Annotated in this window: 36 protein-coding genes, 4 tRNA genes and 1 pseudogene; 32 read left to right on the top strand and 9 right to left on the bottom strand. The window is 72.3% G+C overall.

Features of this window, described 5'->3' with window-relative positions; genetic code table 11:
• Window positions 1-118, bottom strand: a pseudogene (locus E8M80_RS24355) (transposase); the annotation flags it as partial.
• A gap of 73 nt (window positions 119-191) precedes the next feature.
• On the opposite strand from E8M80_RS24355, the gene E8M80_RS24350 reads away from it, so the two are divergent.
• Window positions 192-494, top strand: coding sequence for a hypothetical protein (locus E8M80_RS24350; protein ID WP_170979617.1), 303 nt, complete (start codon window positions 192-194; stop codon window positions 492-494).
• Window positions 495-648: 154 nt separating this feature from the next.
• Here the strand turns inward: E8M80_RS24350 and rlmB are convergent, their stop codons facing one another.
• Entirely contained in the window at window positions 649-1,749 is a 1,101-nt protein-coding gene (gene rlmB, locus E8M80_RS24345) for a 23S rRNA (guanosine(2251)-2'-O)-methyltransferase RlmB (protein ID WP_137128328.1), read from the bottom strand.
• A gap of 127 nt (window positions 1,750-1,876) precedes the next feature.
• On the opposite strand from rlmB, the gene E8M80_RS24340 reads away from it, so the two are divergent.
• The 6 genes from E8M80_RS24340 to nusG all read left to right on the top strand — a co-directional run bounded on the left by E8M80_RS24340 (window position 1,877) and on the right by nusG (window position 4,390).
• Window positions 1,877-1,959, top strand: a tRNA-Tyr gene (locus E8M80_RS24340).
• Window positions 1,960-2,035: 76 nt separating this feature from the next.
• A tRNA-Gly gene (locus E8M80_RS24335) sits at window positions 2,036-2,109 on the top strand.
• Between the two features lie 135 nt (window positions 2,110-2,244).
• Window positions 2,245-3,432 (top strand): elongation factor Tu, encoded by a 1,188-nt coding sequence (tuf, locus tag E8M80_RS24330; RefSeq protein WP_137128327.1) that lies wholly within the window; start codon window positions 2,245-2,247, stop codon window positions 3,430-3,432.
• A gap of 52 nt (window positions 3,433-3,484) precedes the next feature.
• A tRNA-Trp gene (locus E8M80_RS24325) sits at window positions 3,485-3,561 on the top strand.
• An 83-nt stretch (window positions 3,562-3,644) separates the two neighbouring features.
• Window positions 3,645-3,839, top strand: a complete 195-nt coding sequence (gene secE, locus E8M80_RS24320; protein ID WP_137128326.1) for a preprotein translocase subunit SecE — start codon at window positions 3,645-3,647, stop codon at window positions 3,837-3,839.
• Between the two features lie 14 nt (window positions 3,840-3,853).
• Complete coding sequence (nusG, locus tag E8M80_RS24315) at window positions 3,854-4,390, top strand: transcription termination/antitermination protein NusG (RefSeq protein ID WP_137128325.1); 537 nt, start codon at window positions 3,854-3,856, stop codon at window positions 4,388-4,390.
• 176 nt (window positions 4,391-4,566) lie between these two features.
• On the opposite strand, the gene E8M80_RS24310 is transcribed toward nusG, so the two are convergent.
• The gene (locus tag E8M80_RS24310; RefSeq protein WP_137128324.1) at window positions 4,567-4,776 is read right to left on the bottom strand and encodes a hypothetical protein; all 210 of its coding nucleotides are present in this window, start codon (window positions 4,774-4,776) and stop codon (window positions 4,567-4,569) included.
• Between the two features lie 140 nt (window positions 4,777-4,916).
• Here E8M80_RS24310 and E8M80_RS24305 point away from each other — a divergent pair, with 140 nt between their 5' ends.
• The 8 genes from E8M80_RS24305 (at window position 4,917) to E8M80_RS24270 (ending at window position 14,620) form a co-directional block, all read left to right on the top strand.
• Window positions 4,917-5,690, top strand: a complete 774-nt coding sequence (locus E8M80_RS24305; protein ID WP_137128323.1) for a 2-keto-4-pentenoate hydratase — start codon at window positions 4,917-4,919, stop codon at window positions 5,688-5,690.
• 136 nt (window positions 5,691-5,826) lie between these two features.
• The gene (locus tag E8M80_RS24300; RefSeq protein ID WP_137128322.1) at window positions 5,827-6,684 is read left to right on the top strand and encodes an aldose epimerase; all 858 of its coding nucleotides are present in this window, start codon (window positions 5,827-5,829) and stop codon (window positions 6,682-6,684) included.
• A gap of 10 nt (window positions 6,685-6,694) precedes the next feature.
• Complete coding sequence (locus E8M80_RS24295) at window positions 6,695-7,858, top strand: FAD-dependent oxidoreductase (RefSeq protein WP_170979616.1); 1,164 nt, start codon at window positions 6,695-6,697, stop codon at window positions 7,856-7,858.
• Window positions 7,855-9,465 carry an acyl-CoA dehydrogenase family protein gene (locus E8M80_RS24290; RefSeq protein ID WP_137128320.1) on the top strand — a complete coding sequence of 537 codons (1,611 nt, stop codon included), beginning with the start codon at window positions 7,855-7,857 and terminating at the stop codon, window positions 9,463-9,465. The genes E8M80_RS24295 and E8M80_RS24290 overlap by 4 nt, the downstream gene beginning before the upstream one ends.
• 70 nt (window positions 9,466-9,535) lie before the next feature.
• The gene (gene crtI / locus E8M80_RS24285) at window positions 9,536-11,110 is read left to right on the top strand and encodes a phytoene desaturase family protein (RefSeq protein WP_137128319.1); all 1,575 of its coding nucleotides are present in this window, start codon (window positions 9,536-9,538) and stop codon (window positions 11,108-11,110) included.
• A gap of 17 nt (window positions 11,111-11,127) precedes the next feature.
• Window positions 11,128-12,708: an NAD(P)/FAD-dependent oxidoreductase gene (locus tag E8M80_RS24280; protein ID WP_137128318.1), complete on the top strand. Its 1,581-nt coding sequence runs from the start codon at window positions 11,128-11,130 to the stop codon at window positions 12,706-12,708.
• The gene (locus tag E8M80_RS24275; protein WP_137128317.1) at window positions 12,705-13,520 is read left to right on the top strand and encodes a lysophospholipid acyltransferase family protein; all 816 of its coding nucleotides are present in this window, start codon (window positions 12,705-12,707) and stop codon (window positions 13,518-13,520) included. The genes E8M80_RS24280 and E8M80_RS24275 overlap by 4 nt, the downstream gene beginning before the upstream one ends.
• Window positions 13,517-14,620: a glycosyltransferase family 2 protein gene (locus E8M80_RS24270; protein WP_137128316.1), complete on the top strand. Its 1,104-nt coding sequence runs from the start codon at window positions 13,517-13,519 to the stop codon at window positions 14,618-14,620. The genes E8M80_RS24275 and E8M80_RS24270 overlap by 4 nt, the downstream gene beginning before the upstream one ends.
• 204 nt (window positions 14,621-14,824) lie before the next feature.
• On the opposite strand, the gene hemW is transcribed toward E8M80_RS24270, so the two are convergent.
• Entirely contained in the window at window positions 14,825-15,979 is a 1,155-nt protein-coding gene (gene hemW / locus E8M80_RS24265) for a radical SAM family heme chaperone HemW (protein ID WP_408906275.1), read from the bottom strand.
• A gap of 50 nt (window positions 15,980-16,029) precedes the next feature.
• Between hemW and E8M80_RS24260 the strand changes: the two genes are divergently transcribed.
• From E8M80_RS24260 to E8M80_RS24240, 5 genes are read left to right on the top strand one after another with little or no spacing between them, the layout of a single operon-like run.
• Entirely contained in the window at window positions 16,030-16,425 is a 396-nt protein-coding gene (locus E8M80_RS24260; protein WP_137128314.1) for an MAPEG family protein, read from the top strand.
• Window positions 16,422-16,889, top strand: coding sequence for a YbaK/EbsC family protein (locus E8M80_RS24255; protein WP_137128313.1), 468 nt, complete (start codon window positions 16,422-16,424; stop codon window positions 16,887-16,889). Before E8M80_RS24260 ends, E8M80_RS24255 begins: the two co-directional genes overlap by 4 nt.
• On the top strand, window positions 16,886-17,281 hold the full coding sequence (locus tag E8M80_RS24250) for an MAPEG family protein (RefSeq protein WP_206035736.1): 396 nt from the start codon (window positions 16,886-16,888) through the stop codon (window positions 17,279-17,281). Before E8M80_RS24255 ends, E8M80_RS24250 begins: the two co-directional genes overlap by 4 nt.
• Before the next feature lie 26 nt (window positions 17,282-17,307).
• Window positions 17,308-17,685 (top strand): rhodanese-like domain-containing protein, encoded by a 378-nt coding sequence (locus E8M80_RS24245; RefSeq protein ID WP_137128312.1) that lies wholly within the window; start codon window positions 17,308-17,310, stop codon window positions 17,683-17,685.
• A gap of 57 nt (window positions 17,686-17,742) precedes the next feature.
• A complete protein-coding gene (locus tag E8M80_RS24240; RefSeq protein WP_170979615.1) occupies window positions 17,743-19,881 on the top strand; it encodes a sensor histidine kinase in 2,139 nt (712 codons plus the stop codon).
• Window positions 19,882-19,924: 43 nt separating this feature from the next.
• Here E8M80_RS24240 and E8M80_RS24235 read toward each other — a convergent pair whose 3' ends face one another.
• Entirely contained in the window at window positions 19,925-21,652 is a 1,728-nt protein-coding gene (locus E8M80_RS24235) for a GGDEF and EAL domain-containing protein (RefSeq protein WP_170979614.1), read from the bottom strand.
• A 151-nt stretch (window positions 21,653-21,803) separates the two neighbouring features.
• On the opposite strand from E8M80_RS24235, the gene E8M80_RS24230 reads away from it, so the two are divergent.
• From E8M80_RS24230 to E8M80_RS24200, 7 genes are all read left to right on the top strand, one after another.
• Complete coding sequence (locus E8M80_RS24230; RefSeq protein ID WP_206035735.1) at window positions 21,804-22,283, top strand: CinA family protein; 480 nt, start codon at window positions 21,804-21,806, stop codon at window positions 22,281-22,283.
• Window positions 22,284-22,344: 61 nt separating this feature from the next.
• A complete protein-coding gene (locus E8M80_RS24225; RefSeq protein WP_206035737.1) occupies window positions 22,345-23,193 on the top strand; it encodes a MoxR family ATPase in 849 nt (282 codons plus the stop codon).
• Between the two features lie 3 nt (window positions 23,194-23,196).
• Entirely contained in the window at window positions 23,197-24,375 is a 1,179-nt protein-coding gene (locus tag E8M80_RS24220) for a VWA domain-containing protein (protein ID WP_240790205.1), read from the top strand.
• A gap of 142 nt (window positions 24,376-24,517) precedes the next feature.
• Window positions 24,518-25,717 (top strand): alanine--glyoxylate aminotransferase family protein, encoded by a 1,200-nt coding sequence (locus tag E8M80_RS24215; RefSeq protein ID WP_137128308.1) that lies wholly within the window; start codon window positions 24,518-24,520, stop codon window positions 25,715-25,717.
• A gap of 247 nt (window positions 25,718-25,964) precedes the next feature.
• Window positions 25,965-27,860: an alpha/beta hydrolase gene (locus tag E8M80_RS24210; protein WP_137128307.1), complete on the top strand. Its 1,896-nt coding sequence runs from the start codon at window positions 25,965-25,967 to the stop codon at window positions 27,858-27,860.
• A 7-nt stretch (window positions 27,861-27,867) separates the two neighbouring features.
• Window positions 27,868-28,356 (top strand): CYTH domain-containing protein, encoded by a 489-nt coding sequence (locus tag E8M80_RS24205; RefSeq protein ID WP_137128306.1) that lies wholly within the window; start codon window positions 27,868-27,870, stop codon window positions 28,354-28,356.
• Window positions 28,357-28,392: 36 nt separating this feature from the next.
• Window positions 28,393-30,528: an acetate--CoA ligase family protein gene (locus E8M80_RS24200; RefSeq protein ID WP_137128305.1), complete on the top strand. Its 2,136-nt coding sequence runs from the start codon at window positions 28,393-28,395 to the stop codon at window positions 30,526-30,528.
• Between the two features lie 238 nt (window positions 30,529-30,766).
• On the opposite strand, the gene E8M80_RS24195 is transcribed toward E8M80_RS24200, so the two are convergent.
• The gene (locus tag E8M80_RS24195; protein WP_137128304.1) at window positions 30,767-32,203 is read right to left on the bottom strand and encodes an NAD-dependent succinate-semialdehyde dehydrogenase; all 1,437 of its coding nucleotides are present in this window, start codon (window positions 32,201-32,203) and stop codon (window positions 30,767-30,769) included.
• Between the two features lie 151 nt (window positions 32,204-32,354).
• Between E8M80_RS24195 and E8M80_RS24190 the strand changes: the two genes are divergently transcribed.
• From E8M80_RS24190 to E8M80_RS24175, 4 genes are all read left to right on the top strand, one after another.
• On the top strand, window positions 32,355-33,845 hold the full coding sequence (locus E8M80_RS24190) for a sulfatase-like hydrolase/transferase (protein WP_137128303.1): 1,491 nt from the start codon (window positions 32,355-32,357) through the stop codon (window positions 33,843-33,845).
• A gap of 89 nt (window positions 33,846-33,934) precedes the next feature.
• The gene (locus E8M80_RS24185) at window positions 33,935-35,635 is read left to right on the top strand and encodes a tetratricopeptide repeat protein (RefSeq protein ID WP_137128302.1); all 1,701 of its coding nucleotides are present in this window, start codon (window positions 33,935-33,937) and stop codon (window positions 35,633-35,635) included.
• A 2-nt stretch (window positions 35,636-35,637) separates the two neighbouring features.
• Window positions 35,638-36,495 carry a 4-(cytidine 5'-diphospho)-2-C-methyl-D-erythritol kinase gene (locus tag E8M80_RS24180; protein WP_137128331.1) on the top strand — a complete coding sequence of 286 codons (858 nt, stop codon included), beginning with the start codon at window positions 35,638-35,640 and terminating at the stop codon, window positions 36,493-36,495.
• A gap of 20 nt (window positions 36,496-36,515) precedes the next feature.
• Window positions 36,516-36,590: transfer RNA gene (locus E8M80_RS24175), tRNA-Gln, on the top strand.
• 284 nt (window positions 36,591-36,874) lie between these two features.
• On the opposite strand, the gene E8M80_RS24170 is transcribed toward E8M80_RS24175, so the two are convergent.
• From E8M80_RS24170 to E8M80_RS24160, 3 genes are read right to left on the bottom strand one after another with little or no spacing between them, the layout of a single operon-like run.
• Window positions 36,875-38,605: a recombinase family protein gene (locus E8M80_RS24170; RefSeq protein WP_137128301.1), complete on the bottom strand. Its 1,731-nt coding sequence runs from the start codon at window positions 38,603-38,605 to the stop codon at window positions 36,875-36,877.
• The gene (locus tag E8M80_RS24165) at window positions 38,598-39,164 is read right to left on the bottom strand and encodes a DUF2924 domain-containing protein (protein WP_206035734.1); all 567 of its coding nucleotides are present in this window, start codon (window positions 39,162-39,164) and stop codon (window positions 38,598-38,600) included. Before E8M80_RS24165 ends, E8M80_RS24170 begins: the two co-directional genes overlap by 8 nt.
• Before the next feature lies 1 nt (window position 39,165).
• Window positions 39,166-39,762 (bottom strand): DUF3489 domain-containing protein, encoded by a 597-nt coding sequence (locus E8M80_RS24160; protein ID WP_170979613.1) that lies wholly within the window; start codon window positions 39,760-39,762, stop codon window positions 39,166-39,168.
• Window positions 39,763-40,150: 388 nt separating this feature from the next.
• Here E8M80_RS24160 and E8M80_RS26175 point away from each other — a divergent pair, with 388 nt between their 5' ends.
• Complete coding sequence (locus E8M80_RS26175; protein WP_170979612.1) at window positions 40,151-40,396, top strand: transposase; 246 nt, start codon at window positions 40,151-40,153, stop codon at window positions 40,394-40,396.
• Window positions 40,397-40,477: the final 81 nt, after the last annotated feature.

Below are 40,477 nucleotides of genomic sequence, written 5' to 3'. Positions count from 1 at the left end.
GCGCCTGCCAGGCGGCGATCTCGTCCAAAACGGCATCGGTGACCGTGCTGATCAGGTCGGGCGAGACCTCGACGCCGTACAGATCCAGCAGGTGGCCCGCGATCTCGCGCGTGCTCATCGGGCAGTGTGCCCTGGCCGCCGTCGGCGTTGGAGGCGTGGGCGTGGCCGCGGTCGTTGTCGGCGGAGTGATCATGCCGACCGCCGTCGCTGCCGGTGTTGGAGGCGCCGCCGCTGCCGGCGCCGGACTCGTCGCCTACAAGTCGCTTGAAAGGACGCGGCACTTCGAGGAACTCCGCAAATATATGACCTTTCGGTGGGAGGAGTTGGGGGAGCGCAGCGCCGATGCCTTCGTGCGCGGTCTGCGCGGCCAGCGCGACCTGATGTTGAAATCCGAGCCGGCCCTGCGGCGGCTATCCGGCATTCCCGGCTTCGCATGGCTCAACGACACGCTCGACTGGCTCAAGCGGCAGAAGGACGAGCCGCCTCCCCCCTGATGCCGGCATCGCGAGCACAGTCATCGCTCGGACGGGGGTTCTTCACGCCGGCGATCATCCTGTCGCCAAGTAATGGGTTCCGAGGGCCTTAAGCCCTCGGCGGGTGGGTCCGGGAGGGCGGCGCCCTCCCGCCGCTCCCGCGCCGCGCCCCGCCCTACCCCCGCACGATCTCGTACAGCGCCACCGCCGCCGCCGCTGCCACGTTCAGGCTTTCGACGCCTTCCGCCATCGGCAGCCGCACCAGTTCGTCGCAGGTCTCGCGTTGCAGGCGGCGGAGCCCCGTGTCTTCCGCGCCCAGCACCAGGGCCACGCGGCGGTCGCGGGGTGTGGCCTCGGCCAGGGTGCGCTTGCCGTCGCCGGCCAGGCCCAGCACCCAGAAGCCTTCGCGTTGCAGGGCGGCGATGGCGCGGGACAGGTTCACTTCCCGCACCACCGGCACGATGTCGAGCGTGCCGGATGCCGCGCGGGCCAGGGCGCCGGTTTCGGGGGGTGCGTGGCGGTCCTGCAGCACCACGGCGGCGGCGCCGAAGGCGGCGGCGGCGCGCAGCACGGCGCCGACGTTGCGCGGGTCGGTCACCTGGTCGAGCACGAGGACAGGTCCGTCCGAGGCCGCGATCGCGTCTTCCAGCGCCACGGCTTCGAGCGGTTCGGCGAGGAGTGCGATGCCCTGGTGGATCACGTCCTCGGCCAGGAAGGTGGCGAAGCGGGTGCGGTCGGCGCGTTCGGGCGTGACGCGCCAGGGGCCGTCGAAGTGGTCGCGCAGCGTGATCTCGGCGTCGGTGGTGGCGAGCAGGCGGCGTGGCTTGCGGCGTGGGTTGGCCAGGGCGGCGAGCACGGCGTGCTGGCCGTAGATCCAGTAGGCGCCGGAGCCCGCGCCGGCGCCCGGGCGGGGCGGCGGGGGCGCTTCGGGGGCGGGCGCGGCGACGGGGGCGGGGCGTTCGGGCGCGGCGCCGCGGCCGCGGCCGCGGCGGGGCGGGGCGGCGGGGCGCGGCGTGCGGGGCGGGGTGTTGCGCGCGTCCGGGCGGGGTTTGCGGCCGGGCTCGCCGCGCGGGTTTTCGCCGCGGGCGGGGCGGGGCGGGGCGTCGGCCTCGCCGCGCGCGGGGCGTGGCTTGCGGCCGGGGGCCTCGCGCTTGTCGGGCGGCGGGCGGTCGCGGGCATCGGGGCGCGGGGTTCGTCCGGCGCGCCCCGGCTTTGACGGGCCGCCGGAGGGGCGGGCGGGGGCGCGGCCGTCGGGCCGCTTCGGGGGGCGTGGCATGGCGCGCATCCTGCCTGCGTGGCGGGCGGTTGGAAACCGGCGGCGGGTGGTGCTGTCCGTTGACAGCCGGCCCCCCATGCGGTTAACCCGCGCCGCTCCCGCCGGTCCGCCAGGACCATGCGGCTGCGGAGGGGTGCCCGAGTGGCTAAAGGGGACGGACTGTAAATCCGTTGGCTTGCGCCTACGTTGGTTCGAATCCAACCCCCTCCATATCGCCGGTTCGGGCCGCGGGGAGCGATCCTTGCGGAGCGGTCGGCACGGACTTGGTGGGTCGGCGCCTCGCGGCGCGGGTGTAGCTCAATGGTAGAGCCCCAGCCTTCCAAGCTGGTTGTGCGGGTTCGATTCCCGTCACCCGCTCCAGCGCAGCGCGGGCGGATGGCGGGCCGGGCGCTTCCGGGCCACGAGGGCTGCGCGAGCGAGGGATTGGGGCGGGGTCACGCAGGGTGACGTCGCCCTCGGCAGAGACGGATCGGAACGAGGACGCGGGACAGGGCCATGGCCAAGGCGAAATTCGAGCGTAACAAGCCGCACTGCAACATTGGTACGATCGGGCATGTGGACCATGGCAAGACGTCGCTGACGGCGGCGATCACCAAGGTTCTGGCCAAGTCGGGCGGTGCGTCGTTCACGGCGTACGACCAGATTGACAAGGCGCCGGAGGAGCGGGCTCGTGGCATCACGATCTCGACGGCGCATGTCGAGTACGAGACGGCGAACCGGCACTACGCGCATGTGGATTGCCCGGGCCATGCCGACTACGTGAAGAACATGATCACGGGTGCCGCGCAGATGGACGGCGCGATCCTGGTCGTGTCGGCGGCGGACGGTCCGATGCCGCAGACGCGCGAGCACATCCTGCTGGCGCGCCAGGTTGGCGTGCCTGCGCTGGTGGTGTTCCTGAACAAGTGCGACATGGCGGACCCCGACCTGCTGGAGCTGGTCGAGATGGAGGTGCGCGAGCTGCTGTCGTCCTACCAGTTCCCGGGCGACGACATCCCGATCATCAAGGGCTCGGCGCTGATGGCGCTCGAGGACAAGTCGCCCGAGCTTGGCGAGAACGCGATCCTGGAGCTGATGGCGGCGGTGGATGCGTACATCCCGCAGCCGGCGCGCGAGGTGGACAAGCCGTTCCTGATGCCGGTCGAGGACGTGTTCTCGATCTCGGGCCGCGGCACGGTGGTGACGGGCCGGGTCGAGCGCGGGATCATCAAGGTTGGCGAGGAAGTCGAGATCGTGGGCCTGAAGGACACGGTCAAGACGGTCGTCACGGGCGTTGAGATGTTCCGCAAGCTGCTGGACCAGGGCCAGGCGGGCGACAACATCGGCGCGCTGCTGCGCGGCACGAAGCGCGAGGACGTGGAGCGCGGTCAGGTGCTGGCGGCGCCTGGTTCGATCAAGCCGCACAACAAGTTCAAGGCCGAGGCCTACGTGCTGACGAAGGAGGAGGGCGGTCGGCATACGCCGTTCTTCACGAACTATCGTCCGCAGTTCTACTTCCGCACGACGGACGTGACCGGCGTTGTCTCGCTGCCCGAGGGCGTCGAGATGGTGATGCCGGGCGACAACGTGTCGATGGACGTGGAGCTGATCGCGCCGATCGCGATGGATGAAGGCCTGCGCTTCGCCATCCGCGAAGGCGGCCGGACCGTCGGCGCCGGCGTCGTCGCGAAGATCACGGCGTAACGGCAGGCGTTGCGTCCTGCCCGCCGTTGCGTAGTGTGACGGCGGCAGGCATAGGGGCGTAGCTCAATTGGCTAGAGCGCCGGTCTCCAAAACCGGAGGTTGGGGGTTCGAGACCCTCCGCCCCTGCCACCGCCGCGCTGCGAAGACTGTTTGACCAGGGGGTGGTGGCCCGCAATGGGCCGCCGCCTCCCGTCGTTTCAGAGGACACCGACTTGGCCAAGCTCGATCCGGTGCAATTCGCCCGGGAAGTCCGCCAGGAAGTGGGGCGCGTCACCTGGCCCTCGCGCAAGGAGACGCTGGTCACCACCGGCCTCGTGCTCGCGCTGTCCGCGCTCGCGGCGGTGTTCTTCCTCGTGGTGGACCAGCTCATCCAGATCGTGATGCGCTGGGTCTTCGGAATCGGCTGAAGGGGAACCGGCACGTGGCCGACAAGAAGTGGTACGTCGTGCATGTCTACTCGGGCTTCGAGAAGAAGATCGCCGAGCAGATCAAGCAGCAGGCCGCCCAGAAGGGCCTCGCCGACAAGTTCGACGAGGTGCTGGTCCCCTCCGAGCAGGTGACCGAGGTCCGCCGCGGCCAGAAGCACGACACGGAACGCAAGTTCTTCCCCGGCTACGTGCTGGTGAAGATGGAGATGACCGACGACGCCTGGCACCTGGTGAAGGACACGCCCAAGGTCACGGGCTTCCTCGGCGCGCGCAACAAGCCGCAGCCGGTGCCGGCCAGCGAGGCCGAGCGCCTGCTGAAGCAGGTGCAGGAAGGCGTGGACAAGCCGCGCAAGCCCGCCATCCTGTTCGAGATTGGCGAGCAGGTGCGCGTCGCCGACGGCCCCTTCACGTCGTTCAACGGCGTGGTCGAGGAAGTCGACGAGGAGAAGGGCCGCGTGAAGGTCTCGGTCTCCATCTTCGGCCGCTCCACGCCGGTCGACCTGGAATACGGGCAGGTCGAGAAGCTCTGATACCAGCGGCACGAGACGTCGACTCGTGCCGAGGCCGCGGGCGCGGCCCGCCGGACGTCCGGCGAAGCCAACGAAACCGGAGGTTTCCGCGTTACGCCTGAGGCGTGCCTTCGGCACGGCGCGCCTGAGGCCATGAGCCGCGCCGGCGCGGAGGCGGCGCGGCGCGCCTCCCCCGCTCAGCGCCGCCCGATCGCCCGGCGCCCCGCCGCCGTCGCCTCCACCATCCCATCGTGCAGCACGACCAGCCCCGCCTCGACCGCATCCTCCCAGACCGTGAGGCGCGGGCAGGAGGTGCGCCAGGCGTCCATCACCTCGGCATAGGGCCGCGGCCGGTCCGCGACGAAGGCCACGAGGTCGAGGACCAGGGGACGCAGGGTCTCGCTCATCGGATTGCCTCCGGCTGCCGTCGGGCCAGCCTCGGACTCGCGCGGCCGGGGCGCAAGGGGGCGGCCCGCCCCCGAGACTCGACGCCCGCGGGGCGTTACAAGGCGCGCGACGCCCAACGCCGCCCAGGGAGAACCCGACCATGGCATCCGACGCCGCCGAGGCGATCATCGAGGCCCGCCGGTCCCGGCGCATCCTGGCGCCGCTCGGCGCCCTGGCGCCGCAATCGATCGAGGCCGGCTACGCCCTGCAGAAGGAAATCGCGCTGCGCTTCGGCGGCCTGCCCCCGGCCGGCTTCAAGATCGGCGCCACCACGCGCCAGATGCAGGCCTATCTCGGCCTCTCGGGCCCGGCCGCGGGCTTCGTGCCGAAGGCGGGGCTGCGCGCCACGCCGGCCACGCTCCGCCACGCCGACTACGTCGACCCCGGCATCGAATGCGAAGTGGGGCTGCGCCTCGCGCGCGACCTCCCGCCCGGCCCCTGCACGCGGGACCAGGCCGCCGAGGCCGTCGGCGAGGTCTTCGCCGCCATGGAGATCGTGGACCGCCGCTACGGCGACCTCGGCGCCCTCGGCACGCCGACGCTGATCGCCGACCAGGTCTTCCACGCCGGCGGCGTGACCGGGCCGCCGGTCGCAGAGTGGCGGGCGCTCGGGCTCGACCTGGCGGCGACGCGCGGGCGCATCCTGGTCGATGGGGAGGTGCGCGGCGAAGGGCTCGGCGCCGACCTGCTCGGCCATCCCTTCGAGGCGCTGGCCTGGCTCGCCGCCTCCCCCTGCGCGGCGGCATTCGGCGGGCTGCGCACGGGGCAGGTGGTGTTCCTGGGGTCGGTGACGCCGCCGATCTGGCTGGATCGGCCCTGCACGACGGCGGTGGAGTTCGACACGCTGGGGCGGGTCGAGGTCAACTTCATCTGACAAGAAAGCGCGGGGGAGGAGAACCTCCCCCGTGCCGGGGTCCCATGGACATTCCCTTCGGAAACGTCGATGGGGCCCGTCCCCCTCCCTTCTCTGGGACACGCCCCCGGCCGATGGCCGGGGACGGGAGACCGGCATGGACGGCATCGACATCGACGCGGCGGGCTGGACCGCGCGCATCCGGCCACGGGACGGCGGCGGCCTCGCGGCGCTGCGCTTCGCGCGGCGGGACGTGCTGGTGCCGGCACCGGACGGCACGCCGCTCGGCGGGCCCTTCGGCGCCTTCTGGATGATCCCCTGGGCGAACCGGCTCGATGGCGGGCGGCTCGGCGGGCACCGGCTGCCGATCAACCGGCCGCAGGACTGGACGGCCATCCACGGCCTCTCGCGCGACCGGGCGTGGCAGGTGGCGGAGCACGCGGCGGACCGCCTCCTCCTCACGCAGCAGGTCGCCTTCGGGCCGTATCGCTACGCCGCGCGCCTCGACCACCAGGCGGGGCCGGACGGCTTCGCCCTCGACCTCGCGGTGACGAACACCGGGCCGTCGGCGATGCCCTTCGGCGCCGGCTGGCACCCCTGGTTCCCGCGCGGCCCGGCCACGCACCTCGCCTTCCGCGCCACCCATCGCTGCACGCACGATGCGCGCTGCCTGCCCATCGCCGCACGGCCCGACCCGGGGCTGGACGCGGTGGAAGCGGCGCTGCTCGGGCTCGACACGCATTTCGCCGGCTGGGACGGGACCGCGCGGCTCGCCTGGCCGGGCCTCGCCCTGGCCATGACGGCTACCGGCGCGCTCGCGGCCAATCTGCAGGTCTACGCGCCCCAAGCGGCGCCGGTGCTCTGCGTCGAGCCCTCCTCCCACCTGCCGGACGCACCGAACCGCCCGGCGCTGGCGCCGCTCGGCCCGATGCAGGTGCTGGCGCCGGGCGAGACGCTCGCCGGGCGCATCACCCTCGTCGCAGAGTGTTCACACTTGCCCAAGGGCACGGCATAGGATGGCGGCAATGTCATCTTCCCCCACCGCCCTCGTGCTCGGCGCCGGCATCATGGGCCTGTCCGCCGCCTGGGGCCTCGCGCGGCAGGGCTTCGCCGTCCGCGTGGTCGAGCAGGACGCGGTGCCGAATCCGCGCGGCGCCTCGGTCGACCACCACCGTCTGATCCGCCACGCCTACGGCCACCAGGCCGGCTACATGCGCATGATCGACCCGGCCTATGCCGCCTGGGACATGCTGTGGCGCGACCTGGGCGAGGTGCTGCACGTGCCGACCGGCGTGCTCGCCGTCTCGGACAGCGCCGCCGGCTGGTTCGAGGGCAGCCGCGCCAACCTCGCCGCCGACGGCCATGCCCATGCCGACCTGACGCCGGCCGAGGTCACCGCCCGCTGGCCGATGCTGACCGAGGCCGGCATCGGCGCCGCGCTGCACATGCCGGCCGGCGGCGTTCTGCTCGCGGACCGCATCGTGGCCGGGCTGGCGCGCCATTTGCCCACCCGCGGCGTGACCCTCGAACGCGGCCGCGCCGTGGCGATCGACCCCGACCGCGCGGCGCTGACGCTGGCCGACGGCTCGACCCGTTCGGCGGACCTGCTGGTGGTCGCCGCCGGCCCCTGGGCGCCGCGGCTCCTGCCGAATGCGATCGCCCCGCGCGTCGCGGCGTCCCGCCAGATCCTGGTGCTGCTGGAGCCGCCGCCCCGCCACCGGGACGCCTGGGCGCGGGCGCCGATGCTCCTCGACCTTGCCGACCGCGGCGGCTTCTACGCCGTGCCGCCGGTAGCGGGCACGCCGCTCAAGATCGGCGACCACCGCTTCTCCCGCACCGGCGACGCCGAGGCCGACGACCGCGCGGCCAGCGCCGCCGAGGCCGAGGAGATCCTGGCCTTCGCCCGCCCGCGCCTGCGCGACCTCGGGGACTACCGCGTGCTCGGCGCGCGCGCCTGCTACTACGACGTCGAGGATGCCGAGCGCTTCATCCTGGAGCCGCTGGCGCCGCGCTGCCTCGTGATGTCGGGCTTCTCGGGCCATGGCTTCAAGTTCGCGGCCCTGCTCGGGCTCGGGCTCGCCGCCGCCGCGGCCGAGCCCGCGCTGCTGCCCGCGCTCACGCCCTGGGCCGCAGGACAGGCGCCGCCCGCCCCGGGCCTTCTCGCAGCCCTCGAGGCCATTGACGCATGACCAGCACCGCCGCCGCCGACCTGATCTTCGGCCTGAACCGCGTGGTCGGACTGCCCGCGCTGACCGAGGCCGCCGGCCAGCCGCTCTCGGCCGAGGACATCGCGCAGATCGTCACCGAGGCCGACCGCTTCTGCACCGAGGTGCTGCTGCCCGGCGCGCTGCCGGCCGACCGCGCCGGCGCGGTCTATGCCAACGGCACCGTCACCACGCCCTACCGGGACACCTATGCCGCCTGGGTGGAGGGCGGCTGGCAGTCGCTCTCGGCGCCCGAGGCGCATGGCGGGCAGGGCCTGCCGGCCTCGCTCTGGACCGCCATGACCGAGCTCGGCATGGCGGCGGACGCGTCATTCATGCTGGGCCCGCTGCTGACGGCCGGCGCCATCGACTGCCTGGTGCACCACGCGACGCCCGACCAGGCGGCGCGGCTGCTGCCCCGGATGGTGACCGGCGAATGGACCGGCGCGATGTGCCTGACCGAGCCGAACGCGGGCAGCGACCTCGGCGTCCTGCGGGCCAGGGCGGAGCCGCTCGGCGACGGGCGCTACGCGCTGCACGGCCAGAAAATCTACATCACCTGGGGCGAGCACGACTGCACGGACAACATCGTCTACCTCGTGCTCGCGCGCCTGCCGGACGCGCCGCCGGGCTCGAAGGGCATCAGCCTCTTCGTCTGTACCAAGGTGAAGGAGGACGGGACGCGCAACGCGCTCCGCGCCGGCGGCATCGAGCGCAAGATGGGCATCCATGCGAGCCCCACCTGCATCATGCTGTTCGAGGGCGCCGAGGCGGAGCTGGTCGGCGAGCCGCATCGCGGCCTGCCGGCGATGTTCGCCATGATGAACAATGCGCGCCTCGGCGTCGGCACGCAGGGGGTGGCGCATGGGGCGGCGGCGCTGCGCCTCGCGGAAGCCTATGCGGAACAGCGCGTGCAGGGCGGGCGCGCGATCGCGCGGCACCCCGACGTCGCGCGCATGCTGATGGAGATGCGCAGCATCACGCTGGCCGGGCGGCTGCTGGCGCTCGAGACCGCGCTCTGCGTCGACCGCCACGCGCTGACGGGCGATGCGGCGGCGCAGGAACGCCTCGCGCTGCTGACGCCCATCCTGAAGGCCTGGTGCACGGATCGCGGCGTCGAGACCGCGTCGACCGGCATCCAGGTCCATGGCGGCATGGGCTTCATCGAGGATGCCGGCGCGGCCCAGGTGCTGCGCGACGCCCGCATCGCCCCGATCTACGAAGGCACCAACGGCATCCAGGCGATCGACCTGCTGGTGCGCAAGGTGGCCAGGGATGGCGGCGCGGGCATGCGCGCCCTGCTGGCCGAGGTCGCGCGCACCCCCGATGCCCGGCTGCGCGCCGCGGCCGAGGCGCTGGAGCGCGCGACCGCGCAGGTGCTGGACGCGCAGGGCCGCGATGCCGATGCCGGCCAGTCCGTCGCGGTCGCCTATCTCGAGGCCGCCGGCTGGGTGCTGGGCGGCTGGATGCTGGCGCGCGCGGCCGCCGAGGACGCCGCGACCTATGGCCCGGTGGCCGATTTCTACCTGCGCCGCCTGCTGCCAAGGGCCGGCGCGCGGGTCGCCGAGATCGGCGGAGCCCTCGCCGCATGAGGTGCATGCCCTTGCATGCCCGGCGCGCGGGGCAATCTCCGGAGGCGGTCCCCTGACAGATCCGAGTGCGATGAACGCCCCGCTCCCTGCCCTTGCCCGAACCCGCCCCCGTGTCGCCATCGTGGGTGCCGGCCCCGGCGGCCTTGCCGCTGCGCTGATCCTGGCCGCCAACGGCGCGCGCGTGACCATCTTCGAACGCGACGAGGTCGTGGGCGGGCGCACCCGCACCGTGACGGCGCCGGGCGGCTACCGTTTCGACATCGGCCCAACCTTCTTCCTCTATCCGCGCATCCTGCGCGAGATCATGGCGATGTGCGGCGCCGACCTCGAGGAGGAGGTGGACCTCATCCGCCTCGACCCGCAGTACCGCCTGGTCTTCGAGGGTTCGAACCCGATCACGCTCGACGCCTCCCCCGACATCGGGCGGATGGAGGTCGAGATCGCCAAGCTCAATCCGGCGGATGCCAAGGGCCTCAGGTCCTTCATGGCGGACAACAGGGTCAAGCTCGACGCCTTCGCCCCGGTGCTGGCGCGGCCCTTCCACGGCCTCATGACCTACTTGGCGCCCGAGGTGATGAAGGGGCTGCGCTACCTCAGGCCGTGGCTGTCGCTCGACAACGACCTCAAGCGGCATTTCAGCGACCCGCGCACGCGGCTCGCCTTCACCTTCCAGTCGAAATACCTGGGCATGAGCCCGTTCCGCTGCCCGTCGATGTTCTCGATCCTGTCCTTCCTGGAATACGAGCACGGCATCTTCCACCCGAGGGGCGGCTGCGGCGCGGTGAGCGAGGCGATGGCCCGCGTGGCCGAGCGGCTCGGCGTCGAGTTCCGCTTCGGCGCCAAGGTCGAGAGGCTGGCCTTCGAGGGCCGGCGCGCGGCCGGCGTCGAGGTGGACGGCACGCGCCATGACGCCGATGCGGTCGTGGTCAACGCCGACTTCGCCCATGCCATGCCGTCGCTGATGCCCGAGGCGCTGCGCCCGCAATGGCCGGACGCCAAGATCGAGCGCGCGCGCTATTCCTGCTCGACCTTCATGCTCTACCTCGGCATCGAGGGGACGCTGCCGGGCATCGCGCACCACAACGTCCTGCTGGCCGAGGACTACGAGCACAACCTGCGGCAGATCGAGGCCGGCATCATCCCCGAGAACCCCTCGCTCTATGTCCAGGCGGCGGCGGGCACCGACCCCTCGCTCGCGCCCGAGGGACATTCGACGCTCTATGTGCTGGTGCCGGTGCCGAACCTGCATGGTGGCCAGGACTGGGCGGCCGAGGCGCAGCGCTACCGGCGGCTCGCGCTCGACCGGCTGAAGGCGCTCGGCCTGCACGACATCGAAGGCCGCATCCGCTACGAGCGCATCGTCACGCCGCAGGACTGGCAGGACACCTACAGCGTCGGCTACGGCGCGACCTTCAACCTGGCGCACAATGTCCGCCAGATGATGCATTTCCGCCCGCGCAACCGCTTCGGCAAGGCCGAGGGCGTCTACCTGGTGGGCGGCGGCACGCATCCGGGCAGCGGGCTGCCGGTGATCTACGAAGGGGCGCGCATCAGCGCGAAGCTCCTGATGGAAGACCTCGGCATGCGGCCGATGCCCGTCGCGCAGGGCAGCTTCGGCGCTGTCCAGCCTGCGCTCGGCGACTGATCCGGGAGGATACGAACATGGGTGCGAAGGTCGTCGTCATCGGCAGTGGCCTGGGTGGCCTGGCCGCGGCCGCGGTGGCGCAGGCGCGCGGGCACCAGGTCACGCTGCTCGAGCGCAACCCCTGGCTCGGCGGGAAGGCGGCGGTGCTGCATCTCGACAATCCCGAGGGGCCGGGGCGGTTCCGCTTCGACATGGGGCCGACCATCCTGACAGTGCCGCGCGTGCTGCGGCGCATCTACGCGGAAGCGGGGAAGGTGCAGGCGGACGAGCTGCCGCTGATCCGGCTCGACCCGCAATGGCGCTGCTTCTTCGACGACAACACGCGCATCGACCTGATGGCGAACGTGGACGCCATGGCGCAGGCGATGGACCGCTTCGCGCCCGGGCGCGGCAACGGCGCGGGCTACCGCAAGTTCCAGGAGGTCAGCCGCCACCTGCACGAGGTGAGCGAGAAGTTCTTCTTCTGGAAGCCGGTCGAGGGCATCGGCGACACGCTGACCTTCGGCGACAACTTCAAGCCCGAGGTGCTGCGCGACATCCTGGCGCTCCGCATGGGCCGCACCGTCGCCAAGGTCATCCGCGGCCATGTGCCGGACGAACGGCTGGCGCAGATGCTCGACCATTTCACCCAGTATGTCGGCTCGAACCCCTACCTCGCGCCCGCCGTGCTCTGCGGCATCGGCGACATGCAGGCGAGCGAGGGCGTCTGGTACCCCGAGGGCGGCACCCGCGCCGTGGCCGAGGGGCTGGCGAAGCTGGCCAGCGGCCTCGGCGCCGACCTGCGCACCGATGCCGAGGTGAACGAGATCGAGATCGTGAACGGCGCCGTGCGCAGCGTGACCGCGAACGGGGAGCGAATCCCGTGCGACGCGCTGATCTCCAACATGGACGCGATCCGCACCTACACGGAACTGGTGAAGGGGCCGCCCGCGAAGGCGATGGCGAAGAAGGGCTTCCAGCCGGCCTGCTCGGGCGTCGTGCTCTACCTCGGGCTGCGCAAGCGCTACGACCACCTGGCGCATCACTGCTTCGTCTTCTCCCGCGACGCGGAGGAGGAGTTCGACAGCATCTACAAGCGCGGCGAGCCCGCGCCAGACCCGACCGCCTACCTGGCGGCGACCTCGGCCACCGACCCGACCACGGCGCCCGAGGGCGGCGAGGCGCTGTACGTACTGGTCCACACGCCGCATCTCCGCCCGGGCCACGACTGGTCGAAGATGTTCGCGCCCTACCGGCAGGTCATCCTCGACAAGCTGAAGCGCACCGCGGGGCTCGAGGACATCGAGGAACGCATAGTGGTCGAGCGCGCGCTGACGCCGCAGGACATCCACGAACGCTACAAGGTGCTCGACGGCGCGATCTACGGGCTGGCCTCGCACGGCGCCTTCCTCGGCGCCTTCAAGCCGTCCAACCGGTCGAAGGCGATCAAGGGGCTGTACCTGGCCGGCGGCGCGGCGCATCCGGGGCCGGGGATGCCGATGGTGATGATGTCGGGCTGGATCGCGGCCGATGCGCTGGACCGCGACCTCGGCGGGCGCGGCATGTCCGAGGCCGCCGGGCGCGCGGGCCTCAGGGACGCGCTGCTCGCGGCCGAATGAGCAAGGCGGCGCCCCCGAAGCGCGACCCGGTGGCGCTCCGTTCGGAGCGCCATCTCGACTTCTTCAACCTCGCCTTCACCCGCTTCACCCGCAAGCACATGCGCGCGGTGCGGATCGCACGCTGGGGCATGCCGGAGATCCCGCGCGGCGCGCCGGCCGTCATCTTCGCCAACCACCCGTCCTGGTGGGACGGCGTCGCGTTCATGCTGCTATACCGGCGCCTGCTGAAGGACCGGCCGCTGTTCACGCCGATGGCGGAATGGGCGCTCGACAAATACGCCTTCATGCGGCGCCTCGGCGTGTTCGGGATCGAGACCGGGTCCTCGCGCGGGACCGTCGCCTTCCTGCGCACGGCGCAGCACGTGCTGCGGGACCCGTCGCACATCCTCTGGATCAATGCGCCCGGCCGCTTCGCCGACCCGCGCGAGCGCCCCATCCCGATCGCGCCCGGCATGACCCGCCTGCCCGAGATGGCGCCGGGCGCGCATTTCGTGCCGCTCGCCTTCGACTACCCGTTCTGGGGCGAGCGCAAGGCCGAGATGCTGGCGGCCTTCGGCACGCCGATCCCGGCGGCCGACCTGCTGGCCCTGGACAGGGAGGCGCGGGCCGACCATTTCTCGACCGTACTGGGCGCGGTCGCGGATCGGCTGGCCGAGGACGCGATCGCGCGCGATCCGGCGCGCTTCGAGACCCTGGTGCAAGGACGGGAAGGCATGGGCGGCGTCTACCAGATGTGGCGGCGGCTGGGCGCGATGCTGCGCGGCAAGCCCTTCGATCCTCGCCACGACCAGCAGCCGGAGCGCGCGCCGTGACATTCGACTTCGCCTGGATCGTCCTGGCGCTCGCGGCCTTCCCGGCCGCGGTCGGCGCCATCAACCTCCGTCTCGTGCGTGCGCCACAGGGCCCGGCGCCGGACGGCGCGATGGTCTCCATCCTGGTCCCGGCGCGCGACGAGGCCGCCAACATCGCCGACTGCCTCGACCGCGCCCTCGCGCAGCAGGGCGTGCGGGTCGAGGTGGTGGTGATGGACGACGGCTCGGCCGACGGCACCCCCGACATCGTGCGCGCCATCATGGCGCGGGACGACCGCGCGCGGCTGATCTCCGCGCCGCCGCTGCCCGAGGGCTGGTCCGGCAAGATGCACGCCTGCGCCCGCCTGGCCGAGGCCGCCCGGGGCACGCATTTCCTGTTCATCGACGCCGATGTCCGCCTGGCGCCCAATGCCGCCGCCGACCTGGTCGGCCATGCGCTCCGCCATCGCCTCGGCCTCGTCAGCGGCGTGCCGCGCCAGCGCATGGAGACCTTCGGCGAAGGCGTCACCGTGCCGATGATCAACCTGCTGCTGATCGGCTACCTGCCGGGCGGCGGCCGGGCCTTCACGCGCCACCCGGGCTTCGCCGCCGGCTGCGGCCAGATGATGATGTTCGAGCGCCGGGCCTACGAGCAGGTCGGCGGCCACGGCGCCATGCGCGCGACCCTGCATGACGGCCTGAAGCTGACGCGCCTGCTCCGCGCGAAGGGCCATCGGACCGAGATCGTGCTGGGCGCCGGCCTCGCTTCCTGCCGGATGTATCGCGGCTTCGCGGAATCCTGGCGCGGTTTCCTCAAGAACGCACGCGAAGGCATGGCAACGCCGATCGGCCTGCCAGTCTGGACCACCATGCTGGCGGGCGCGCATCTCTGGCCCTTCTTCCTGCTGCCGGCCTGGCAGGCGGCGCTGGCGCTGGCGCTGGTCTTCGCGCTGCGCCTCGCCATCACGCGCCGGACGGAGGAACCGTCCTGGACCGTGCTCGCGCATCCGGTGGCGGTGGCGGTGGCGCTCGCCATCCAGTGGACGGCGCTGACGCGCTTCCTGATGGGGCGGAAGGAAGGCTGGAAGGGACGCGCCTACGCCGCGCCGGAGGCGCCGTGAGGAGGCTCGGGTCGGATTGAACAGGTCGGGGGAGGAGAACCTCCCCCGACCCCCCTCCCTTTTCTGGCACCTGGTGCCCATGCTTTCCGGACCGACGCCAAGTGGCAAAGAAGGTTGTGGGGGGTCCGGGGGGAGAAGTTCCCTTCTCCCCCCGCCCTTCATCGCGCCTTGCGGCGGGGCCGACCGGCACGAACGAACGCCGCGCTACCGCAGCAGCACCGGCAGCAGCGCGTCGAGCCGCAAAAGCCCCTCCGCCGTCGTCCTGAGCCGGCCGGCCCCGGTCCAGGCGAGGTAGCCTTCGTCCAGCAGCGCCGCCAGCATCGCCGGGTCCACCGCGCGTTCGAACGGCAGGCCGGCGCGTGCCGCGATCCGCGCCGGGTCGACGCCCTCGGCAAGGCGGAGCCCCATCAGCAGCGCCTCCCGCGCGCGGTCCTCGGGCGAAAGCACGTCCTGCTCCACCGCGGCGTGGCCGTCGCGCTCCACGCGTGCGGCCCATTCCTCCGGCGCGCGGTGGCGGCGGGTCGCGACCATCTCCCCGCCGGCCAGCATGCGCTGGTGCGCACCGGGGCCGATGCCGAGGTAGTCCCCGTAGCGCCAGTAGGCGAGGTTGTGGCGGCTCTCGGCGCCGGCCTTTGCGTAGTTGCTGACCTCGTAGGGATGCAGGCCGAAGCGCGCGGCTTCCTCGGCGGTCGCGAAATAGAGGCGGGCTGCCTCGTCGCCCTCGGGCAGGGCGAAGGCGCCGCGGGCGTGCAGCGTAGCGAACTGCGTGCCGGGCTCGATGGTGAGCTGGTAGAGCGAGAGATGGTCGGCCGCCAGGGCCAGCGCGCGCTTCAGCTCCGCCCGCCAGGCGGCCTCCCCCTGCCCGGGCCGCGCGTAGATCAGGTCGAAGGACAGGCGCGGGAAGATCGCGCGCGCCGCCTCCAGCGCCGCGATGGCCTCGGCCGCGTCGTGCCGGCGCCCGAGGAAGCGCAGTGCCTCGGCCTCCAGCGACTGCACGCCGAGGCTGGCGCGGTTCACGCCGGCGTCGCGGAAGGCGGCCAGCCGGCCGATCTCGACGCTGGTCGGGTTCGCCTCCAGCGTCACCTCCATGTCCGGCAGCGGGTCGAACAGCCGCGTCGCGTCCTCGATCAGCGCGGCCACCGTCTCCGGCGCCATGAGGGAGGGCGTGCCGCCGCCGAAGAAGATGCTGGCGAGCTTCCGGCGGCCGGCGCGCGCGGCCTCATGCGTCAGTTCCCGCCGGAGGGCCGCGCGGAAGCGCGCTTCGTCCACGCGGTCCCGCACATGGGAATTGAAGTCGCAATAGGGGCACTTGGCGGCGCAGAAGGGCCAGTGGATGTAGAGGGCGAGGGGCTCGGTCACGGCGCGCATATGGGCCGGCCGGCAGCCCCTGTCGAATAGGGAGGACCAGGATGCCCCGCGTGACCGCGCTGCATGCCGCGCTGCTGATGGCGCTGTTCCTGGTGCTGACCTTCCGCGTCTTCGCGGAACGGTATCGCACGCAGGTGATGATCGGCACGGGCGGCGATGCCCGGCTGGAGCGCGCCGTGCGGCTGCACGGAAATTTCGCCGAATACGTGCCGGTCTTCCTGGTGGCGCTGCTGGCGGCCGAATTGTGCGGCGCGGCCCCCTGGGCGCTGCATGCGGCGGGGCTCGCCATGCTGGCCGGCCGCGCGCTGCATGCCGCCGGGATGTGGCGGGCGCCGGACATCCGGCCGCTGCGCGGGACGGGAATGCTGCTGACGCTCGCGGGGCTGCTGGGCGCGGGGGGGCTCGCGCTCGGCGGCGGCCTAGGGCTCTGGCCATGAGCGGATCCTCGGTCGAGCGGGTGCGGGCGGCGCTGCTGGCCGCGGGGCATCCCGACACCATCGCGGCCTTCGCCGACGGCACGCGCAGCGCGGCGGACGCCGCCGCGGCGGTCGGCTGCGCGGTGGCGCAGATCGCCAAATCCATCGTGTTCCGCGCCGGCGCCCGGGCGGTGCTGGTCGTCGCCTCGGGCGCCAACCGGGTGGACATGGCCAAGGTGGCGGCCGCCATCGGCCAGCCGGTGAAGCGCGCCGACGGCGCCTGGGTGCGCGACGTCACGGGCTTCGCGATCGGCGGCGTCTCGCCGCTCGGCCACCTGGCGCCGCCCATCCTGCTGCTGGACCGGGACCTGCTGGCGCTCGACCCGGTCTGGGCGGCGGCGGGCTCGCCCCAACATGTCTTCCGCACCACGCCGGCGGAACTGCTCCGCATCACCGGCGCGACGGTGGCGGAGGTGAGGGAATGATGGCGAACACGGCCTTCTGGGCGGCGCTGCTGGCGCCGGTCTGCCTGTGGCTGTCGCTGCGGGTCATCGGCCGGCGGCGCGCCGCGCGGGTCGCGATCGGCACGGGCGGCGACGCGGCGCTGGAGCGCGCCGTGCGCGCGCAGGCGAACTTCGCCGAATACGTCCCCTTCGCGCTGGTGCTGATGGCGCTGGCCGAGGCCGGCGGCGCGCCGGGCTGGGTGCTGCACCCGGTCGGCGCGGCGCTGCTGGCGGGCCGCGTCGCGCACGGCTTCGGCATCGCGCGCGAGCCCGAGGATTTCCGCTTCCGCGTCGGCGGCATGGCCGCGACGTTTTCGGCCATTGCCCTCTCGGCCCTGGCCGTCATGATCGGCCTCATCATCGGCTGGGCCTGACCCGGCCGCGCAACGGAGGACACGCGATGACCGTCACCGTCCAGCAGATGCTCGCCGCCGCCGAGGCCGTCGTGCCGCGCGTCACGGCCGCGGAGGCCAAGGCCCTGCACGGGCGGGAGGACGTGGTCTTCCTCGACGTGCGGGAACCGAACGAGGTCGCAGCGTCCGGCAAGGTGCCGGGCGCGCTGGCCATCCCGCGCGGCCTGGTGGAGTTCCGCGCCGACCCCGCCTCCCCCCTGCACGACGCGAATTTCGACCGTGCGAAGACCATCGTCGCCTATTGCGCCTCGGGCGGTCGGTCGGCGCTGGTGCTCAAGACGCTGCACGACATGGGGTACGGGAACGTCCGGAACCTGGGCGGCTTCAAGGCGTGGCTCGATGCCGACGGGCCCGTCGAGAAGTAGCGCGGAGGGCATGAGAGGGCTTCTGCCCCTGGCGCGGGCCCCGGGGGGCGCCGGGCGATGACGGCCGCGGCGGCCCCCGACCAGCAGCCGGCCGTGACCGACGACGCCGCGCTGCGTCGCCCGGCCCGCGGCCATGCGCGCCGCGCCTTCGCGACCGGCGCCGTGATGGCCCTTGCGCTGATCGCGATCGGGCTCGGCGCCTACCTGTTCATCCAGCAGGGCACGCGCAGCGCCACCGCGAAGGCGAGCGAGGAGGCGGAGGTCGCCGCACGCCTGCTCGAGCAGTTCGTGCTGCGCACCCTGGATGGGATCGAGGCGAACTTCACCCTGATGCACGCACGGCTGGTCCTGGAGCAGGCGGGCGACACAAAGGCGTCGGACATCCTGGCCGCGCGCCTGGCCGAACTCGCGGCGGCCGGGCGCCTCGGCCTCGTGCAGGTGGCCGATATCGCGCCGGATGGCCGCGTCCGCTGGTCGAGCGTGCAGGGGTTCGATCGCGTGGACGTCTCCGACCGGGAGCATGTGCGCGTTCACCTCCGGCCGGACCAGGGCCTGTTCGTCAGCGAGCCGGTCGTCGGGCGCCTGTCCGGCCGCCGGGGCCTGCAGGTGACGCGACGGATGGAGGACGCGGCCGGCGCGTTGATCGGCATCGCGGTGATCTCGATCGACCCCGGCGTGCTCTCGGCGCATCTGGCGCGCATCCAGTCGGGCCCGAATGACCAGATGTTCCTGCTGCGCGCGGATGGCACGGTGCTCGCCCGGTCCGACGCCGCCGAGGCCGGGCCGGAGCGGGTCGCGCTCGGGGCCGAGGTGGACCGGGCCCTGGCCGCGGGCCGCGGCGCGATGATCCGGGGCAGCGGGCCGCTCGGCGGGCCCGACCGCTTCATCGCCCTCCGCTCCGTGCCCGGCACGCCGCTGGTGGTCGGCGCGGGGGTCGATGCCGGATCCGCGCTCGCCCCCGTCCAGGGCCTCGCGCAGCTCACGGCCATGGCGGCGATCCTGACGAGCCTCGTCGTCATGCTGCTCGCCCTTGTCGTGCGGCGGCGCAACGAACGCCTCTACACGCGCGCGGAGCTGCAGGAGGCGCGGCTCAAGGGCGCGGCCGCGGCGACGGCGCGGCAGGAGATCGAGGCGCTGCTCGCGGGCCTGCCCATCGCCGTCTATCGCGCACGCGTCGACGCCGGCGGCGGCTTCCGCCTGACCTATGCCAGCACCGCGATGGAGACGCTGCCCGTCGCCGGCACCAACCCCGCGCGGGAGGCCTTCCTGGCCGACCTGTTCGCCGGCCGCGACGCCGCGGTGGAGTACGAGGCCCCGCGCCCCGGCCGCACCCCCTCCTGGATGCGGGAGGCCGCGCGCGTCGTCGCCCAGGGGCCCGAGGGGGTGGAGGTCGTGGGCTATCGCGCCGACATCACGGCCGAGCGGATCTATGCCGCGCAGGCGGCCGAGGCCTCGAAACTCGCGACGCTGGGCGAGATGGCGACCGGCCTCGCGCACGAGCTCAACCAGCCGGTCACCGCGATGGCGCTCGGCGCGGACAACGCCGCCGACGCGCTGGAGACCGAGGGCGAGGCCGGCATCGTCGAGGCCGTGCAGACGCTGCGCGACGTGGCCGGCCAGGCGCTGCGCGCGCAGGCCATCATCGACCACCTGCGCGTCTTCGGCCGCCGCGACCCCGGCCCGCTGGCGCCGATCGCGCTGGACCAGGCGGTGGAAGGCGCGCTCGTCATCGCGGGCAGCGCGCTGCGCGCGGCGGGCATCCAGGTCCTGCGCGACATCCCGCCGGACCTGCCGCCGGTGCGCGGGCAGATCGTGCTGATCGAGCAGGTGCTCGTGAACCTGTTCCTCAACGCCCGCGACGCGATGGCGGCGCGGCCGCCCGGCGAGCGCCGCCTGTCCCTGGCCGCGCGGGCGCCCGCCGAGGGCCAGATGCAGCTCATGGTCCGGGACAGCGGCGGCGGCATCGCGCCCGAAGTCATCGACCGCGTCTTCGAGCCCTTCTTCACGACCAAGCCGGTCGGACAGGGCACCGGGCTCGGCCTCGCGATCTGCCACGGCATGATGGCGGCGATCGGCGGCGGCATCCGGCTGGCCAACGTGCCCGGCGGGGCGGAGGTGGTGCTCGACTTCATGGCGGCGGAACCCGAGGACGACAGACGCCCCGCGTCAGGTCACGGCGCCCAACCCGCGGCGTGACGCGGCCCGCCGCCCTGCCCCAGGGCGGCCCGCACGCCGCCGATCAGGCGATGCCGTCCAGGCGGAGCGGCCCGGCGGCGCCGGCGAGGAAGCCAGGGACGTCGCGCGCGGGCATCGGCCGGCCGAGCAGCCAGCCCTGGCAGGCCTGCACGCCGGCCTCCCGCAGCGCGGCGAGCTGCGCCGGCGTCTCCACGCCCTCGGCCACCGTGGCGAGGCCGAGGGCGTCGGCCAGCCGCACAAGGCCGGCCAGCAGCGCGCGGTCGGCCTCGGCACCCGGCAGGCGCTCGGTGAAGGCGCGGTCGAACTTCAGGCTGCTCGCGGGCAGGTCGCGCAGCCGGGCGAGCGAGGAGTGGCCGGCGCCGAAATCGTCGATCGCGACGCCGAAGCCGGCCTCCCGCAGCGCGGCCAGGGCGGCGAGCCCGCCGCCGGGCAACGCGCCGGCCTCGGTCACCTCGACCACCAGGGTCTCGGCGGGCAGCGCGGCCGCGTCGGCCATGGCGCGCAACTCGCCCACGAAGCCGGGCCGGCGCAACTGGTCGGGCGCGACGTTCACCGCGATGCGGCCCGCCGGCAACCCGTCCCGCCGCCACGCGGCGGCGGCGGACACCGCGTCGTGCAGGACCCGCCGGCCAAGCGCATCCATCATGCCGTATTCGGCCGCGACCGGCAGGAACTCGTCGGGCTCGCTGGTGCCGAGGACGGGGTCCTCGAAGCGGACCAGCGCCTCGAACCCCTGCAGTGCCAGGTCCGCGGCGCGGCGGATCGGCTGGAAGGCGAGGGCGAGGCCCGGCCCGCCCTCGAGCGCCGCGGCCAAGCCCGCGGCGAGGCGCGCCCGCCGCAGCCCGCCATCCGCCTTTGCCTCGGCGAGGCCCACGCTGCGGTCGCCGCCGCGCCCGCGCGCCGTGCGCAGCGCCGCCTCGGCGCCGTGCAGGCAGGCCGCGCCGTCGCCCTCGGCCGAGACGGCATGGCCGAGGCTCGCCGTCAGCGCGAGGCGCGTGCCCCCGGCCTCGAAGCCGCGGGTCAGCGCGGCGCGCAGCCGCTCGGCCAGCGCGCCGAGGGCCGCTTCCTCCGCCGGTTCGACCAGCACCGCGAATTCGTCGTCGCCGAAGCGCGCGACCAGCGCGCCGGGCGGCGCGGCGGCACGGAGCCGGCGGCCGGTATCGGCCAACAGCGCATCGCCCGCCGCCATGCCGAGCGCCTCGTTCACCAGGCGGAAGCGGTCGAGGTCGACGAGCACGAGGCCGCATGCGTCGGCGCGGGGCGCAAGCAGCCGGCCGACCAGTTCCGCCCGGCCGGCCAGGCCCGTCAGCGGGTCCGGCGTCTCGGCAGGGGACGGCGTGCCCGCCGCGCGGCGGGCGCGGGCGCGCTTCATCGCGGCGCCGACCGCCTCGGCCAATTCCGCCGCGCGCAACGGCTTGCGCAGGAAGTCCGAGACGCCGATGCGCACAGCGCTGGCCGCGTCCTCGATGGTGGCGTGGCCGGTGACGAGCACGACCTCCGGCCGCAGCGGCTCGGGCGCGCCGGCCACGCGCCGGGCGAGGCTCAGCCCGTCCTCCTCCGGCATGCGGATGTCGGTGACGACGACGCCGATATCGTCCTGCAGCGCCATCACCGCCGTCGCCTCGGCGACCGAGCCGGCGATGCTGACCGCATGCCCGCGGCGACGCAGCGCCAGGGCGATCTGGTCGCGCACCATGGGTTCGTCGTCCACGACCAGGACGCCAAGCACGGCCTCGGGGGCGGCATCGGTCGGGACAGGACTGGCTTGCATCAGGGTCGCCCGAACGGGTTGCCATGCCGGGCAGGAAAAATCCCGGACGATGGAGCCATAAAATGAGACATCTCTTTCGTTTTGGCAATCGGCCGCGCGCACTGGCGGAGCCGCGCGGGTTTTGCTTCGTTCCACGCGGAGGGTCCCGCCGATGGATACGCTGTTGCCCGCGTCCCGCGCAGTTGCCGAACGGCTGAAGGCGCGGGGCGAGACCGTGGCCGTCGCCGAAAGTTCGGCCGGCGGCCTCATCGCGGCCGCGCTGCTCGCCCTGCCGGGCGCCTCGGCCTTCTTCCTGGGTGGCGCCGTGGTCTACACGAAGGCGGCGCGGAGCGGCCTGCTCGGCATCACGGACGCCGGGATGGCGGGCATGCGCTCCTCCTCCGAACCCTATGCGCTGCTGCTGGCGCGGACGGTGCGCGCGCGGCTCGGCGCCGACTGGGGCTTCGCCGAGACCGGCGCGGCCGGACCGTCGGGCAACCGCTACGGCGATGCGGCGGGGCATGCGTGCCTCGCCGTCAGCGGGCGGGTCGAGCGGGTCATCACGCTCGAGACCGGGCAGCCGGGGCGCGAGCAGAACATGCGCGCCTTCGCCGCCGCGCTGTTCCGCCTGGCGGCCGAGGCGCTCGATTGATCCCTTGCGCGAAGCCGGGCGCGGCCTGACCTTGGCGGCGGATTTTCGGAAAGGTGGGCGCGTGGCGCAGTTCAAGGGCACGGAGCGGTATGTCGCGTCACGGGAGCTGGAGGTCGCGGTCAACGCCGCCGTGGCGCTGCAGCGCCCGCTGCTGGTCAAGGGCGAGCCCGGAACCGGCAAGACCGTGCTGGCGCACGAGATCGCGCAGGCGCTCGGCTACCCGCTGATCGAGTGGCACATCAAGTCCACCACCAAGGCGCAGCAGGGGCTCTATGAATACGACGCCGTGTCGCGCCTGCGCGACGGGCAGCTCGGCGACCCGCGGGTGCACGACATCGCCAACTACATCGTGCGCGGCAAGCTGTGGGACGCCTTCGAGGCCGAGGCGCCCGTCGTGCTACTGATCGACGAGATCGACAAGGCCGACATCGAATTCCCGAACGACCTGCTGCTCGAGCTCGATCGCATGCAGTTCTTCGTCTACGAGACGCGCAAGACCGTGCAGGCGCGCCACCGCCCGGTCGTGATCATCACCTCGAACAACGAGAAGGAGCTGCCGGACGCCTTCCTGCGCCGCTGCTTCTTCCACTACATCCGCTTCCCCGACCGCGAGACGATGGAGATGATCGTCCGGTCGCATTTCCCCGACATCCGTCGCGACCTGCTGCGCGAGGCGCTGAACGTCTTCTTCGAGATCCGCGAGGTGGGCGAGCTCAAGAAGAAGCCCGCGACGTCGGAACTGCTCGACTGGCTGAAGCTGCTCACCATCGAGGACATGCCGCCCGAGGCGCTGCGGTCCTCGGACGCCAAGACGGCGCTGCCGCCGCTCTATGGCGCGATGCTGAAGAACGAGCAGGACGTGCACCTGTTCGAGCGGCTCGCCTTCCTGGCGCGCCGCCGCGGCGGCTAGGTCGTGTTCGCCCCCTTCATCCTGGCGCTGCGCGCCGCCGGCGTGCCGGCCTCCATCACGGAGTACCTGGCGCTGCTCCGCGCGATGAAGGAGGGCGTGGCCGATTTCAGCGTGGATGATTTCTACCACCTGTCCCGCGCGGCGCTGGTGAAGGACGAGCGCCACCTCGACCGCTTCGACCGCGTCTTCGGCGAGATCTTCAAGGGGCTGGAGGCGCCGGAGGGCGAGGCGCCGCGCGAGATCCCCGCCGAATGGCTGCGCAGGATGGCCGAGAAGATCCTGACGCCCGAGGAGATGGCGCAGGTCGAGGCGCTGGGCGGCTTCGACACGCTGATGGAGACGCTGCGGAAGCGGCTCGCCGAGCAGAAGGGCCGCCACCAGGGCGGCTCGAAATGGATCGGCACCGCCGGCACCTCCCCCTTCGGCGCGCATGGCTACAACCCCGAGGGCGTGCGGATCGGCCAGGACGAAAGCCGCCACCGCCGCGCCGTGAAGGTCTGGGACCAGCGCAACTTCAAGGACCTGGACGAGGACGAGGCGCTGTCGTCGCGCAACATGAAGGTGGCGCTGCGCCGGCTGCGCCGCTTTGCGCGCACGGGAGCCGCGACCGAGCTCGACATCCCCGGCACGATCGGCGCGACCGCGCGCAACGGCGGCTCGCTCGACCTGCACATGGTCCCGGAGCGGCACAACGCCGTGAAGGTGCTGCTGCTGATGGACATCGGCGGGTCGATGGACGACCACATCCGCATCTGCCAGGAGCTGTTCACCGCTGCGCGCAGCGAGTTCAAGCACCTGGAATTCTGGTACTTCCACAACTGCCCCTATGAGCGCGTCTGGCGGACCAATCGCCGCCGGCGCGAGACCGAGCGCCCGATGATGGAGGTGCTGCGCACCTACGGCCCCGACTGGCGCCTGGTGTTCGTGGGCGACGCGACCATGAGCCCCTACGAGATCATCCAGCCCGGCGGCAGCGTCGAGCACTGGAACGAGGAAGCCGGTCAGGTCTGGATGCAGCGGCTGACGCGGCATTTCCGCAAATCCGCCTGGCTCAACCCGGTGGAGCCGACCCACTGGCGCTACACGCAGTCCATCGGGATCCTGCAGCGCCTGATGGAGAACCGCATGTACCCGCTGACGCTCGCGGGGCTCGAGACCATGGCGCGCGAGCTCGCGCGCTAGAGCAGAAGATCCGATCAGATGGAATCATCTGATCGGATCTTCTGCTCTAGAAAACCGTGTTCTAGAGCATCTTGTGCCCGATCGGCGGAGCCGCGCAGCGGTTCCAACCGATCGGGCGCTGCTCTAGGAACAGGGAACGACCATGGACGCCAAGCCCCGCATCCCCCGCGGCCGCCAGTTCTTCGCCAATCCCGGGCCGACCAACATCCCGGATTCGATCCTGAAGGCGGTCGCGCATGTCAGCATCGACTTCAACGACCCGGCCTTCCTGAAGGTCTACGACGCCGCCGTCGCGGGCGTGAAGCGCGTGCTGCGCACGGAGCAGGAGGTCTTCCTCTACACCGGCTCCGGCCACGCGGCCTGGGAGGCGGCGCTGGTCAACCTGTTCTCCCCCGGCGATGTCCTGCTGGTGCCGGAGACCGGCCATTTCTCCGACAGCTGGGGGAAGATGGCACAGGATTTCGGGCTCGAGGTCCGCACGCTGGCGGCAGACTGGCGGCGCGGCATCGACTTCGCCGAACTCCGCGCCGCACTCGCCGCCGATACCGGCCACGCCATCAAGGCGATCTGCGCCGTGCACAACGAGACCGCGACGGGCATGGTCCTGCCGCTGATCGAGGTGCGCGCCGCGCTCGACGCCGTGGGGCATCCGGCGCTGCTGCTGGCCGACACCATCTCCTCGCTCGGCTCCATGGAGTTCCGCATGGACGCCTGGGGCGTCGATGTCGCGGTGGGCGGCAGCCAGAAGGGGCTGATGCTGCCCACGGGCATGTCCTTCACCGGCGTCTCGGCCCGGGGCATGGCGGCGCATGCGGCGTCGACGCTGCCGAAATCCTACCTGAACTGGTCGAACATGCTGACGCGCCGGCACAAATCCTTCATCGGGACGGTGCCGACCTCGCTCTTCTACGGCCTGCAGGAATCGATCCGGCTGCTGGAGGAGGAAGGGCTGGACGAGGTCTTCGCCCGCCATGCGCGCCTCGGCGAGGCGGTGCGCCGCTGCGTGCGGCACTGGTCGGGCAACAACGGGCCGACGCTGTTCTGCCTCTCGCCGGAGCGATACTCGAATTCCGTCACCGCCGTGATGATGCCGGACGGCCACGACGCCGAGGCGGTGCGCCGCGCCGCGCTGCAGATGTTCAACGTCTCGCTCGGCGGCGGGCTCGGGCGGCTCGGGGGGAAGGTGTTCCGCATCGGCCACCTGGGCGACCTGAACGAGCCGATGATCCTCGGCACCCTGGCCTCGGTCGAGGCGGCGCTGCGCCTGGCGGGCGTGCCGCACGCGCCGGGCGGCGTGACCGCCGCGATCGAATACCTGGCGGAGGCAGCGCGCGGCGGCTGACAGGGCGCGAGCACCGGTGCGCGGTTCCGGGAAGGGGCGCTGAGGGCGGGGGGGGGGAGAAGGGAACTTCTCTCCCCCGCCCCCCCAAACCCTCTTTGTCATCTGGCGCGGATCCCGGGATGTCCGGCATGGGGGGGTCGGCGACGGCAGGAAGCGCCCGCCACGTCGGGGCCCGCGCAAGCCTGCAGGAACGCACACTTGCGGCGCCGCAAACCTCTGGCCGCACGGGCTGCTATATGCCTGCGCCATGAAGCCCGCCCGACCCCGCACCCCGGCCCGGCCGCGCAAGCGCAAGCCGGCCGCCCCCGCCGCGGCCGCGTCGCCCGCCGTGACCACGGCGGCACCGCCCGCCGTGACCACGGCGGCACCGCCCGCCAAGGCCGCGCCACCCGCCGACGCGCCCCCGCCGGCCGAAACCCGCATCGGCCCGACCTTCCGCACCTTCGACCGCGTCGTCCGCGCGGCCGAGGCGCGCGTCACGCAGGGCATCTCGCCCACCGCCGTCGGCGGTGCCTGGCTCGACTGGGCGGTGCATCTGGCGCGGGCGCCGGGCAAGCGGATGGAACTCGCGGCGCGCGCCTCGATCCAGGCGCTGCGCTACCTGCTGTGGCTGCGCCACGCGATGGAGGCGCAACCGCCCCCGTTGTCCGCTTCGGCCAATGGCGACACGCGCTTCGCCGCGCCGGCCTGGTCGGCCTTCCCGCTCAACGCCGTGGCACAGGCGCATCTGCTCGCGGAATCCTGGTGGATGGAGGCGACGCGCGACGTGCCGGGCCTGTCGCACCGCCATGCCGAGCAGGTCGCCTTCATGATGCGCCAGGTCACCGACATCCTGGCGCCGTCGAACATCCCCTGGCTCAACCCCGCCATCACCGAGCGCACGCTGGCCGATGGCGGCCTCAACCTGGTGCGCGGCGCCGAGAACTGGCTCGACGACCTGGAGCGCGGGCTCTCCGCCGCGCCGCCCGACGGCGCAGAGCATTTCCGCCCGGGCCACGAGGTCGCGACCACGCCCGGCCGCGTGGTCTTCCGCAACGACCTGATCGAGCTGATCCAGTACGCGCCCGCGACCGGCGCGGTGCACCCCGAGCCGCTGCTGATCGTGCCGGCCTGGATCATGAAGTACTACATCCTCGATCTCAGCCCCGAGAACTCGCTCGTGCGCTGGCTGGTGGCGCAGGGCTTCACGGTCTTCATGGTGTCCTGGAAGAACCCCGATGCGCGCGACCGCGAGCGCGGGCTCGACGACTACCGGCGCGAAGGCGTCATGGCCGCGCTCGACGCCATCTCGGCCATCCTGCCGGACCGTCGCATCCATGCCTGCGGCTATTGCCTGGGCGGCACCATTCTCTCGATCGCGGCGGCGACCATGGCGCGCGACGGCGATGCGCGCCTGGCCAGCATGACGCTGCTCGCGGCGCAGACCGACTTCGCGGAGGCGGGCGAGCTGATGCTCTTCGTGGATGAGAGCCAGCTCAGCTTCCTCGAGGACATGATGTGGGACCAGGGCTTCCTCGACACCCATCAGATGTCCGGCGCCTTCCAGGCGCTGCGCTCGAACGACCTCGTCTGGTCGCGCCTGATCCGGCGCTACGTGCTGGGCGATCCCAACGGCATGACCGACCTGCTCGCCTGGAACAGCGACCAGACGCGGATGCCGGCCCGGATGCACGGCGAATACCTGCGCGGCCTGTTCCTCGAGAATCGGCTGAGCGCCGGGCGCTTCGCGGTCGAGGGGCGCGTCATCGCGCTGTCGGACATCGACGTGCCGATCTTCGCGGTCGGCACGATGAAGGACCACATCGCGCCCTGGCGGTCGGTCTACAAGATCAGCCTGTTCACGGACACGGCGGTGACCTTCGTGCTCGCCTCGGGCGGGCACAATGCCGGCATCGTCAGCCCGCCGGGCAAGGCGGGCCGGGCATTCCGCGCCATGACGCGCGGCAAGGACGACCGCTACCTCGCCCCGGATTCCTGGGCCGAGATCGCGCCCAGCCAGGACGGGTCCTGGTGGGCGGAATGGGCCGCCTGGCTGGCGCGCGCATCGGGCCCGGCCAAGGCACCGCCGCCGCCGATGGGCGCGCCGCGCCGCGGGCTGCCGCCGCTCGAGCCCGCGCCCGGCACCTACGTGCTGATGAAGTGAGGGCGCCATGAAGGTCGAGGTCGAGCGCCGCTTCCTGGTCGCGGGCGATGGCTGGCGGGCCGGCGTCGCCCGCAGCCGCGCCATCCGACAGGGCTACCTGGCGCGGGAGGACGGCGTGACCGTGCGGCTGCGCCTGGCCGCCGGGCGCGGCACGCTGACCATCAAGGGCCCCGGCCTGCTGGTGCGCCCGGAATTCGAATACCCCGTGCCCGCGGAGGAGGCCGAGGCGATGCTGGCCGCCCTCTGCGCCGGCCGCAGCCTCGCCAAGACGCGCCACGACGTGCCCTTCGGCGGGCTGCTGTGGGAAGTGGATGTCTTCGAGGGGCCGCTCGCGGGCCTCGTGCTGGCCGAGGTGGAACTGCCCGACGCCCTGCACGCCCCCGAACTGCCGCCCTGGGCGGGCGCCGAGGTCACGCAGGACCCGCGCTACGCGAATGCCGCCCTGGCGTCCGCCGCGGGTCCGCCCGGGGGTGACGTCCCGCGAGGCGCGCCCTAGGCTTCCGCGCAACGGAAACCCAGGGGAAGCGTCCGCATGAGTGCGTCAAGCCGCGCCGTCTATCGCCATGGCGAGATGGGCCGACTGTTCGATCCCGCCTCCATCGCCGTGATCGGCGCGAGCCCCCGGGCGGGCTCCTTCGCTGACCGCACCATCCAGGCGCTGCGCGACTACACGGGCCGGCTCTACCTCGTGAATTCGCGCTACGAGACGATCGGGGACCGCGCCTGCTTTCCCTCCGTCGCCGCGCTGCCGGAAGCGCCCGATTGCTGCATCGTCGTCGCCGCCAAGGACGCGGTGGAGGAGATCGCGACCGACTGCGCGAAGGCCGGCGTCGGCGGCATCATGATCTACGCCTCCGGCTTCGCCGAGACCGGCCGCGACGCCGATGTCGCGGCGCAGCGGCGCCTGGCGCAGATCGGCCGCGCCGCGGGCATGCGCATCGTCGGGCCGAACTGCATCGGCATGCTGAACTTCCGCACGAAGGCGGGCGTCACCTTCATGATCCCGCCGCCGATGGACGCGCCGCTGCCGCATGCCGTCGGGCTGGTCAGCCAGTCGGGCGCGCTCGGCTTCTCGCTGGCGCAGGCGGTGATGCGGGGCGTCTCGGTCAGCCACCTGCTGACCACGGGCAATTCGTCGGACGTGGACGTCGCGGACTGCGTCTCCTTTCTCGCGGACGACCCGAGCTGTGCCGCGATCGGCTGCGTCTTCGAGGGCATGCCCGACCCCATGCGCTTCATCCAGGCGGCCGCGGTGGCGGATGCCGCGAACAAGCCGCTGGTGGTCTTCAAGCTCGGCACGGGGGAAGCGGGCGCGGCGGCGGCGATGTCGCACACCGGCTCGCTCGCCGGGGAGACCGCCGCCTACCTGGCCGCCTTCGAGCGCGCCGGCGCCGTGGTCGTGAAGGATTTCGAGGCGCTGGTCGAGACCGCCTCCTTCCTCGCCAAGGCCCCGGCGCCGAAGGCCCGCGGCGTCGCGGTCGTTGCCGTCTCGGGCGGCGCGGCCATCATGTCCGCCGACAAGGCCGAGGCGCATGGCGTGCCCCTGCCCCAGCCGACACCGCCGGTGCGCGCGATCCTGGAATCCCGCATCCCGGACTTCGGATCGGCCCGGAACCCCTGCGACGTCACGGCGCAGGTCGCGAACGACCCGGAAAGCCTGACCGCCTGCGCCGGCGCGATGCTGGGCGAGGACCACTACGGCGCGCTGATCTACGCGCAGATCTACTCGACGGAGCTCTCGGCGAAGCGCCCGGGCGAGCTCGCCGCCATCGCCAGGACCGCGGGCAAGCCGATCTGCGTGGTCTGGACGACGGAATGGCTGGAGGGCTTCGGCTCGAAGGAAGCGGAGCAGAACCCGCATATCGGCCTGTTCCGCTCGATGGACCGCTGCTTCGCGGCGCTGGCGCATTGGCACGCGCGGGAAGCGCGCCGCGCCGCCGGGCCGCGCGGCTACGCCCGCCTGTCGCGCCCCGAGGCCGCGGCCGAGGCGGCGGCGCTGATCGACGCGGCGGGCGAGCGCACCCTGACCGAACGCGAGGCGAAGGCCGTGCTCGCCGCCTATGGCGTGCCCGTGGTGCCGGAACGCCTGACCCAGACCGCCGACGAAGCCGCCGCGGCGGCCGAGGCCCTGGGCTATCCCGTCGCGATGAAGGTCGAGAGCCCGGACCTGCCCCACAAGACCGAGGCCGGCGTGATCCGGCTGCGCCTCAAGGATGCGGCCGAGGTGCGCGACGCCTTCGCCGTCGTCATGGCCAACGCCAAGCGCCACGCGCCGGGTGCCCGCATCAACGGCGTGCTGGTGCAGCCCATGGCGAAGCCCGGCGTCGAGCTGATGGCCGGCGGGCGCGTCGATCCGCTGATGGGCCCGCTGATCGTGACGGGCCTCGGCGGCGTGCTGGTGGAACTGATGCGCGATTCCGCCCTGGCGCTGGCGCCCGTCACGCAGGCCGAGGCGCGCGCGATGTTCGGCCGGCTGCGCGGCCGCGCGGCGCTGGAGGGCTTCCGCGGCGCGCCGGCGGCGGACCTCGACGTGCTGGCCGGGATCGTCGCGCGCCTGTCGGAATTCGTGGCCGACCAGCGCGGGCGCATCGCCGAGCTGGACGTGAACCCGATCATCGTGGCCGGGGCGGAGGCGGTGGCCGTCGACGCGCTGATCGTGAAGGCATGAGACGGGGCGGGGGGAGAAGCGCGCTTCCCCCCCTCCCCGGCCTCCTACGCCGCGCCAGAGGCACCGACCTGCGGCCCGAGGGGCCGAGGCCGCGATTGCGGCCCGCCCGGCGTCTGATACGGCCGGCACGAGGCGTTGGCTCGTGCCGAGGCCGCGACTGCGGCCCGCCGGCAGTCCGGCGAAAGCCAAGGAACCCGGAGGGTTCCGCCCGGCGTCTGAGGGCCTGAAAAAGCCGCCCTCAGAGCCCGGCCTGCGAGACGAACTTCGTGTTCAGGTAGGCCTCGATCGCCTCCGTCCCGCCCTCGCTGCCGTAGCCGCTGTCCTTCACGCCGCCGAAGGGCACTTCCGGCAGCGCGAGGCCGAGGTGGTTGATCGTCATCATCCCGCTCTCGACCCGGTTGGCGACCGCGTTCGCGGTCTTGGCGGACCGCGTGAAGGCATAGGCCGCGAGGCCATAGGGCAGGCGGTTCGCTTCCGTCACGACCTCGTCCAGGTCGCGGAAGCGGGAGATCATGGCCACCGGGCCGAAGGGCTCCTCGTTCATGGCGCGGGCGTCCTTCGGCACGTCGGTCATCACCGTCGGTTCGTAGAAATAGCCCTTGTTGCCGATGCGCTTGCCGCCGGTATGGACCTTGCCGCCCTTCGCCTGCGCGTCCTGCACCATCATCTCGACCCAGGGCACGCGGCGGTCATGCGCGAGCGGGCCCATGGTGGTGCCCTCCGCCATGCCGTCGCCGACCTTGAGCGCCTTCGTGTGCTCGACGAACTTCTCGACGAAGCCGTCATAGAGCTTCTCCTGCACCAGGAAGCGCGTCGGGCTCACGCAGACCTGCCCCGCGTTGCGGAACTTGGCGCCGGCCAGCGTCTTGGCGGCCAGGTCGAGGTCCGCGTCGTCGAAGACGATCGCCGGCGCATGCCCGCCCAGTTCCATCGTCACGCGCTTCATGTGCTGGCCCGCGAGGCCCGCCAGCAGCTTGCCGACGGGCGTCGAGCCCGTGAAGGTCACCTTGCGGATGACCGGATGCGCGATGAGGTACTCGCTGATCTCCGCCGGCACGCCGTAGACGAGGTTCGCGACGCCCGGCGGCAGGCCGGCATCGACGAAGGCGCGGATCAACTCGGCCGGGGAGGCGGGCGTCTCCTCCGGCGCCTTGACGATGATGGAGCAGCCCGTCGCGACAGCGCCGCAGAGCTTGCGCACCACCTGGTTGATCGGGAAGTTCCAGGGCGTGAAGGCGGCGACGGGGCCGACCGGCTCCTTGATGACAAGCTGGTAGACGCCGTCGGCGCGCGCGGGGATGACGCGGCCATAGGCACGGCGGCCTTCCTCGGCGAACCAGTCGATGATGTCGGCGGCTGCCATCACCTCCATCTTCGCCTCGGGCAGCGGCTTGCCCTGTTCCATCGTCATCAGCCGCGCGGTCTCCTCGGCGCGGGCGCGGAAGATGTCGGCGGCCTTGCGCATGAGCTTGTAGCGGTCGAACGCCGACACCTTGCGCCAGGTGGCGAAGCCGCGGTCGGCGGCGGCCAGCGCCTCGTCGAGGTCTGCCTTCTCGGCATGCGCGACGGTGCCGATCACTTCCTCGGTCGCCGGGTTCAGCACGTTCAGCGTCTTGCCGGAGCGCGCGGCGCGCCACTCCCCGTTCACGTGCAGAAGGGTGTTCGGATAGGCCATGGGGGCTGGTTCCTCCGGTAAGGTCTGGTGTTGGCGGCGGAGACTACGCGCGGCCGGGCCGCGCGGCCAGACCGCCTTGCCGCCACCCCTGCCGCTGTTACGCTGGCCACCGGAAGGGCCCGGCACGCGGCCCGCGAGGAGCGACCGCATCATGGCCGACACGCGCCCCAACGTGCTGCTGATCACCGTCGACCAGTGGCCCGGCCGCATGCTCGGCTGCGCGGGGCACCCCACGGTGCTGACGCCGACGCTGGACCAGCTGGCGCGCAACGGCATCCGCTACACACGCGCCTATGCCGAGACGCCGATCTGCATCCCCGCGCGGCGCACGCTGATGACCGGCACCACGACGCGCACCCATGGCGACCGGGTCTTCGGCACCACCAACACCATGCCAAAGCACCTGCCGACCATCGCGCAGGCCTTCGGCGGCGCGGGCTACCAGACGCTCTGCGTGGGCAAGCTGCATGTCTATCCGCCGCGCGACCGCATCGGCTTCGACAACGTGCTGCTGAGCGAGGAAGGGCGGCCGCACCTGGGCGGCCCCGACGACCACGACATCTTCCTGGCCGACCAGGGGCACCCCGGCAAGCAGTTCCTGCACGGGATGAACAACAACAACTACATGCACCGCGCCTGGCACCTGCCGGAGGACTGCCACGTCACGAACTGGGCGTCCTTCGCGATGGCGCGCGAGATCCGGCGGCGCGACCCGACGCGCCCGGCCTTCTGGTGCCTGTCCTATACCGCGCCGCACCCGCCGCTGGTGCCGCTGCAGACCTACATGGACCTGTATCGCCAGTTCGAGCCGCCCGCGCCGCTCACGGCGCCCTGGTCCGAGGACGCGGCGAACCTCCCCTTCGCACTGAAGATGGTGCGGAACTACTGGCCGGCGCTCGCGCCGCACGTCCTGGCCGAGGTGCGCCGCGCCTTCTACGCCATGGCCACGCATATCGACCACCAGCTCCGCGTCGTGATCGGCACGCTGCGGGAGGAAGGGCTGCTGGACGACACCGTCATCCTGCTGACGGCCGACCATGGCGACATGCTGGGCGACCACGGGCTCTATGCCAAGCGCACCTACTACGAGGGCTCGGGCAACATCCCCTGCATCCTTGTCGGCCGCGCGGCGGATGCGCGCGTCGGCACCGACCGCGTGGACCACCGCCTCGTCGGGCTGCAGGACGTGATGCCGACGCTGCTGGATCTCGCCGGCATTCCCGCGCCCGCGACGGTCGAGGGGCGCTCCATGCTCGGCGCCCCGCGCGCGGTGCTGACCGGCGACACGCTCGAGACCAACGGCGCGACGCGCATGGCGCATGACGGTCGGCACAAGCTGATCTGGTACCCGGCAGGGAACGCGTTTCAGTTGTTCGACCTCGAGCGCGATCCTGACGAGATCGTGAACCGCGCCGCGGATGCCGACTACGCCGGCGTCCGGGGCCGGCTGCAGGAGGCGCTGGCCGCCGCCGCCTGGGGCAGCGACCTGGACCAGGGCTGGGTGAAGGATGGCGCGCTGCTGGGCTTCGACCCCGGCCCCTACCCTGGAAAGCCGGACCGCAGCCTGTCCGGCCAGCGCGGCCTGCATTACCCGCAGCCGCCCGCCTTCGCGCCCGGAACCATGGTGGGCTTCCCGACCTGAGGGCCGATGCGGCGCGGCCGGTCCGCGGCATCCGGCGCGCCCGCAGACGGCCGATGTCAGCCCGGTGCGTTCTGATCTAGACTGCATCGATGAGCCGTCCCTTCGCCCCGCGCCGCCTCGCCTTCCTCGCCGTCGCCATGCTCTCGGCCTGCGCCGCGGCAGAAGGCGGGCGCCCCGGCGAGCAGGGTTTCAGGCCGTCGGCGAGCAACGCCTTCGGCGCCTATCTCGCCGGGCGCTTCGCGACGGCCGAATCCGACACGCGCATCGCCGCCGACAGCCTGCTGGCCGCGCTGCGTGCCGACCCGGACCAGCCGGAGGTGGTCCAGCGCGCCTTCATCGCGACGCTTCTCGACGGTCGCAGCGAGGCCCTTCGCCTTGCCCGGCGCCTGCCGGACAATCCGCTCGCCGCCATGCTGGTGGCCGGCACGGAGGCGCAGGCCGGGCGGTGGGACCGCGCCGAGGCCCGTATCCGCAGCCTGCCGCGCCAGGGCGCGTCCCAGCTGCTGCAGCCCCTGCTGCTGGCCTGGGTGATGCACGGCAAGGGCCAGACCGACGCGGCGGTGGCCCTGCTGCGGCCGCTCGCGGAAGGCGGGCGGCTGCGGTCGCTCTATGCGCTGCATGCCGCGCTGATCTGCGACCTCGCCGGCCGCTCGCGGGAAGCCGAGCGCTTCGTGCGCATCGCGATCGGCGACAGCCAGCCGCCGACGCTGCGGCTCGTGCAGATCTCGGCCGGCATCATGGCCCGCGGCGGCCGCGAGAGTGACGCGGACCGCCTGATCGAGAGCCTCTCCCGCGGGCAGGACGACCTGGCGCTGGCCATGGGCGAAGCGGCGCGCGAACAGATCCTGACCAGCCGCGCCGTCGCCTCCCCGGTCGAGGGGATGGCCGAGGCGCACCTGGCGCTGGCCGGCGCGCTGCGCGGGCAGGGTGCGGCGGAATTCTCACTGGCGCTAACGCGGCTCGCGCTGCGGCTGCGGCCGGGCTTCACGCCCGGGCTGCTGCTGGCGGCCGATGCGCTGTCCGACGAACGGCAATTCGCCGCCGCGATCGCCGAGCTCGACCGCATCCCGGCCAACGACCCGCTGGCCGGGATGGTCGGCCTGCGCCGCGCGACGCTGCTCGACCGGCTTGACCGGACGGAGGAGGCGGTCGCCGAGTACCAGCGCATCGCCGCCGCCTTCCCCGGCGCGTCGCAGCCGCATGCGCGGCTCGGCGACATGCTGCGGACCCGCAGCCGCTGGGCGGAGTCCGCCGCCGCCTACGATGAGGCGATCCGCCGCGTCCCGAGCCCCACGGCAGGGCACTGGGCGCTGTTCTACGCCCGCGGCATCGCGCGGGAGCGCGGCGGCGACTGGGCGCAGGCGGAACCCGATTTCCGCCGCGCGCTCGAGCTCAGCCCCGAGCAACCCTACGTGCTGAACTACCTCGGCTACACCTGGGTCGAGCGCGGCGAGAACCTGGCCGAGGCGCGGCGCATGCTGGAACGCGCGGTGGCGCTCCGCCCGCAGGACGGCAACATCGCCGACAGCCTGGGCTGGGCGCTGTTCAAGCTCGGCGACATGCCGGGCGCGATCCGGTGGCTGGAACGGGCGGTGGAACTCGAGCCGCGCAACAGCGTGATCAACGACCACCTGGGCGACGCCTACTGGGTGGCGGGCCGCCAGCGGGAGGCGCAGTTCCAGTGGCGCCGCGCGCTGGCCCTCGGCCCCGAGGGCGAGGAGGGGCCGAAGATCGAGGCCAAGATCCGCAGCGGCCTGCCCGACAACCCCGTCGCGGAGAACCGGCGCTGAGCCTGCCGGTCACCGAGGCCGCGCCGGCCAAGGTCAACCTCCATCTCCATGTCACCGGCCGGCGCGCGGATGGGTATCATCTGCTCGACAGCCTCGTGGTCTTCGCGGGGGCGGCGGATGCGGTGGCGGCGGCGCCCGCCGATGCGCTGGGCCTCGCGCTGGACGGCCCGGAGGCCGGCGCGCTGGCGGCAGAGCCCGACAACCTGGTGCTGCGCGCGGCCCGCGCGCTCGCGACCGCAGCGGGCGTGGCGCCGCGGGCGGCGCTCACGTTGACCAAGCGCCTGCCGGTGGCGTCGGGCATCGGCGGCGGCAGCGCGGATGCGGCCGCCGCGCTGCGGGCGCTGAACGCGCTCTGGACGCTGGACTGGCCGATGGAGCGCCTGGCCGCGCTGGCCCTGCCGCTCGGCGCCGACATTCCGTGCTGCCTTGCGGCCCGCCCCTGCGTGCTGGGCGGCATCGGCGAGGTGCTGCGCCCGGCGCCGCGGTTGCCGCCCTGCGGGATCCTGCTGGCCAATCCACGCGTCGCGCTGGCGACCCCGGCAGTGTTCCGGGCGCGCGGCGGCGCATTCGGCGCGCCGGCGGCGCTGCCGGCGGGGTGGGCGGATGCGTCGGCGATGGCGCGCGACCTCGGCGCGCTCGGCAACGACCTGGAGGCGCCGGCCATCGCGCTGTGCCCGCCGGTGGCCGAGGTGTTGGCTGCACTCCGTGCGCTGCCGGGCTGCCTCATGGCGCGCATGAGCGGATCCGGCGCGACCTGTTTCGCGCTGTTCGCGGCTCCGGCGGCGGCGGCGCGCGCGGCGGGGGCACTGCCCGCGACATGGTGGCGATGGGGCGGGGGGCTTCACGGCGCCGGTCCGTGAAGGGTATGAGAGCGCGCGGCTGGGGCGTCGCCAAGCGGTAAGGCAGCGGTTTTTGGTACCGCCATTCCCAGGTTCGAATCCTGGCGCCCCAACCACGTTAAGTATTTGATATTGAAGGATTTTTGCTTCGGAATGGGTCCTCGCGGACAGGCCCGGAATTCCGCGGCCTTGCGCCGATGCCGATTTCGCACGGCGCCCGAGAGACGCATTTGGTCCCGGATTCGCGGCGCAATCCGTGCCCGCGTCTCTCCTGCCCATTTCGGCAGTACGAGTTTTGGGGTGGCCTTCGCTGCGGCACAGGAAGCCGAAAGCGAGGCCGCGCCGGATCGATGCCGACGCGTGCCTCTGTATCCCAGCTGACGTTGGGATGTTCTAGGGATCAGCGGCAGCCGAGCTCGTCGCGTTGCTGCTGCCAGTCGAGCGGCAGGCCGCGCCGGCACTCCTGCATCAGTGCAGCCGCGGACAGTTCAACCGGCTGCCGACCGTTCATGATCGCCGTCAGGATATCCGGTGCGAGGAACGCAAGTCGGATGAGCCGTGAAGCGTAGGAGCCGCTGACGCCTTCCTGAGCTGCGAGTTCTCCGAGCCCTGCCACCTCGCCGCGCTGCACCTTCTCCCACATCGACCGGGCGCGCAGGATCAATCGCATCATGGCGGGATCGGCGGATCGTGCGACAGCCGGGTCTGCCCCGAGCACCATCGCGATCTCTTTCCCGGCGCGCCGCAGCGATGCCTGCACGGACAGAACCAGCCCTGAGCCTTCCACCTTACCGGGCATGGCGTCGAGCGACGCTGCTTCAGGTCCACCGGTCAGCAGCCGCGGCACGCGATCGAGCCGCACATGCAAATCGATCCGATCGGTGTGGAGGCTAACGCGCGATAGCATCCTGCGCAGCATTTGCCGCACCTCGGTCGCGCTCATCTTGGGCCAGTCCTGCGCGAGGCGGGATGCTCGATCGAGCAGCCTGCGGCGCCCCGCTGCGTCCGGCACGATGGGCTGCAGCGCCGCGTACAAGGCCGCTTCATCAGCGAGGAACCGGCGCAGACGACCGATCACCAGCTGCTCGAGATCACTGGCAGGAACCCGACGGCCGCTCGGCGACGACGAGCGTGGCCCGCCGATCAGCGTCTGCGAGACATAGTAGCGATACCGCTTACCCGCCTTCACGGCATGGGTCGGCGTCAGGCGTGTGTCAGTGTCACCCTCGTAGGCCAGGCCGGCCAGCAGGCTCGGATGATCGGCATTGCTGCCGGAGGCGCGCTGCACGCGGTTCTCGGCCAGCTGCGTCTGCACGGCATCCCACAGCGAGAGGTCTATGATGGCCTCGTGCTCGCCGGGATAGACGTTGCCCTTGTGCCGCACCTCACCGCGATAGACCCGGTTCTGCAGCATGTGGAACAGGGCGCCGTGCGAGAGGCGCTGACCCGACTTGCTGGCGACGCCCTCCACGTCGAGCCGTGCATGCAGCAGTCGGACAGCGCCGAGTTCATGATAGGTGCGGAACACGTACCGTACCCTCTCGGCCTCGGCGTCATCGACGACCAGCTTGCGATCGCGAACCACGTAGCCGAGTGGGACGGACCCGCCCATCCACATGCCTTTGCGCTTGGACGCGGCGATCTTGTCGCGGATGCGCTCGCCGGCGACCTCGCGCTCGAACTGCGCGAAGGACAGCAGCATGTTCAGCGTGAGCCGGCCCATGCTGGTCGCGGTGTTGAAGTGCTGGGTGACCGAGACAAACGAGGCACCATGCTCATCCATGACTTCGACGATGCGGGCGAAGTCGGGCAGCGAGCGGGTCAGGCGGTCGACCTTATAGACCAGCACCAGGTCGACCTTGCCGGCCCCGATGTCGGCCAGCAGGCGCTGCAGGCCGGGCCGCTCGAGATTGCCGCCGGACAGGCCGCCATCGTCGTACCGGGTCGGCAGCAGCAGCCAACCCTCATGGCGCTGGCTGCTGGCATAGGCTTCGCAAGCCTCACGCTGCGCGTCGAGGCTGTTGAAGACCTGGTCGAGTCCTTCGTCGGAGGACTTGCGGGTGTAGATGGCGCAGCGCCGGCTCGCACCGCGATGCGCCGATGACGTCGACGGTCGGCGCTGCTCATTCACCGTCGGCCGCTCCCCGGCTCGGGTTCTTCGCTGCTCGACGTAGACCGAAGAAGCGCGGGCCGGACCAGTGCGCGCCGGTGATGTGGTGGGCGATCTGGGTCAGGGAGGTGTAGTGCTTGCCCTCATGCTCGAAGCCCTTCTCCTGCACGATCACGGTATGCGTCCGGCCGTGCCATTCGCGCACGAGGGTCGTGCCTGGCTTGAGCTTGACGGCGGGTGATACCGGCGGCTGCTTGCTGTCGGCCGCCAAGCTACGTGCGAGAGCAACCAGCTGACGTTGCGCAGCGGTGGAGAGGCCGCCCAGTGCCTCCTCCTGCATCCGATGGGCAAAACTGCGCTGCAGGAGATCACGGCTGAGGCGGAGCGGCGGAGCGCTGCGGTATAGTTTGCGCCACGCGGTGCGCAGGTCTTCCAACTCCAAGCCAGCCAGGGCTGCGAGGCGCTGGCCCAATTCTTCAATTGGCGCGGCGGCGTCACGGCCTGCGGGCAGAGGCGCGCAACCCGATGCGCGTAGAGGCACGTCACTCCCTGCTCCGCCCTCGCCGGTCATCACGGCCATCTCAGCCAGCCGCGGTCAGACGGTAGGCCTTGCGGCCGTCCTGCTGGATGAGCGCCACATCGAAACCGCGCTTGCGCAGGCCGGTGACCGCGGCGCGGGCGGTGTGCGGCAGCCACCCGGTGAGCGTGGTGATCTCGGCGAGCGTCGCACCCGCCTCGGCCGAGATCGCCTGCAGCACCTCGCCCAGCTTGCCGGTCGGGCGCCGGGGCGGCGCTTCCTGCTCACCCCGCTCAGCGGCGGCCTCCCCGAACGCTGCAGCATCGGTGCCCACGGAAGCTGCCGGGCCCTCATCGCTCATCCCGACATTCAGCGGTTCCACCGCCAAATCGGCCGAGGCGCCTGCGGCGACGAGGCCGGCTGCGGTGAGACGGAGGCCGTGGTGCTGGCCGGCCTCGTCGCTCTGCCAAGCGATTGTCGCGTCATCCACCGGCACTTCCTCGACGAGCTCCATCTTGAGCAGGGTACCGAGAAGGTTGCGCTGCGCTCCCCCGCGGGTGCGGATCGTCGGTGGCAGAGGGAGGACCATGTGATCGGGCCGCTGCGCGGCGGTGGTCAGGATGAGCAACTGGGCGACGGTGAGGGTCTTGGTGGTGGACATCGGGATGGTTCCTTGAGCGGGAGACCGCACCATGCGGCGCTCCCACCACCCGAAGCCCGGCTCTTGCCGGGTTTGCTCTCGCGGGCTGCCTGCCCCCGCGGCGCGTCAGCACCAATGCTTCCTGTCGCAGGGAAGTCGAGCGGAATGTGCAGGTACGCCTCCGATGCGCCGATGCGGGCATCTCACCTCGCCTTCATCGACCGAAGCACGGTTGGTTGACGCCGTTGCCCCGGCGCAGGTTCAAGTTGGGGACACGCAAGCAGCTTGGTTTGCTGCTGACGGGCCGTATCCGTCCGGCGAGGGCCGCCTACCGCGTTTGGGCGGAACCTGTCCTGTGATCCTACGGGCGTTCTTTGGCGCGCCGTTAAGGACAGGGGCGGATGGCGGGATGGACATCATCACCGGGGTCGAGCGGCGTCGTCATTGGCGGCCCGAGGACAAGCTGCGGATCCTCGCCGAGTTGGACGAGCCGGGGGCGAAGTTCGTGGATGTGGCGCGGCGGCACGATGTGAGCCGCGGTTTGTTGTGGCAGTGGCGGGATGCGCAGCGGCGCGGTGTGCTGGTGATGGAGGAGGCGACCTTCATGCCGGTGCGCGGGGACTGTCAGGAATTCCGTGTGTGGCCGGTCGGTTGAACGACACGGTCAGGCCATGGCTTTGGTGAAGCGTTCGCCGAACAGGACGGCGAACTGGGCCTTGGCCATGGACCACTCACG

It is taken from the genome of Roseomonas sp. HF4 (assembly GCF_005222755.1).
Classification (GTDB): domain Bacteria; phylum Pseudomonadota; class Alphaproteobacteria; order Acetobacterales; family Acetobacteraceae; genus Neoroseomonas.
The sequence above is the reverse complement of the archived record's forward strand: the minus strand, read 5'-3'. Positions and strand labels throughout refer to the sequence as shown.

Excerpts from the sequence above, each read along its gene's own strand:
- E8M80_RS24350 (WP_170979617.1), top strand. The coding sequence starts at position 192 with ATGCCGACCGCCGTCGCTGCCGGTGTTGGAGGCGCCGCCGCTGCCGGC.
- rlmB (WP_137128328.1), bottom strand. The coding sequence starts at position 1,749 with ATGCCACGCCCCCCGAAGCGGCCCGACGGCCGCGCCCCCGCCCGCCCC.
- tuf (WP_137128327.1), top strand. The coding sequence starts at position 2,245 with ATGGCCAAGGCGAAATTCGAGCGTAACAAGCCGCACTGCAACATTGGT.
- E8M80_RS24310 (WP_137128324.1), bottom strand. The coding sequence starts at position 4,776 with ATGAGCGAGACCCTGCGTCCCCTGGTCCTCGACCTCGTGGCCTTCGTC.
- E8M80_RS24305 (WP_137128323.1), top strand. The coding sequence starts at position 4,917 with ATGGCATCCGACGCCGCCGAGGCGATCATCGAGGCCCGCCGGTCCCGG.
- E8M80_RS24300 (WP_137128322.1), top strand. The coding sequence starts at position 5,827 with ATGGACGGCATCGACATCGACGCGGCGGGCTGGACCGCGCGCATCCGG.
- E8M80_RS24295 (WP_170979616.1), top strand. The coding sequence starts at position 6,695 with ATGTCATCTTCCCCCACCGCCCTCGTGCTCGGCGCCGGCATCATGGGC.
- E8M80_RS24290 (WP_137128320.1), top strand. The coding sequence starts at position 7,855 with ATGACCAGCACCGCCGCCGCCGACCTGATCTTCGGCCTGAACCGCGTG.
- crtI (WP_137128319.1), top strand. The coding sequence starts at position 9,536 with ATGAACGCCCCGCTCCCTGCCCTTGCCCGAACCCGCCCCCGTGTCGCC.
- E8M80_RS24280 (WP_137128318.1), top strand. The coding sequence starts at position 11,128 with ATGGGTGCGAAGGTCGTCGTCATCGGCAGTGGCCTGGGTGGCCTGGCC.
- E8M80_RS24275 (WP_137128317.1), top strand. The coding sequence starts at position 12,705 with ATGAGCAAGGCGGCGCCCCCGAAGCGCGACCCGGTGGCGCTCCGTTCG.
- E8M80_RS24260 (WP_137128314.1), top strand. The coding sequence starts at position 16,030 with ATGCCCCGCGTGACCGCGCTGCATGCCGCGCTGCTGATGGCGCTGTTC.
- E8M80_RS24255 (WP_137128313.1), top strand. The coding sequence starts at position 16,422 with ATGAGCGGATCCTCGGTCGAGCGGGTGCGGGCGGCGCTGCTGGCCGCG.
- E8M80_RS24250 (WP_206035736.1), top strand. The coding sequence starts at position 16,886 with ATGATGGCGAACACGGCCTTCTGGGCGGCGCTGCTGGCGCCGGTCTGC.
- E8M80_RS24245 (WP_137128312.1), top strand. The coding sequence starts at position 17,308 with ATGACCGTCACCGTCCAGCAGATGCTCGCCGCCGCCGAGGCCGTCGTG.
- E8M80_RS24240 (WP_170979615.1), top strand. The coding sequence starts at position 17,743 with ATGACGGCCGCGGCGGCCCCCGACCAGCAGCCGGCCGTGACCGACGAC.
- E8M80_RS24235 (WP_170979614.1), bottom strand. The coding sequence starts at position 21,652 with ATGCAAGCCAGTCCTGTCCCGACCGATGCCGCCCCCGAGGCCGTGCTT.
- E8M80_RS24230 (WP_206035735.1), top strand. The coding sequence starts at position 21,804 with ATGGATACGCTGTTGCCCGCGTCCCGCGCAGTTGCCGAACGGCTGAAG.
- E8M80_RS24215 (WP_137128308.1), top strand. The coding sequence starts at position 24,518 with ATGGACGCCAAGCCCCGCATCCCCCGCGGCCGCCAGTTCTTCGCCAAT.
- E8M80_RS24210 (WP_137128307.1), top strand. The coding sequence starts at position 25,965 with ATGAAGCCCGCCCGACCCCGCACCCCGGCCCGGCCGCGCAAGCGCAAG.
- E8M80_RS24205 (WP_137128306.1), top strand. The coding sequence starts at position 27,868 with ATGAAGGTCGAGGTCGAGCGCCGCTTCCTGGTCGCGGGCGATGGCTGG.
- E8M80_RS24200 (WP_137128305.1), top strand. The coding sequence starts at position 28,393 with ATGAGTGCGTCAAGCCGCGCCGTCTATCGCCATGGCGAGATGGGCCGA.
- E8M80_RS24195 (WP_137128304.1), bottom strand. The coding sequence starts at position 32,203 with ATGGCCTATCCGAACACCCTTCTGCACGTGAACGGGGAGTGGCGCGCC.
- E8M80_RS24190 (WP_137128303.1), top strand. The coding sequence starts at position 32,355 with ATGGCCGACACGCGCCCCAACGTGCTGCTGATCACCGTCGACCAGTGG.
- E8M80_RS24185 (WP_137128302.1), top strand. The coding sequence starts at position 33,935 with ATGAGCCGTCCCTTCGCCCCGCGCCGCCTCGCCTTCCTCGCCGTCGCC.
- E8M80_RS24165 (WP_206035734.1), bottom strand. The coding sequence starts at position 39,164 with ATGGCCGTGATGACCGGCGAGGGCGGAGCAGGGAGTGACGTGCCTCTA.
- E8M80_RS24160 (WP_170979613.1), bottom strand. The coding sequence starts at position 39,762 with ATGTCCACCACCAAGACCCTCACCGTCGCCCAGTTGCTCATCCTGACC.
- E8M80_RS26175 (WP_170979612.1), top strand. The coding sequence starts at position 40,151 with ATGGACATCATCACCGGGGTCGAGCGGCGTCGTCATTGGCGGCCCGAG.